The 57671-nt window shown below is 41.4% G+C and carries 49 protein-coding genes and 1 pseudogene (2 of these 50 running past the window's edge); 37 read left to right on the top strand and 13 right to left on the bottom strand.

All coding sequences use genetic code 11. From position 1 onward, the window contains the following. From BM375_RS12035 to BM375_RS12025, 3 genes are all read left to right on the top strand, one after another. Nucleotides 1-1915, top strand: the 3' portion of a protein-coding gene (locus BM375_RS12035; RefSeq protein ID WP_093366388.1) for a TonB-dependent receptor. The gene continues 431 nt to the left of window position 1, outside the view; only the last 1915 of its 2346 coding nucleotides appear in the window; the start codon falls outside the window, past its left edge; its stop codon occupies nucleotides 1913-1915. Between the two features lie 91 nt (nucleotides 1916-2006). Next, nucleotides 2007-2486 (top strand): thioredoxin family protein, encoded by a 480-nt coding sequence (locus BM375_RS12030; protein ID WP_170852656.1) that lies wholly within the window; start codon nucleotides 2007-2009, stop codon nucleotides 2484-2486. A 65-nt stretch (nucleotides 2487-2551) separates the two neighbouring features. Continuing rightward, the gene (locus BM375_RS12025) at nucleotides 2552-3184 is read left to right on the top strand and encodes an FKBP-type peptidyl-prolyl cis-trans isomerase (RefSeq protein ID WP_093366385.1); all 633 of its coding nucleotides are present in this window, start codon (nucleotides 2552-2554) and stop codon (nucleotides 3182-3184) included. A gap of 199 nt (nucleotides 3185-3383) precedes the next feature. On the opposite strand, the gene gldB is transcribed toward BM375_RS12025, so the two are convergent. Beyond that, the gene (gene gldB / locus BM375_RS12020; protein WP_093366384.1) at nucleotides 3384-4418 is read right to left on the bottom strand and encodes a gliding motility lipoprotein GldB; all 1035 of its coding nucleotides are present in this window, start codon (nucleotides 4416-4418) and stop codon (nucleotides 3384-3386) included. A 281-nt stretch (nucleotides 4419-4699) separates the two neighbouring features. Between gldB and BM375_RS12015 the strand changes: the two genes are divergently transcribed. The 4 genes from BM375_RS12015 to BM375_RS12000 all read left to right on the top strand — a co-directional run bounded on the left by BM375_RS12015 (nucleotide 4700) and on the right by BM375_RS12000 (nucleotide 8473). Continuing rightward, nucleotides 4700-5353, top strand: coding sequence for a porin family protein (locus BM375_RS12015; RefSeq protein ID WP_093366382.1), 654 nt, complete (start codon nucleotides 4700-4702; stop codon nucleotides 5351-5353). 41 nt (nucleotides 5354-5394) lie between these two features. After that, a complete protein-coding gene (locus tag BM375_RS12010; RefSeq protein ID WP_093366381.1) occupies nucleotides 5395-7023 on the top strand; it encodes an NAD+ synthase in 1629 nt (542 codons plus the stop codon). 128 nt (nucleotides 7024-7151) lie between these two features. Next, on the top strand, nucleotides 7152-7727 hold the full coding sequence (locus tag BM375_RS12005; protein ID WP_093366379.1) for a DUF4136 domain-containing protein: 576 nt from the start codon (nucleotides 7152-7154) through the stop codon (nucleotides 7725-7727). A 149-nt stretch (nucleotides 7728-7876) separates the two neighbouring features. After that, complete coding sequence (locus BM375_RS12000; protein ID WP_093366377.1) at nucleotides 7877-8473, top strand: hypothetical protein; 597 nt, start codon at nucleotides 7877-7879, stop codon at nucleotides 8471-8473. A gap of 36 nt (nucleotides 8474-8509) precedes the next feature. Here BM375_RS12000 and BM375_RS11995 read toward each other — a convergent pair whose 3' ends face one another. Both BM375_RS11995 and BM375_RS11990 read right to left on the bottom strand, forming a co-directional pair. Beyond that, a complete protein-coding gene (locus BM375_RS11995; RefSeq protein WP_093366375.1) occupies nucleotides 8510-10273 on the bottom strand; it encodes a M14 family metallopeptidase in 1764 nt (587 codons plus the stop codon). A gap of 11 nt (nucleotides 10274-10284) precedes the next feature. Further along, nucleotides 10285-11901, bottom strand: coding sequence for a M14 family zinc carboxypeptidase (locus tag BM375_RS11990; protein ID WP_093366373.1), 1617 nt, complete (start codon nucleotides 11899-11901; stop codon nucleotides 10285-10287). Between the two features lie 332 nt (nucleotides 11902-12233). Between BM375_RS11990 and atpD the strand changes: the two genes are divergently transcribed. From atpD to BM375_RS11905, 17 genes are all read left to right on the top strand, one after another. Beyond that, nucleotides 12234-13736, top strand: coding sequence for a F0F1 ATP synthase subunit beta (gene atpD / locus BM375_RS11985; protein WP_093366372.1), 1503 nt, complete (start codon nucleotides 12234-12236; stop codon nucleotides 13734-13736). 81 nt (nucleotides 13737-13817) lie between these two features. Continuing rightward, nucleotides 13818-14066, top strand: a complete 249-nt coding sequence (gene atpC / locus BM375_RS11980; protein ID WP_093366370.1) for an ATP synthase F1 subunit epsilon — start codon at nucleotides 13818-13820, stop codon at nucleotides 14064-14066. A 368-nt stretch (nucleotides 14067-14434) separates the two neighbouring features. Next, nucleotides 14435-15325, top strand: coding sequence for a branched-chain amino acid transaminase (locus BM375_RS11975; protein ID WP_093366369.1), 891 nt, complete (start codon nucleotides 14435-14437; stop codon nucleotides 15323-15325). Continuing rightward, nucleotides 15309-17009 (top strand): dihydroxy-acid dehydratase, encoded by a 1701-nt coding sequence (gene ilvD, locus BM375_RS11970; protein ID WP_093366368.1) that lies wholly within the window; start codon nucleotides 15309-15311, stop codon nucleotides 17007-17009. Before BM375_RS11975 ends, ilvD begins: the two co-directional genes overlap by 17 nt. Before the next feature lie 91 nt (nucleotides 17010-17100). Next, nucleotides 17101-18843, top strand: coding sequence for a biosynthetic-type acetolactate synthase large subunit (ilvB, locus tag BM375_RS11965; protein ID WP_093366367.1), 1743 nt, complete (start codon nucleotides 17101-17103; stop codon nucleotides 18841-18843). A 72-nt stretch (nucleotides 18844-18915) separates the two neighbouring features. Beyond that, nucleotides 18916-19506 carry an acetolactate synthase small subunit gene (ilvN, locus tag BM375_RS11960; protein ID WP_093366366.1) on the top strand — a complete coding sequence of 197 codons (591 nt, stop codon included), beginning with the start codon at nucleotides 18916-18918 and terminating at the stop codon, nucleotides 19504-19506. 59 nt (nucleotides 19507-19565) lie between these two features. Next, nucleotides 19566-20033 carry a DinB family protein gene (locus tag BM375_RS11955; protein ID WP_244525894.1) on the top strand — a complete coding sequence of 156 codons (468 nt, stop codon included), beginning with the start codon at nucleotides 19566-19568 and terminating at the stop codon, nucleotides 20031-20033. A gap of 191 nt (nucleotides 20034-20224) precedes the next feature. Then, nucleotides 20225-21706 carry a ketol-acid reductoisomerase gene (gene ilvC / locus BM375_RS11950; protein ID WP_093366363.1) on the top strand — a complete coding sequence of 494 codons (1482 nt, stop codon included), beginning with the start codon at nucleotides 20225-20227 and terminating at the stop codon, nucleotides 21704-21706. A gap of 101 nt (nucleotides 21707-21807) precedes the next feature. Then, entirely contained in the window at nucleotides 21808-23205 is a 1398-nt protein-coding gene (gene leuC / locus BM375_RS11945) for a 3-isopropylmalate dehydratase large subunit (RefSeq protein ID WP_093366361.1), read from the top strand. Between the two features lie 3 nt (nucleotides 23206-23208). Then, the gene (locus BM375_RS11940) at nucleotides 23209-24033 is read left to right on the top strand and encodes a methyltransferase domain-containing protein (RefSeq protein ID WP_093366360.1); all 825 of its coding nucleotides are present in this window, start codon (nucleotides 23209-23211) and stop codon (nucleotides 24031-24033) included. Nucleotides 24034-24118: 85 nt separating this feature from the next. Beyond that, nucleotides 24119-24721: a 3-isopropylmalate dehydratase small subunit gene (gene leuD / locus BM375_RS11935; RefSeq protein WP_093366358.1), complete on the top strand. Its 603-nt coding sequence runs from the start codon at nucleotides 24119-24121 to the stop codon at nucleotides 24719-24721. 4 nt (nucleotides 24722-24725) lie between these two features. Continuing rightward, nucleotides 24726-26270 carry an ATP-binding cassette domain-containing protein gene (locus BM375_RS11930; protein ID WP_093366356.1) on the top strand — a complete coding sequence of 515 codons (1545 nt, stop codon included), beginning with the start codon at nucleotides 24726-24728 and terminating at the stop codon, nucleotides 26268-26270. Between the two features lie 96 nt (nucleotides 26271-26366). Continuing rightward, nucleotides 26367-27443 (top strand): 3-isopropylmalate dehydrogenase, encoded by a 1077-nt coding sequence (gene leuB / locus BM375_RS11925; RefSeq protein ID WP_093366355.1) that lies wholly within the window; start codon nucleotides 26367-26369, stop codon nucleotides 27441-27443. A 130-nt stretch (nucleotides 27444-27573) separates the two neighbouring features. Next, nucleotides 27574-28728 (top strand): 2-isopropylmalate synthase, encoded by a 1155-nt coding sequence (locus BM375_RS11920; RefSeq protein WP_093366353.1) that lies wholly within the window; start codon nucleotides 27574-27576, stop codon nucleotides 28726-28728. 91 nt (nucleotides 28729-28819) lie between these two features. Further along, nucleotides 28820-29182, top strand: coding sequence for a YraN family protein (locus BM375_RS11915; RefSeq protein WP_093366351.1), 363 nt, complete (start codon nucleotides 28820-28822; stop codon nucleotides 29180-29182). A 64-nt stretch (nucleotides 29183-29246) separates the two neighbouring features. Then, nucleotides 29247-30494, top strand: coding sequence for a threonine ammonia-lyase IlvA (ilvA, locus tag BM375_RS11910; protein ID WP_093366350.1), 1248 nt, complete (start codon nucleotides 29247-29249; stop codon nucleotides 30492-30494). A 135-nt stretch (nucleotides 30495-30629) separates the two neighbouring features. Next, nucleotides 30630-31151 carry a DUF2911 domain-containing protein gene (locus tag BM375_RS11905; RefSeq protein ID WP_093366348.1) on the top strand — a complete coding sequence of 174 codons (522 nt, stop codon included), beginning with the start codon at nucleotides 30630-30632 and terminating at the stop codon, nucleotides 31149-31151. 37 nt (nucleotides 31152-31188) lie between these two features. On the opposite strand, the gene BM375_RS11900 is transcribed toward BM375_RS11905, so the two are convergent. After that, complete coding sequence (locus BM375_RS11900) at nucleotides 31189-33600, bottom strand: S9 family peptidase (protein ID WP_093366347.1); 2412 nt, start codon at nucleotides 33598-33600, stop codon at nucleotides 31189-31191. Between the two features lie 417 nt (nucleotides 33601-34017). Between BM375_RS11900 and BM375_RS11895 the strand changes: the two genes are divergently transcribed. The 5 genes and pseudogenes from BM375_RS11895 to BM375_RS11875 form a co-directional block, all read left to right on the top strand. Beyond that, nucleotides 34018-34251: a glutaredoxin family protein gene (locus BM375_RS11895; protein WP_093366345.1), complete on the top strand. Its 234-nt coding sequence runs from the start codon at nucleotides 34018-34020 to the stop codon at nucleotides 34249-34251. 24 nt (nucleotides 34252-34275) lie between these two features. Then, complete coding sequence (gene nrdI / locus BM375_RS11890; protein WP_244525893.1) at nucleotides 34276-34686, top strand: class Ib ribonucleoside-diphosphate reductase assembly flavoprotein NrdI; 411 nt, start codon at nucleotides 34276-34278, stop codon at nucleotides 34684-34686. Next, nucleotides 34646-36751 (top strand): class 1b ribonucleoside-diphosphate reductase subunit alpha, encoded by a 2106-nt coding sequence (nrdE, locus tag BM375_RS11885; RefSeq protein ID WP_093366344.1) that lies wholly within the window; start codon nucleotides 34646-34648, stop codon nucleotides 36749-36751. Before nrdI ends, nrdE begins: the two co-directional genes overlap by 41 nt. Before the next feature lie 158 nt (nucleotides 36752-36909). Further along, nucleotides 36910-37893 (top strand): class 1b ribonucleoside-diphosphate reductase subunit beta, encoded by a 984-nt coding sequence (gene nrdF / locus BM375_RS11880; RefSeq protein ID WP_093366342.1) that lies wholly within the window; start codon nucleotides 36910-36912, stop codon nucleotides 37891-37893. Between the two features lie 134 nt (nucleotides 37894-38027). Beyond that, a pseudogene (locus BM375_RS11875) lies at nucleotides 38028-38651 on the top strand (M60 family metallopeptidase); the annotation flags it as partial. 87 nt (nucleotides 38652-38738) lie between these two features. On the opposite strand, the gene BM375_RS11870 reads toward BM375_RS11875, so the two are convergent. The 6 genes from BM375_RS11870 to BM375_RS11845 form a co-directional block, all read right to left on the bottom strand. Continuing rightward, nucleotides 38739-39905, bottom strand: a complete 1167-nt coding sequence (locus tag BM375_RS11870) for a glycoside hydrolase family 76 protein (protein ID WP_093366339.1) — start codon at nucleotides 39903-39905, stop codon at nucleotides 38739-38741. Nucleotides 39906-39954: 49 nt separating this feature from the next. Next, nucleotides 39955-41583 carry a RagB/SusD family nutrient uptake outer membrane protein gene (locus BM375_RS11865; protein WP_244525892.1) on the bottom strand — a complete coding sequence of 543 codons (1629 nt, stop codon included), beginning with the start codon at nucleotides 41581-41583 and terminating at the stop codon, nucleotides 39955-39957. An 8-nt stretch (nucleotides 41584-41591) separates the two neighbouring features. Next, nucleotides 41592-44588 carry a SusC/RagA family TonB-linked outer membrane protein gene (locus BM375_RS11860; protein ID WP_244525891.1) on the bottom strand — a complete coding sequence of 999 codons (2997 nt, stop codon included), beginning with the start codon at nucleotides 44586-44588 and terminating at the stop codon, nucleotides 41592-41594. Nucleotides 44589-44842: 254 nt separating this feature from the next. After that, nucleotides 44843-46558, bottom strand: coding sequence for a GMC oxidoreductase (locus BM375_RS11855; RefSeq protein WP_093366336.1), 1716 nt, complete (start codon nucleotides 46556-46558; stop codon nucleotides 44843-44845). Nucleotides 46559-46561: 3 nt separating this feature from the next. Next, nucleotides 46562-47041 carry a gluconate 2-dehydrogenase subunit 3 family protein gene (locus BM375_RS11850; protein WP_093366334.1) on the bottom strand — a complete coding sequence of 160 codons (480 nt, stop codon included), beginning with the start codon at nucleotides 47039-47041 and terminating at the stop codon, nucleotides 46562-46564. 81 nt (nucleotides 47042-47122) lie between these two features. Beyond that, nucleotides 47123-47770 carry an HAD family hydrolase gene (locus BM375_RS11845; protein ID WP_093366333.1) on the bottom strand — a complete coding sequence of 216 codons (648 nt, stop codon included), beginning with the start codon at nucleotides 47768-47770 and terminating at the stop codon, nucleotides 47123-47125. Nucleotides 47771-47924: 154 nt separating this feature from the next. Here BM375_RS11845 and BM375_RS11840 point away from each other — a divergent pair, with 154 nt between their 5' ends. From BM375_RS11840 to BM375_RS11815, 6 genes are all read left to right on the top strand, one after another. After that, nucleotides 47925-48536: a fumarylacetoacetate hydrolase family protein gene (locus BM375_RS11840; protein ID WP_093366331.1), complete on the top strand. Its 612-nt coding sequence runs from the start codon at nucleotides 47925-47927 to the stop codon at nucleotides 48534-48536. Between the two features lies 1 nt (nucleotide 48537). Then, the gene (locus BM375_RS11835; protein ID WP_093366330.1) at nucleotides 48538-50262 is read left to right on the top strand and encodes a M23 family metallopeptidase; all 1725 of its coding nucleotides are present in this window, start codon (nucleotides 48538-48540) and stop codon (nucleotides 50260-50262) included. A 75-nt stretch (nucleotides 50263-50337) separates the two neighbouring features. Further along, entirely contained in the window at nucleotides 50338-50802 is a 465-nt protein-coding gene (gene bcp, locus BM375_RS11830) for a thioredoxin-dependent thiol peroxidase (RefSeq protein WP_093366328.1), read from the top strand. A 34-nt stretch (nucleotides 50803-50836) separates the two neighbouring features. Continuing rightward, nucleotides 50837-51037: a hypothetical protein gene (locus tag BM375_RS17350; protein WP_093366327.1), complete on the top strand. Its 201-nt coding sequence runs from the start codon at nucleotides 50837-50839 to the stop codon at nucleotides 51035-51037. After that, nucleotides 51027-51263, top strand: a complete 237-nt coding sequence (locus BM375_RS17665) for a PIN domain-containing protein (protein ID WP_093366325.1) — start codon at nucleotides 51027-51029, stop codon at nucleotides 51261-51263. Before BM375_RS17350 ends, BM375_RS17665 begins: the two co-directional genes overlap by 11 nt. A 267-nt stretch (nucleotides 51264-51530) precedes the next feature. Then, entirely contained in the window at nucleotides 51531-53000 is a 1470-nt protein-coding gene (locus tag BM375_RS11815) for a glycine--tRNA ligase (protein ID WP_093366324.1), read from the top strand. Between the two features lie 36 nt (nucleotides 53001-53036). Here the strand turns inward: BM375_RS11815 and BM375_RS11810 are convergent, their stop codons facing one another. The 3 genes from BM375_RS11810 to BM375_RS11800 all read right to left on the bottom strand — a co-directional run bounded on the left by BM375_RS11810 (nucleotide 53037) and on the right by BM375_RS11800 (nucleotide 56134). After that, complete coding sequence (locus BM375_RS11810; RefSeq protein WP_093366322.1) at nucleotides 53037-54527, bottom strand: hypothetical protein; 1491 nt, start codon at nucleotides 54525-54527, stop codon at nucleotides 53037-53039. Between the two features lie 143 nt (nucleotides 54528-54670). Continuing rightward, complete coding sequence (locus tag BM375_RS11805; RefSeq protein ID WP_093366321.1) at nucleotides 54671-55636, bottom strand: MraY family glycosyltransferase; 966 nt, start codon at nucleotides 55634-55636, stop codon at nucleotides 54671-54673. A gap of 72 nt (nucleotides 55637-55708) precedes the next feature. Next, on the bottom strand, nucleotides 55709-56134 hold the full coding sequence (locus tag BM375_RS11800) for a WxcM-like domain-containing protein (RefSeq protein ID WP_170852655.1): 426 nt from the start codon (nucleotides 56132-56134) through the stop codon (nucleotides 55709-55711). 491 nt (nucleotides 56135-56625) lie between these two features. On the opposite strand from BM375_RS11800, the gene BM375_RS11795 reads away from it, so the two are divergent. Both BM375_RS11795 and BM375_RS11790 read left to right on the top strand, forming a co-directional pair. After that, nucleotides 56626-57360, top strand: a complete 735-nt coding sequence (locus BM375_RS11795; RefSeq protein WP_244525890.1) for a phage integrase SAM-like domain and Arm DNA-binding domain-containing protein — start codon at nucleotides 56626-56628, stop codon at nucleotides 57358-57360. Between the two features lie 251 nt (nucleotides 57361-57611). After that, nucleotides 57612-57671 carry the 5' portion of a hypothetical protein gene (locus BM375_RS11790; RefSeq protein ID WP_093366318.1) on the top strand. Its footprint extends 396 nt past the window's final position, so only the first 60 of its 456 coding nucleotides appear in the window; it begins with the start codon at nucleotides 57612-57614; its stop codon lies off the right edge, out of view.

The following is a 57671-nucleotide window of genomic DNA, read 5'->3' as shown; positions in this document are numbered from 1 at the left end:
CGAGACATTGAATTATCAACCCGGTGTACGTGTTGAAAACAATTGCCAAAACTGCGGATTTTCTCAAGTACGCCTGAACGGATTAGACGGAGCCTATTCACAGATTCTCATCAACAGCCGTTCGGTATTCAGCGCACTGAACAGCGTGTATGGTTTGGATCAAATTCCAACCAGTATGATAGACCGCATTGAGGTGGTACGTAGTGGAGGTTCTGCCCTATTTGGAGCTAATGCCATCGCAGGTACAATCAACATTATCACCAAAGATCCTATCGAGAATGATTGGCAAATCAAGTCTACCAATTCTTTAATTGACGGCAAAGCTTGGGACAATACCCTTGATTTTAACACCTCCTATGTAGAAGAAGACCTCATGACCGGTGTAACGTTCTATGGTATGCATCGTGATAGACAAGCTTGGGATGCCAATGGTGATGGCTTCTCCGAAATCACAAAACTGAAAAATACCACTTTCGGGACAAAAGCCTTTTTCAAACCTTCTGAATACAATAAAATTACACTGGATTTAAGTGTCTTAAGCGAATTCCGAAGAGGTGGAGACCGTTTAGCGTTAGCACCACACTTTACAGACATCACCGAACAGTTACAAACCAATTCCTTAATAGGCGGACTTACCTACGATCAATACTCCAAAGACTGGAAACATAAATTCTCTTTGTATGCATCTGCACAAAAAACAAAACGTGATAGCTATTACGGTGGTTTAGGTGGTTCTACCGCCCCTCAAGACAGCCTAATAGCAGCAAACGCCTATGGTGTTACAGATGACTTCGCTATGGTGGCTGGAGGTCAATACACCTATAACTTCGAGAAAGACGTATTTACGGCAGGGGTAGAATTCAATGCGAATAAAACAGAAGATGAAATCGCTGGATACAACCGTATCATAGACCAGAAAACACACGGAGTGGGGCTATATGCCCAATATGAATGGAAAGTAATAGACCCACTAAAAATGTTATTGGGTGCACGGTATGACCATACCCATGTAGATGGCAAATACACTTTATTAAACAATCAAAGATCGTCCGAACAGAACTTTGGAACATTTAGCCCTCGTTTTACGCTACTATACGATATCACGCCTGAATTGCAGTTCAGAGGAGGGTATGCTAGAGGCTTCCGTGCACCGCAAGCCTTTAACGAAGATATGCATGTCACTTCTATTGGGGGAGACCAAGTGTTTGTATTAATTGGCAAAGATCTCGAAACAGAGTACTCCAATGCTTATACGGGTTCCTTCAACTATACGCGCAATTTTGGGCGCACCCAGACCAGTCTACTTATTGAAGGTTTTTATACAGACCTACAGAATCCATTCACCACCGTGATGACATCACAGGAGGACAACATCATCTTGCGGGAGATGCGCAATGGAGCAGGCTCTAAGGTCTATGGAACAAATATCGAATTAAGTGTTGCTCCGTCAAATGCGCTCACCATTCAGGCGGGAGGAACTATACAACGTTCTAAATACAAAGAAGCTCAGGTTATCTATGAAGCAGAAGACCCCGGCAATGATATTTCCACTTTCCGTTATATCCGTACCCCGAATGCCTACGGATATCTAAATACCAATATAAAGGCTAGCAAGCAATTCGCCATTGATCTAACCGGCGTTTACACGGGCAGTATGGTGGCAACACATTATCAACCCGACGAGACCATGTTGCTAAAAACGACCAAGGATTTTGCCGAATTGAACCTACGGTTAGGTTATACTTTTGCCGTGAGAAACAATTTCAATATAGAGCTTTTTGGCGGTATCCAGAACATGTTTAATGCCTTCCAGAAAGATTTTGACAAAGGCCCCCTTCGTGATTCAGACTATGTCTATGGACCAACGAAGCCTCGCACCTTTACTTTTGGCATCAAGATTGGACATTTTCATTGATATTTATAATCATCGTAGAGACGTTGCACTGTGTCTCGTCAGAGCCGAGACACAGTGCAACGTCTTTACAAAAGAACAAAAATTGCAAAACATGTCGCGACTATTATCTATAACCTTTATACTGCTCAGCAGTCTAATGGGCACACCATGCCAAGCTCAAGGGCGTGACAGTATCAACTGGATATCGTTCGAGCAGCTTTCAGACTCTTTGCAAGTTCACCCAAAGAAAGTTATTTTGTTCTTCCACACCGATTGGTGCTCCTACTGCCGCAAGATGCAAAATGAGGTTTTTACAGATGCAGAAGTTATTTCAGCTCTGAATAACACTTATTATGCAGTCAGATTTGATGCGGAAAGTGTCGATACCGTTACATTTGAGGGGCAAAAATTCACCAATACTATTTCTAAAAAACGTACAGGACGATACCATGCTCTTGCCCAGCTCTTAGCTCAACGCGAAGGAAAACTGGTCTTCCCTACAGCTATTTTGCTTGATGAGAAATTCACCGTACGTCAACGTTATTTTCAGTATCTCGACAAAAAGAAGCTGTTAAAAGCAATAAAATTTTAATTTTGCTGTAGCGTTATAAAAACACAACACGTTTTAACGCTTAATTAAGTACTAATAATTATATAATGAAAAATCTATTTAAGCTATTATTTGCGGTTTTAGTGACTGCGGCTGTGTTTACATCTTGTATGAAAGACAATGACAACTCTTGGTATGAGGAGCAACAAAAAGAATTACAAAGAATTGAAGCTACAAACAAAGAGCAGGCACCCCTTTTGAAACAATATGCCGAACAATATTTAGGCGAAAACCGTAAACTTGATGAAAACTCAGGAATATGGTATGAAGTGATAGAAAGCCCTGAGGTTCCAGAGGATAAAAAATATGAATTTTTCACATCATCGGGACAAATTTACAATTTTGCTCTTAAAGCGAAATACGAAGGCCGTTTAGTAAAAGAACAAGGCAAACCATTTGACTCAAGTACTGAACCCGCTAATTTTACAGCTAATGGTTTAATCCCAGCATGGGTACGGGCAATTATACCATCAACTTTCAATTTGAATGGACAAACCCATGAAGTAGGAGGCTTAACGGAGAAAGGTTTACAAGTTGGCGCCAAAATCCGTATTATAACCCCCTCTACCTTAGGTTATGACAATAAAGATGTTAAAGATAAGGATGGTAACATTAAAATTGCAGCCAACTCTCCGTTAGATTTTACGATAGAAATAGTAGAACTTAAAAGAGCACAATAAAGAAACAGGCCCCATTTGATAAAACAACGAGGTCGTGTTGATAAAATTGCCTATTCAATTTAGACAAATTGAATAGGCAATTTCAATAAATTGAGTATTCATTTTTCTCAACTGACTGTATTCATTTTCAAAAGGCACACCGCCCTTTTCAAAGATCACCTGCAAAAACTTTTAATTCAAGCTTTTACCGGCTCAACACCTACTTCCCTTTAAACCGCGAAGCCTCCAAAATCCCTTGTGCATCCATATTTTTGAGAAGTTCCTGCAAAGTCACCTCCGGGTGTCGTTCCATATATTTACGTACAATCATCCAGCCCAGATAAGTACCCAGCTTAGGTGCCGATTCATTGTTTTCACCCAGCTCTGCTGTAAATGGTGCTTCGGTGAAATATTTCTGTATACGCAGATAATCCGTATTATACAGCAAATCTTCCTCCAAAAACCAAGACCATATTTCCGGCTGGTATGCCTTTGTCCACTGCATCTGGGCAGTTGTGTAGCCAATCTTCAGGGAGTCCGCCGTATTTGGTAAGATGGAGTCCATCGCCAGAAGTATTTTACCTTGGTAAACCATATTTTGCAGTGTATTTACATCCGTATTTTCCTGTGGAAATAGCTCTTGCCGTAACACGCTCTCTAACACACGCGGTGTAATATTCTCCGGTGTAAACCGACGTGACATATACAAAGGAATAGATTTCACCAAAGCCGGATAAAATTCAGAATCTGCCCCTAGAAACATATCCAGTCCAATTCCTATATAACCGTCGCCTATAGGCGTTTGTACTGAGAATCCAGAAAAGTAAGCAATAACACGGGGTAATTCGTACGTCGGAAAATAATACTTCAAGTATTTAAAAGCCTGTGTAAGCTCTTTTTCCTGTGTCTTCAAGTCCGGATATTTATTTTTCACAGCTGTAGAAAGTGCTTTAAAATCCTGCTGTTGAAGGATAGTCTGCAACACCGGAACAATGTGCGTGCTGTCCATCGGATCACCGGCTTCCAGCATGTATAGCATGAAATCAGTATAAAAAGCGCCGTACTTTGTCAACCATTCGCTGTTCTTTGTTCCGACTTCTTCCGAAGATAAATCTGCAAATTCCCTATCAAAGCGTTCGATTTTCACATCTACATCGATCCCCGAAATATTGGGCAATTTCTTTCCCCGTTGACAAGAACTCAAATGCAGGGCAGCGAGTATAAAGAACAAGTAAATTATCTTTTTTACGTTCATGGCTGGTTTTTTGTGTTTACGACAAAAGTAATTATTAATTTTACAGTATTGAAAACTGGTTGCATTGCAAAAATCCGTTTTTAATAAAAAGCGTCATTGCGAGGAACGAAGCCTGCCTACCGCAGGCAGGCAATCTGCTTTTTATGTTACCAGATTGCTTCGTCATACTTCCTCGCAATGACGGTAACTGAAAAAGACGGCAACCTGTTATGCAACCTTGAAAACTATAAAAATTGAAACATTGTTTTTCGGATTACATATTATCAAAAGCATACATCAACATGACAAAAAAAATCGCATTCTTTTCCCTGCTATTATCCTTTCTTTTCGTGTCCCCGTCCCATGCGCAGTATTATTACAACGAGCGCAACCTTTCTTTAGGCTTAGTTTTCAATCCGAATATCGGCTGGTTATCCTATAGTGACTCCGACGTCTATAAAAGCGACGCCAAATTCGGTTATGCTTATGGGCTTTTAGCCGACATTGGCTTCGCAAGAAACTATTTCTTTTCCACGGGGTTAACCATCAACACGCTCTATACAGATGTCAATTCCATGATGTATCATGCGGTTAGTTCGACTCCCTCTGCCACTGACACCAAGAACTTCCGTCTACAGTACGTCGAAGTTCCATTATCTATCAAGCTAAAAACCAACGAAGGAAATCTGGGTCGGTTCTATGGACAGTTTGGTTTTACTGCAGGCGTGAAAGTTTCAGGAAAGGAGAAGTTTGATAACACCAACAAATACAATACAATCAGTGGCGATGATATTTTTCGATTAGGATTGATTATCGGGACAGGAGCAGAATGGCGGGTAAGCAATAGCCTTTCTGCAGTAACCGGAGTGACGTATAACAACGGTTTCACACGAACAATGAAAGAAGGCAGTCCGAAACTGTCCTACGTTTCCTTGAATTTAGGTTTGCTCTTTTAACCGAGCTTTCGCAAGCTCATCCTTAAGATAATTTCAGACGAATGAAAATAACCTTAGCGCAACTCAACTACCATATTGGCAATTTTGAAGCCAATAACCATAAAATTATTGATGCTATCACTGCTGCAAAAAATCAACAGGCTGATGTGATTGTTTTTGCGGAACTGGCCATTGGTGGCTATCCGGCAAAGGATCTGCTCCGCAATCAGGCATTTATCAAACAGTGTCAATCTGCCTTAACCGAAATTGCTTCACACTGTGAGGGCATCACCTGTGTCATTGGTGCGCCTATCGCCAACATGGACGGCGAAGGCAAATCACTATATAATGCTGCCGTGGTCATTGCCGATAGAAAGATTACCGCCATTTCCAAAAAAACTTTCCTTCCTGACTATGATGTCTTTGACGAATATCGGTATTTTGAACCCAATAGAGTACTCAGCTGCGTAGAGATACAAGGTCGCAAAGTCGCCCTAACCGTATGCGAAGACTTGTGGGATGATGACAACAATAACTCCTATGTTGGTGATCTTTTAACAGAGCTAAAAAGGGAAGAGCCCGAATTGATTATCAATATCGCAGCCTCGCCATTTTCTTATACACATTTCGACAATCGTTTACAGGTATTACAACGCAATGTTATCAAAGCAGGTTGTCCACTTGTATACGTCAACCAAGTTGGTGCGCATACCGACATCATTTTTGATGGCCGTTCTCTCGCTTTAGACAGGAATGGAAACATACTTACGGAACTAAAAAGCTTCAAAGAAGACCTTCAGGTCGTCAATATCTTTGCTTCCTCACCCGTTAAGGAAGAGAACCAGACATCGGAAATTCAATTGATATATGATGCCTTGATTCTGGGTCTTCGTGATTATTTTGCAAAATCGGGTTTCAAAAAAGCCGTGCTGGGATTATCCGGAGGACTGGATTCTGCGGTGGTAGCTGCTTTGGCTTGTGAAGCTTTGGGTGCGGAGAATGTACTGGCAATTCTGATGCCTTCCATCTATTCTACCGATCATTCACTGAAAGATGCACTGGATCTGGTACAAAACACCGGATGTGCACACCAAATTATCCCTATCAAGGATGTTGCCGAGGCTTTTGACACAACCTTAGCGCAGACATTTGAAGGACGCACACCCGATACCACAGAAGAAAATATTCAGGCCCGTATCCGTGGCACATTGCTGATGGCTATTTCTAATAAATTTGGTCATATCCTCCTCAATACATCCAACAAAAGTGAGGCAGCCGTAGGTTATGGTACGTTGTATGGCGATATGGCTGGCGCGATAAGTGTTATCGGTGATGTGTATAAAACACAGGCTTTTGCCTTAGCTAGATACATCAACCGCGAGAGAGAAATAATCCCGGTCAACACCATCGTCAAACCGCCTTCCGCCGAACTAAGGCCTGATCAGAAAGATTCGGATTCGTTACCCCCTTATGACATCCTGGACAGTATTCTATACCAGCTAATCGAACTGGAAAAAGCGGGTTCTGAAGTGATCCAATTGGGCTTTGACGAGGATTTGGTGAACCGTATTGTGTCGATGCTTAATCGCGCTGAATTCAAACGCTTTCAGGCACCGCCAATTCTACGGGTCAGTCCAAAAGCTTTTGGCAGTGGAAGATCCATTCCATTAGTGGCGAAATATCCGTTTTAGGTTTCAGCCTAAAACCTAAAGACTTCGGAAGTTTTTGAAACTTCCGAAGTCTGCTAAAAAAGTTAAATTTTAGGATTAAACTTTTTATAAACAACATTGTCTAATTTAAATACTAAGATGGAAATGTTATGAAAAAGTTAGTATATATCTGCTTAACGGGGCTAATAGCGTTCTTCGCTTCCTGCTCCTCGGTGAAATACAACACCACACGCTTGCAAAGTCAGGATTTCAGCCAATACAAAACCTACGGTTGGTTACCTCCTGTAGATTCCTTATCCAAGAGCTATTTCAATAATGATATAGCCAAAGGTAATATTATTGAGTCTGCAAACAGAGAGCTGGAACAATTAGGAATGAGCTATAATAAGGACAACCCAGATATTCTATTCCGTTATGTTTCCATTGTCAATAACAAAAGCCGTCCGGTTTATGCTTCTCCACACTGGGGTTGGGGTGGTCCTTGGGGATTTTACCGTCCATGGGGAATGGGCTGGTATGGCTACGGTGGCGGATTCAACTATCCGGTAGGAAGTGAGAAATTCCGCTATGCCCACCTGATTATCGAAGCTGTAGATCGCCGTACGGATGCGGTTGTATGGCAAGCTCGAGGATCGGCAGAAGTCAGAACACCTGAAAAAGCTATTAATAACTTACCGAAAGTAGTAAACGGGATATTTAAGCAATATCCGGTAAGGAAAAAATAAGAAAAAGGCTTCGAAATTCGAAGCCTTTTTCTTATTAAGGTTTATACAAAAAACAAATTCTTCTCCGTAGATTATGGGAAAACACAATAATTTTACGATTATTGTGTTTGTTATATTGAATTTACCGTAAAAAAATAATTTCAACACTTATGTTAAAACACTACATCGCACTTGTACTTACCTTTTCATCCTTGATTGCTTTTGCACAAAATAAGCCTATGCTACCTTATGCCATACAGCAAGGCACATTGAACGAGCAATTTACCAACCTGAGCAATTTGTCACGCTCGCAGGATGCCGACTTCAAGGTAATACGGAAGACAAATCTTGAAATCGTCAGAAAGAATGTAATAGACTCAATAGCGCGTTACCAAAAAGAAATTTCCGAGCTAAAAAACAACTCCGCTTCTTCTGTGAACACCGTTGCTACTTTAAAAGATTCGGTTTCTACGTTAACTACGGCATTGCAAGAAGAGCAGCATAAAACCAACAGCATCTCCTTTTTGGGTATCGATTTTTCAAAAGGGTCCTACCATACGATGGTGTGGGTAATCATTATCGTATTGGCTATTGCATTTTTAGCGACTCTGGCATCTTTCCGTAAGGCGAAAGTTGACACCAGCTCCCACAAGCAAACAGCTGAAGAGCTGCAAGAAGAGTTGCAAACTCTCCGGAAGAAATCCATGGAAAAAGAACAACAGCTCAAACGTCAGCTGTTGGACGAACAAATGAAAAGAAACTCTTAAAAAGAAAAAGCACCGAAAATTCGGTGCTTTTTCTTTTTAAGAGGACTTAAGTGATTTTTCAACAACACCACCCTTCTCACTGTCCACCACAATCTTTGCATTCGACGGATCCCCTTTCACAATCCACCGTACCTTCACACTCGACATCCCGTCAATAGTAGGTATTTCAATCTGCTCAGGTTTATATTGCTGTTCAACCGTGACGTTGAAGTCGCTATCCATCACACGCATACCTGTGATCACCTGCGCACCTTCCAAGCGGATATGGTTTGGTCGGTTAACTCTGTTTTTCACATCATGGTCAGAATGCGTCGGTATAATACGGCTGTTCCATACCGTAGCATTTACCTCATACAATCCTCCGCCCAAGGGTTTCACTTCCGTGTGCAGAAATTCCAGTTTTGGCATGTGGTGCGCATGATAAATGGTAAAGGCCGCATTTCTATGCGCATCCTCTAACAATAGAAAACCTGGGTGGTTACGTGTATAATTCTTCTTCGCACCACCAATTTCAATTTTACCGAATTGCGGATGATCATATTCCTTCCACGGCACATAAGCATCTCCAAACAGCAGAAGCTTGTCAAACTCAAAATATTCGTCACTTTGACGCAAACCACCCTGTGCTTTTTCATTGAAAAGCTTATACGTCGTCATCAACTCGTTAGAAAACGTAAATATACCTCTCGTCAAAGAGATGAAATCGATTTCACCGCCAAAAACGGTGTAAAGGTCCTTATGGATAACGATGTAATCATATCCTGGGAGCATTTTTTCACCGACTTTACCAATTGCATCGTAAACCTGCACATCTTTCCGTGAGTAATATTGCTCATCCTGAGCAGCCCCAGGTCCACGCAAAATCATTCCTCCATAATTATGATAAGACTGTGCTCCGGCAATATTTCGATGTGTATAAAAGAAATCTTTTACAGCTTGTGTTTCTAGTAGCGTTCCAGGGTAATACAAAGCTCCATTCTGTACATAGTTCGGTTGCCAATTCCACCCCCAGTCACGGTTCGGGTCATACGTACCAGTGATATCCTCATTTACCAAACCATCGCCATCGTTATCGATACCTTCAAAGCCCAGCATTTCGTATTCACCGACCTCCCCCGGCTTGGCGAGTACCATTCTATTTGGATTATCCGGATCTACTTTATACCTACCCGTTTTGGATTTGCGGCGCATCATCACAATGTGTCCATCGCCATCCAAATCATCGTACAAATCCTCCGCGACCAATCCGTCGCCATCATTATCAAAAGGACGGCGCCCTGTGCGGGAGGAGTGCATGGTATTCGGTTCGTAAATAAAATAATCCCGAGAATCAGGGTTGATGGTCGGCGCAATATAGAACACTTTATCCCGCAGAAGCTCACGAATAAATTCCACGCTATTAAAATTCTCTGCCAGATACCATGCGGTATACATGGCGATTTCAGATCCCTGCAATTCATTGGCATGGATATTTCCATCAATCCACATTCCCGGCTTGCGCCCGACATCTCCTTTGCTAAAATCAGAAACCGTCAAAACGAAGATATCCCGACCTTCATAGGATTTACCGATAGATTCATACTTCACGAGATTAGGATAAGCCTTTTGCAAGTCCTTGTAGAATTGCTCCATTTGCTTATTATCGTGGTAGCGATTCCAGTTCATCGGGACCTTTGGATTGGAAGGAGAGCCTATCGCCCGAAGTCCCGGAATTTCCACGGCTTTATCTTCTGATTTTTGGGCAAATCCTGATAAAGACAAAGCCAAAAGAGCCGTTAAAATACTATATTTGAATTTCATACTGGTCAATGTTATAAAGTTACTTCAATTGTTTTCTCCCCTGCCGTCGGACAACCTGCCACAATCGACACTTTGCCCTTGCCTTTAACCAACCACGATACTTTGAGCGATTTGCCTGCACCCAATGTAGGATATAGCTGCAAGCGTTTTCCGCTCAGAAACTGCTGGGAAGACCGCAACTCACATACCGTTTTAAATTTCGACACGTGCTTAATTCTATCCGCGATTTCAGGATAAGTAGGTAGCAAACCTGTGTTCACCACATTCAATTCAATGCGATAAACATCTTCTCCCAAATTCGTAACAACCGGTTTATCGAAAGACAATGTCGCCATAGACTTCACCAGATTCACCACAAAATCCGTATGCGCTTGTGCCGGAGCTTCTAAAAAGGAAGCCGGAGGATTATTCCTGAATACTTCTACTATACCGCCAACTTCAACCTCTTGATTTGGGAAATCCGGGTGATTGACTTTTGTCCATGGTAGAATAGCGCCTTGTACATTATTAGCTTGCACCCATTGCGCAAATTTAAGGTCTGCCTCTTTTCCATTACCCGTTTTGTTATCCCGCTTGGTAGAATCTGCACTATGCGGCCACCAACCCGGCGTAACAAAGCTGAATTTACCAACGTGGTAATATGCCGTTGAAGAAAAATTGCCTGCCGAAGCTTCCGCTTTCGGTGCTGGCCCCAATGATTTGGTTGTCTTTCCATAGAGATGACTCACATATTTGGATACTTCCACATCCGAAGCCAACCATGAACCTACAATCCGTTCGCTCGCCTTTCGCTGATCCAGTTTTTCCGGTTCAGAAAGATTATTCTGTAGTCCAAAATGCAGAACCGTAGCAATCTGTGGGTTGTCAAATAGGAAATCAACAATTGCCCGGGTTTCCGGTTCTGATGCAGCATATTCACCACTTTCAGGTGTAAAAGCAGGATAGGTATACGTAAAATTGCGGTCGATATTCACCCCGCCATCTCCATCTTCACCGTAAAAACCATCTTTATCTGTATCCACACCTTCTTTATATAAGGTATACATTCCCGTCTCACCTTCTAGAATATCCGCTTCCACCAGATAATTCGCATAGTCCTTATGATTAACATACGTGCCGGCAAGCGACTTCACACGCATTTGCGAGATAACACCATCCTGATTCAGGTCACGAACCGGGTCTTCATCCAGACGCCCGTCACGATCATTATCAATTGCACGTGCATTTCCCGAAGCCCAAGCCACGGAAGCCACATTACGTTTATATGCATCGGGATTCAACAGCGGAACAATCCAGATGGATTTGTCTGCCAAAATCTTGTTCAGGGAATCCTGTGGAAGGTTGATCAGGTTTTTGGTTACCTGCAATGCTTGCAGTGTTCCGGCCGGGTGCCTTCCATCGATGCCTGCGACAATCAGCAAAGTAGGTTTAGTAGTAGTGGATTGCTGAATTTTAAGCACTGGAATGTCTTCTCCACCGAAGCTCTTCCCAATAGAGGCTTTCTGTACATGAGCAGAGGACGATAGTCGCTGGATTTCTCCCGTCAAATCTTTATAGGCGGGATAATTTAGCTGACACCACCCCAAAGCCGGAATAAGAAAGGTAAATGCCAAGAAATATCTTTTCATATATGTATATATAGGATTTAAAAAAGTTGATTAGAAATCAATGTCTAAACTAATGAAAACTAATTTGGGATACCAACAAAGAAACTGTAACTTATTTGATATAATATCTTTCTAAGTGATGGTAATGAAGGAGGTTATAGAAATGATGTTCCCTAATATCCTCAACAACGAGATAACCAACATCACGATTATCCACCTTTTATAAGAAAAATAAAATTATTATCAATAACCGTTTTGCTTTTAAATAGATATACATTATTTTTGCCTTCCAAAATGCGGACGTACAATTTCGTTCGTTTTAAATTGATTAATAATTATTTAGTCCCTATAATATGCCCAATATTGGTAAAATAGCGCAGATTATCGGCCCAGTAGTTGACGTCAACTTCGCCGACAATGACAATCTTCCTAAGATTTACGATGCATTGTATATTGAAAAAGACAATGGTCAACGTATCGTTTTAGAAGTTCAACAACACTTAGGTGAGGATCGTGTACGTACAATCGCGATGGATGCAACGGAAGGTTTGGTTCGTGGAATGAAAGTTGTCGATACTGGAGCTCCGATTAAAATGCCTGTTGGTGAAGAGATCAAAGGTCGTGTATTCAACGTAGTGGGTGGTGCCATTGATGGTATCCAAGAATTGGACGCAACAAACGGACGTCCTATCCACAACGTACCGCCAAGATTTGACGAGCTTTCTACTGAAAGCGAAGTTTTGTTCACCGGTATTAAGGTTATCGACTTATTAGAACCTTACGCTAAAGGTGGTAAAATCGGTTTGTTCGGTGGTGCCGGTGTTGGTAAAACCGTATTGATTCAGGAACTAATTAACAATATTGCGAAAGGACACGGTGGTCTATCTGTATTTGCTGGTGTAGGTGAGCGTACACGTGAAGGTAATGACTTATTGCGTGAGATGCTTGAGTCTGGCATTATCAAATATGGTGAGCACTTCATGGAAGGCATGGAAAAAGGCGAATGGCCTTTGGACAAAGTGGACAGCGAATTGATGAAAGATTCAAAATGTACTTTCGTATTCGGACAGATGAACGAGCCTCCTGGCGCACGTGCACGTGTAGCTTTATCTGGTCTTACTGTAGCAGAATACTTCCGTGATGGTGACGGACAAGGTCAAGGTCGTGACGTTCTTTTCTTCATCGACAACATCTTCCGTTTCACCCAAGCGGGTTCTGAGGTATCTGCCCTTTTAGGCCGTATGCCTTCAGCAGTAGGTTACCAACCTACATTGGCAACAGAAATGGGTTTGATGCAAGAGCGGATCACATCAACTAAAAACGGTTCCATTACTTCCGTACAAGCGGTATACGTACCTGCCGATGACTTAACTGACCCTGCTCCGGCAACAACATTTGCCCACTTGGATGCAACAACAGTATTGTCACGTAAAATTGCTGAGTTAGGTATCTACCCTGCGGTTGACCCATTGGATTCAACTTCTCGTATCTTGTCTCCAGCGGTATTGGGTGATGAGCATTACAACACAGCACAACGTGTAAAAGAAATCTTGCAACGCTATAAAGAACTTCAGGATATTATCGCCATCTTAGGTATGGACGAGCTATCTGAAGAAGATAAATTAACCGTTCACCGCGCTCGTCGTGTACAACGTTTCTTGTCTCAACCGTTCCACGTAGCAGAGCAATTTACAGGATTAAAAGGGGTATTGGTTGATATCAAAGATACCATCAAAGGTTTCAACATGATTATCGACGGCGAAGTGGATGAATATCCAGAAGCCGCTTTCAACTTAGTAGGTAGTATCGAAGAAGCTATCGAAAAAGGTAAAAAATTATTGGCGGAAGCCGTTTAAATAAGTATTAAGTACAGGGTATTGAGTAACGAGTAACAAACTTATCTCAATACCCGATACTTAATACCCAATACTAGAAAAATGAAATTAACAATCATTACTCCGGATAAATTGGCTTACGAAGGTGAAGTTACAGCAGTAACTGTACCAGGAAGCGCAGGTTCCTTTCAGATTTTGAAAGACCACGCCCCTATCGTATCTACTTTAGACGACGGAAAAGTTATTATCCAAAACGGCAAGGACGAAATCGTCTGGACAATCCAAGGTGGAGTTGTAGAAGCCAAGGATAACAACATTACCGTATTGGCAGAAGGAATTATAGAGAATTAATCTCTAAAAAATGCACATTTAAAAAGGCCCTTAAAACCAATTGGTTTTAAGGGCCTTTTTAATTAACTTTTTTGTCCAATAGAGTAATTTTAAGAAGAATTTCAGCCTCTCCTTAAAAAAACACATCTTTCTAGGTATATACCGATTTTAATTTCAGTCTATTAACATCAGTTTTTTATTCTGAAATTATATTGAAAACAAAAATTAAAAATAAATAAACATAAAAATACAAAATAATAAACTTTTTCAAAATAATTCTTTAAGCTATTGTAAACAATTTTTAATAGCGCTAACTTAACAAAAGTAAAATTCGTCTGATACCATCTATGGGATCCAAGACAGTTTATTGGGGATAAAACAAGTAACATATGCAGTACTACAACCAGGACACCTACATTTATTTAGACGGGGAGTTTGTTAAGGCGAATACAGCCGGAACAGATCTTTTTGGTCAGTCTCTACACTATGGCTATGGTGCTTTTGAGGGTTTGAGGGCATACAGCACCTATCACGGCTCGCGTATTTTTAAAGCTGAGGAACACTTCAACCGTTTGCAGGAGTCTTGTCGTGCGATTAACCTTCCCTATCAGTGGAACAACAATCATTTGATAGAAAAGACGTATGAATTACTATCTGTAAACAATCTTCGCTCAGCATATATACGCCCGTTGGTATTCTCGGGTTCCAATATGCACCTTACTTCTGCAGTGGAATCTAAAATCATGATCGCTGCTTGGGAATGGGGGCCCTATTTAGGGCATAACCTCCTTCGGGTGTGTACTTCGCGCATCGAGCGCCCGAATCCAAAATCTTTCCGCATAGATGCCAAGGTATCCGGACAGTATATCAATTCCATTTTGGCATCCAGCGACGCGATCCGCAATGGTTTTGATGAGGCTTTGCTATTAGATCAGGAGGGATTTGTAGCGCAAGCTTCCAGTGAAAATCTATTTATTGAAAAGGACTTCAAGATATACACTCCCCCATTGGGCAATATTTTCCCCGGCATTACACGTCAGGCGGTCATCGAGATCTGTAAAGATTTTCAAATCGAAGTCATCGAAAAGCGCTTAAGCATTCAAGATATACATGAGGCTGACAGTGCATTCCTATGTGGTACTGCAGCAGAAATCATCGGCATTAAAGAAGTAGACAATATACGATATAAAGAGGATTGGGAACACACCATAGGTGCCTCCATCCAAAGAAAATATAAAAAATTAGTATTAGAAGAAGAGAATTATGAAGTCATCATCTGACGAGAAAAATGTTTTAAACAAGTACAGCCGTATCTTCACGCAGGACGAGACACAACCTGCAGCAAAAGCCATGTTGTATGGTATCGGGCTAACCGATGAGGATATGGACAAAGGACAAGTTGGTATAGCCAGTATGGGCTACGACGGTAACACCTGCAACATGCACCTCAACGATTTAGCACAAGTCGTCAAAAAAGGGGTGTGGAATAATGGTTTGGTCGGTTTGACATTTGGTACCATAGGTGTGAGTGATGGGATGAGTAACGGAACAGACGGTATGCGCTATTCATTGGTCTCTCGCGATGTCATTGCAGACAGTATCGAGACCATTTGTGGAGGCCAGTATTACGACGGTTTAATCGCTATCCCGGGTTGTGACAAGAACATGCCTGGTGCCATCATCGCTATGGGGCGCTTGGATCGTCCGGCAATTATGGTATACGGCGGAACAATTGCTCCCGGACACTACAAAGGTCAGGAGCTGAATATTGTTTCTGCTTTCGAAGCACTGGGTCAACGTGTCTGTGGAAATCTTTCCGATGAAGATTACGAAGGCATTATCAAACATACTTGTCCAGGTGCAGGTGCTTGTGGTGGTATGTACACTGCAAATACAATGGCCTCAGCTATTGAAGCTTTAGGGATGAGCTTACCCTATTCTTCTTCCAATCCAGCTGTATCCGAAGAAAAGAAAGCGGAATGCTTGGAAGCTGGTAAATACATCAAAATCCTTTTAGAGAAAGACATTAAACCCTCAGATATTATGACCCGTAAGGCATTTGAAAATGCTTTACGCACCATTATTATTCTAGGAGGAAGCACCAATGCCGTTTTACATTTCATCGCTATCGGTAAATCCGTTGGGGTAGATATTACACAAGATGACTTCCAACGCATGTCTGACGAAACACCTGTATTGGCAGATTTCAAACCATCAGGAAAATACTTGATGCAGGATCTACACCAATATGGAGGAACTCCAGCCGTAATGCGTTATCTATTAGATGAAGGGCTATTGCATGGAGATTGTTTGACCGTAACCGGAAAAACGTTAGCGGAGAACCTTGAAGGCATAAAATCCATTATGGATTATAATCAACCTATCGTAAAGCGATTGGACAATCCAATTAAAGCGACAGGTCACTTACAAATTCTTTACGGAAATCTAGCAGAGAAAGGCTCTGTGGCCAAGATATCGGGGAAAGAAGGCGAACGCTTCGTAGGTCCTGCACGCGTATTTGATGGCGAACACGATCTGGTAGCTGGAGTAGCAACTGGAAGAATTAAGCCAGGCGATGTTATCGTTATCAAAAACGAAGGACCTAAAGGGGCTCCCGGTATGCCGGAAATGCTTAAACCTACGGCCTTAATTATCGGAGCGGGTCTAGGTAATTCAGTAGCCTTGATTACTGATGGCCGTTTCTCGGGAGGAACACACGGTTTTGTCGTTGGGCACATTACACCCGAGGCCTATGCAGGAGGGTTAATCGGATTGGTAGAAGATGACGACGTCATTGAAATCGATGCAGTAAACAATACCCTAAACTTACAGGTATCCGATGAAGTCATCGCGCAACGTCGAGCCAACTGGAAACAGCCTGCATTGAAAGTAACAAAAGGCGTTTTATACAAATACGCAAAGACAGTAGCCGATGCGTCGGAAGGCTGTGTGACAGATTTATAAAGTAACGAGTACAAAGTATTGAGTAAAAGAAAGACTCATCTCAATACGCACTACTCAATACCCAATACTAATATCTCAATATTAAATAAAAATGAGTACACTGGAAAAAACGGAAGCGACGCCTCAGACAGAGACAGCAACGACAACCCAAATAAGCGGTTCTCAAGCTGTTTTAGAGGCTTTAATTCACGAGGGAGCTGATACCATCTTTGGGTATCCAGGAGGTGCCATCATGCCGATTTATGATGCGTTATATGATTACAATGATAGGTTGAATCATATTCTAGTCCGTCATGAACAAGGGGGCATACATGCCGCACAAGGTTACGCTCGCACCTCTGGCCGTGTAGGTGTAGCTTTTGCTACAAGTGGCCCGGGCGCTACCAATTTAGTAACTGGATTAGCGGACGCAATGATTGATAGTAATCCTATTGTCTGCATCACAGGTCAAGTTTTTGCTGCCTTATTAGGTACAGATGCCTTTCAGGAAACTGATGTGATCAATATCACTACGCCAGTCACCAAATGGAACTATCAGGTAACCGATGCGACCGAAATTCCAAGTGTATTGGCTAAAGCATTCTACATTGCTCGCACAGGGAGACCTGGCCCAGTATTGATCGATATTACCAAGAATGCACAGATACAATTATTTGACTACGAAGGATACGAGAAGTGTGATTATGTGCGTAGCTACAGACCTGCTCCGATTGTACGTCATGAATATGTCGAGCAAGCCGCACAAGTTATCAACCAAGCGAAAAAACCATTTGTTTTATTCGGCCAAGGGATTATTTTAGGTAAAGCCGAACAAGAGTTTAAACACTTCATAGAAAAGGGGGGATTTCCAGCAGCAACGACCGTAATGGGATTGAGCGCATTGGAAACTGATCATCCACAACATGTAGGTATGTTAGGCATGCACGGCAATTACGCCCCAAATGTGATGACCAATGAATGCGATGTGTTAATTGCTGTAGGTATGCGTTTTGATGACCGTGTGACAGGGAGATTGGATAAATATGCTAAACAAGCCAAAGTTATCCATTTAGATATTGACCCTGCCGAAATCGACAAAAATGTAAAAGCAACCGTACCTGTTTGGGGCGATTGCAAAGAGACTTTGCCTCTATTGACATCGTTGGTAGAGAAAAGAGATCATTCGGCCTGGTTGCAACAATTCCGCGAGTTGGAGAAAGAAGAGGTTAAGGCTGTTATCCACGATGAGCTAAACCCAACTGGGGAAGTCATGACTATGGGCGAAGTAATCAAAACCTTAAACGAACTAACGGGCGGAGATGCCGTTATCGTTACGGATGTGGGGCAGCATCAAATGGTAGCCTGCCGTTACGCAAAATTTAACTCATCAAAATCCAACGTAACCTCCGGAGGACTGGGGACGATGGGCTTTGGACTACCAGCCGCAATAGGTGCTTGGTATGGTGCTCCGGAGCGCGACGTTATTGTTGTTGTAGGAGATGGTGGTATTCAGATGACTATCCAGGAGTTAGGGACAATCATGCAATTCGGCGCTAAGGTAAAAATATTGGTGCTTAACAACCAGTTCTTAGGTATGGTTCGCCAGTGGCAGCAGCTATTCAATGATAAACGCTATTCTTTTGTGAATATTACAAGCCCAGATTTTGTAGCTGTAGCCAAAGGATATCATATTGATGGGAATAGCATTTCCGAACGTGAGAACCTCTACTCTGCACTAAAAACCATGTTAGAACACGACGGTTCCTACTTACTAGAAGTAATGGTAGGAAAGGAAAACAATGTGTTCCCAATGGTTCCACAAGGAGCGTCGGTATCAGAAATTAGGTTAAAATAACACAGCAATAAGCTTTAAGCAGTAAGCTTTAAGCCTACTGCCTAAGGCCTATAGCCTATAAGCTTTTAAACAATGGAAAAACAAGAATATACCATTACCTTATATACAGAGAATGCCATCGGTATGATTGGCCGTATCTCCGGCATCTTCTCCAGAAGGAAAATCAACATCGAAAGCTTGAATACTTCCCCTTCCGAAGTGGAAGGCATCCACCGCTTTACGATTTTAATCCACGAGAGTGAAGAGGTTGTGCGCAAGCTTTGTCGCCAAATCGAGAAACAAGTGGAAGTATTGAAGGCCTATTACAATACCAACGAAGAACTGATCTGGCAAGAACAAGCTCTCTATAAAGTTCCTACAGAAATCATTGCTGAAAAAGCTCCTGTAGAACGTTTATTGCGTGAATATGGTGCTTCTGCAGTAGTTATCCGTAATGACTATACCGTCTTCGAAACAGCAGGGCATCGTGAGGAAATTGACAGATTAACCTCCGAGTTAGGTAAATACAAACTTATTGAGTTTGTACGTGGCGCACGTATTGCCATAATCAAGGACAGTGCAGGCTTCCACTCTAAGTTAAAACAATTTGAACGGGAAACACCTTCACCGGAAATCGTCGAAAACGAATACCTTGACCAACAGGATGATGTGTTCACCATGTAGAAACGTTTAGTTGATGAATCGTTTAAACGGTTAATCGATTAAACAATTAAACATATATAATGAAAGAAATATTTAAATTTATCATAGATAGTCGTAAGGCCTTTATCCAACTGCTGGAAGAACTTACATTAGACGAGCTAAATAAGATTCCAGAGGGGTTCAATAACAATATTATCTGGAACTTCGGACATATTGTGGTCAGTACCCAAACACTGTGCTATGCACGTACGGGTATCAACACCGACACTTCCGCTATTAGATATTTAGAAGCGTATAAAAAAGGATCAAAACCAACATACTTTGTAACTGCGGAAGAAGCTGCCGAACTGAAAGCATTGGCTATCTCAACAATTGAAAAAATTGAAGACGACTATAACAAAGGTATCTTTGCGACTATACAACCCTACGATACGGCAACCTATGGATCGCTATTAAACAGCTTCGCTGATGTTTTGGTTACCACATCTGGTCATGACAACTTACATTTAGGCTATGCAATAGCCCAACGGAGAATAATCCTCCCCTAACCCCTCCAAAGGAGGGGAATAATATTAGGATTTAATATTATAGAACAAAAAGTAATAAACAAGAACATCTTTCTACCTCCCTCTCCCTGGGAGAGGGTTGGAGAGAGGATAAAAAACAATAAGGACGAGACGTTGGTAAACTATATCGGCATCTCAATACTCATTACTAAATACTCAATACTAATAAAAAAATGGCAAATTATTTTAACACCTTACCGCTTAGAGAGCAATTAAACCAATTAGGTCATGCAGAATTTATGGATTCAGCAGAGTTTGCAGATGGCGTTAACACTTTAAAAGGTAAAAAAATCGTAATCGTGGGCTGTGGTGCCCAAGGCTTAAACCAAGGTTTAAACCTTCGTGACAGCGGACTTGACGTATCTTACGCATTACGTAAAGAAGCTATTGACCAAAAAAGAGATTCTTGGAAAAACGCGACCGACAACAATTTCAATGTTGGTACATACGAGGAGTTGATTCCAAATGCTGATTTGGTAATCAACCTAACTCCTGATAAACAACACACGGCTGTTATCAATGCTGTACAACCCTTGATGAAGCAAGGTGCTGCCCTATCCTACTCCCATGGTTTCAACATTGTAGAAGAAGGTATGCAGATTCGTAAAGATATTACGGTTATCATGGTCGCACCTAAATGTCCGGGTTCTGAAGTCCGTGCAGAGTACTTAAGAGGATTTGGCGTTCCAACCTTGATTGCTGTACACCCTGAGAATGACCCAGAAGGAAAAGGCTGGCCTTATGCCAAAGCATATTGCGTAGGTACAGGTGGTCACCGTGCTGGTGTATTGAAATCATCTTTCGTAGCCGAAGTAAAATCTGATTTGATGGGTGAACAAACTATCCTTTGTGGTTTGTTACAAACAGGCTCGATTCTTTCTTTCGACAAAATGATCGAAAAAGGAATTGATGCAGGCTACGCATCCAAATTGGTACAATACGGTGTAGAAGTCATCACTGAAGCTTTAAAACACGGTGGTGTTAGCGGTATGATGGACAGACTTTCCAACCCAGCTAAAATCAAAGCTTTCCAAGTTTCTGAGGAGTTAAAAGACATTATGCGCCCATTGTTCCAAAAACACCAAGATGACATTATGTCTGGCGAGTTCAGCAAAACTATGATGGAGGACTGGGCCAACGGTGATGCTAACCTATTGAAATGGAGAGCAGAAACAGGCGAAACAGCTTTCGAAAAAACTCCAGCCGGCGATGTAAAAATCGGTGAGCAGGAATATTTCGACAATTACCTATTAATGGTTGCCTTCGTAAGAGCAGGTGTAGAATTGGCTTTCGAAACCATGGTAGAAGCCGGTATCAAACCAGAATCTGCTTATTATGAATCTCTGCACGAAACCCCTTTGATTGCCAACACTATTGCACGTAAGAAATTATTCGAAATGAACCGTGTTATTTCCGATACGGCAGAGTACGGCTGTTACCTATTCGACCAAGCTTGTAAACCTTTGTTGACTGATTTCATGAAGAAAGTGGATACCGACTTAGTGGGTAAAAATTTCAACGAAGGGAAAGACGGCTCAGTAGACAACGTACAGTTAGTGCAAGTAAATGAAATCTTACGTACCCACCCTGTAGAAATTGTTGGCACTAAATTGCGTAAAGCAATGACGGCAATGAAAGCCATCAAAACTGTTTAATTTAGTAGTCAGTGGACAGTAGTCAGTTATCAGTAAGCAACAACTACCGGTGACTGACCACTGAAAACTGATTACTGACAACTATAATAAAGAAGAGAGAAATGGGAAAAACATTAGTTGAGAAGATTTGGGATGCACATGTTGTCAAAAGCCAGGAAGGCTTCCCAGATATTTTATACATCGACACACATCTTATCCACGAGGTTACTTCACCACAGGCTTTTGACGGTCTGCGCAAGCGTGGTATTCCTGTGTTCCGCCCAAACCAAACGGTAGCTACAGCGGATCACAACGTACCAACATTGAATCAGCACTTACCTATTCAAGAAGAACTATCACGCTATCAAGTGGATATGCTGACCAAAAATACGAAGGAATTTGGTGTTGAGTTATATGGCTTAGGTCACCCATACCAAGGTATCGTACATGTTATTGGCCCTGAATTGGGTATTACCCAACCAGGAAAAACCATGGTATGTGGGGATAGTCACACGTCAACACATGGAGCTTTCGGAGCTATTGCCTTTGGTATTGGAACCTCACAGGTAGAGCAGGTTTTTGCTACGCAATGTCTATTGTTGCAAAAGCCCAAAACCATGAAAATTGAAGTTAATGGCGAACTGGCAAAAGGTGTAGGAGCAAAAGATATTGTACTATACATCATTTCGAAAACAACAGCCGCCGGTGGAACAGGTTACTTTGTGGAGTTTGCAGGTTCGGCAATCCGCTCTTTGAGTATGGAAGGCCGTATGACCGTGTGTAACATGAGTATAGAAATGGGTGCCCGCGGTGGTCTGATTGCACCTGACCAAACTACTTTCGACTATGTACAAGGGCGTGAATTCGCACCTAAAGGAGAAGCCTGGGATAAAGCTGTAGATTATTGGAAAACCTTATATTCAGATGAGGATGCACAATTTGATGCTGTATTGCAATTTGATGCAGCAGATATACAACCGATGATTACATACGGTACAAACCCAGGCATGGGTATAGGTATTTCAGATGCCATTCCTGCAACAGCAGCCCAACCAGAATCCGAACAACCATCATACGAAAAAGCACTGAACTACATGGGTTTCCAAGATAACCAAAAGTTAATAGGACATCCTGTAGATTACGTATTCATCGGTTCATGCACCAATTCCCGAATCGAGGATCTACGCACCGTAGCTTCCTTCGTTAAGGGTAAAAAGAAAGCAGACAATGTAGAAGTATGGATTGTTCCTGGCTCTAAACAAGTCGAGGCACAAGCCAAAGAGGAAGGTATAGACAAAATTTTCGAAGAAGCCGGATTTATACTTCGTGAACCAGGATGTTCAGCATGTTTAGGGATGAATGAAGACAAAATTCCAGCAGGAAAATATTGTATATCTACATCCAACAGAAACTTTGAAGGTCGTCAAGGGCCTAATGCACGTACGATGTTGGCAAGCCCACTGACCGCTGCCGCAGCTGCCGTGGCTGGTAAAATTGTGGATGTTAGAGAGGTAGTTTAAAATATGTGTCATATCTGCGAAACGGCTGCTGCCTCAGAAAATAAAGTAATCGATAGAACATCACAGAATGCTTCTACGATTTTCAACCAAAGAACACTCGAACAAGATTATCGCACACTAAAATCCGCGTTAAAACCAGGTCTCAGAGTTTTGGATATTGGCTGTTCGACAGGAGCAATCACAAAAGATATTGCAAATATCGTAGGTCCTACCGGATATGTTGTCGGAATTGACAACACGGCATCTTTTATTGAGGAAGGGAAAAATCTGTTTTCAGACATTCGAAATCTTGAACTCCATCACTGTGATTTATTAGATTTTGAGAGCGATCAAAAGTTTGACCTTATTGTATCCGCACGGACCTTTCAATGGATTTCAACATTAGACACAGCTATTGATAAACTAAAATCTTTACTAAAACCTAACGGGCAAATTTCTATTCTTGATTATAATCACGAAGCCATCAGCTGGAATCCACGCATTCCGAAGAGTATGGATAATTTTTATCATATGTTCTTGATGTGGAGAAAAGATGCCGGCATGAACAATAGGATTGGTTATGATCTTGAAGACATGCTTGAAGAACATGGTTTTGGTCAGATTGAGGTTTTTGATGCAGATGAACATTATGAGCGTAAAAATCCCTTACATATAGACAAAATCAAAGTTTGGTCAAAAGTAGCCAGTTCCAAACAAATGGTAGATGAAGGTTATATTTCTGACCAAAATCGCTTAGAAGCCATTAAAGACTATAATGATTGGGCGGAAAACACGGCTATAAGCATGACAATGAAACTTAGAGAAGTAAGAGCAATATTAAATTCATAATATGAAACCATCATGATTTATTCAAACCACACGGAGGGAGGAATAGATCTAATAGCTTTATCACAATAAAGAACAATTTGTTAAGATGAAAAAATTTGAAAAATTAGTGTCGCGGGTAGTCCCGCTACCGATTGAAAATATCGATACCGACCAGATTATCCCGGCCCGCTTTCTAAAAGCAACAACACGCGAGGGCTTTGGTAACAATTTATTCCGTGATTGGCGTTATGACAGCAACGATCAGCCAAAAGCTGATTTTGTGATGAACGACCCAACTTACAGCGGAAAAATTCTCGTAGCCGGCAAAAACTTCGGTTGCGGATCATCCCGCGAACACGCCGCTTGGGCAATCGAAGACTACGGCTTCAATGTCGTTATCAGCTCTTTCTTTGCTGACATCTTCAAAGGCAATGCCTTAAACAATGGTGTATTACCTATCACGGTGCCGGATGATTTTTTGGAAAAGATATTTGCTGCCGTCTTTGCTGACCCAACAAATGAATTAACTGTTGATTTAGAAACACAAACCGTTACCATCAACGCAACCGGCGACAGCTTTGAATTTGAAATCAATCCTTACAAAAAGTCCTGCTTAATCAATGGCTATGACGACATCGACTATATCTTAAGCCAAAAAGAGTTGATTGAAGACTTTGAACAAACAAGGCCATTTTCATTTTATAAATAATATTATGGTATATAAAAATCCTCCCCTAACCCCTCCAAAGGAGGGGAATAGTTCCTCCCCTTTGGGGAGGTTAGGAGGGGATTTTGTCCATATCAGCCATTTGAATCTCCAATACGCCGGGCAGGTTGTATTGGACGATCTTAATTGGTCAATACACAACGGTGAGAATTGGGTAATTGGCGGAAAAAGCGGCACAGGAAAAACATCTTTGGCAAAAGCCATCGCAGGACAGGAAAAATTCGCAGGTGAAATTACCTTTCATTTTAACGAACAGCTTAACCTGCCCGCCCGTGCTTATTATGTCTCCAATTGGTATCAATTTACCAATTTAGAGGGTGACCGCAACTTCTACTATCAGCAACGGTACAACAAGTTCCAGAAAAACGATACACTGACCGTCTATGCTGATCTCATGCATTTTGGTGCAAAAAATAACCTGCAATATGCCGATGTAGAGCACATCCTGCATGCTTTGGGGTTTGAAAATTGTAAAGATACACAGCTGATAGAGCTTTCCAGTGGAGAGCACAAGAAGTTGCAACTGGTACAAGCGCTTTGGCTTTGCCCACAATTACTGATTATCGACGAACCGTTTACGGGATTGGATAAGCAATCCAGAGCGAATCTATTAGACCTTTTCGACGAGATAAGCCACAAAGGTACGACATTGATTCTCATCACGAACGACCAACATCTTCCCTCCTGCATCAACCGTTTTGCAGAAATTGAAAACGGAAAGCTCAAAGTGGTACAAAGTGCAAGCGATTTCTCGCAAGACAATGCTCGGGAGAAGAAGAGTTTACCATATTTCCTGCAACGTGAACCTGCTGTTACCAGTCAGACTATGGTCGAGCTTAAAAATGTATCTGTTCGCTATGGCGACAAAGTGGTGCTGAAAAATGTAAGCTGGACTGTCCATGCAGGTGAAAAATGGCTTCTGCAAGGACCTAATGGGTCGGGGAAATCCACATTACTAAGCCTTTTGAACGGAGACCACCCGCAAGCCTATGCTTCGGACATCTGGCTATTCGGTACAAAACGTGGCTCTGGAGAAAGCATCTGGGATATTAAAGAAAAGATTGGCATTATATCGCCTGAGATGCACTGGTATTTTGACAAAAGTGCTACTGTATGGCATACCATAGCGTCAGGTTTTTACGACAGCATCGGTTGGTTTATTGATGTCAAGTATGAAGAGAAAAAACAGATAGAACAGTTACTGGATTTCTTTGACCTTTTGCCGAACAAAGACCAACTTTTGCACACCCTTCCCTTAGGGAAACAGCGTCTTGCATTATTAGCACGAACAATTATCAAGAATCCACAATTATTGATTTTGGATGAGCCGTGTCAGGGTTTGGATATTGCGCAGACCACGCATTTCAATGCTGTAGTGGATGAACTTTGCGCACATGGCAAAACTCTAATTTATGTAGGCCATTATGAAAGTCAGCTACCATCTTGTATAGATCATAAATTGATTTTGGAAAGAGGGGAAGTAATTCGAGACCCGAGTATAGCAATCTCATCGAAGGTAATTTGTAAATGAGATAATTTGAAGATTTGGAAATAAATGTAGGGGTAATCCCTTGTGGTTACCCGATTTAATCATCAGTATAAACAAAGAGTTTAGGAAGTAAAAAACATGAAAAAAAATATTTTAATCATTCCCGGTGACGGAATTGGACAAGAGGTAACAACTTGGGGTAAGCAGATTTTAGAGGCCATCGCAGAAAAGTATGGTCATGAATTCAGTTTCGATGAAGCCATCATGGGACATACGGCTATCGAAGCTACAGGTAATCCATTACCTGATGAGACATTGGATAAGGCAAAAGCTGCTGATGCGATTCTATTTGGCGCAATAGGTCATGCTAAATATGACAATGACCCATCAGCCAAAGTACGTCCAGAACAGGGGTTGTTAAAAATCCGTAAGGAATTAGGTTTGTACGCCAATTTGCGTCCGATTTTGTTGTTTGATGAACTCTTGGATGCCTCCAGCCTAAAACCGGAAGTGTTACGTGGAACAGATATTTTATTCTTCCGCGAACTCACAGGCGACGTTTATTTCGGCGAGAAAGTACGTAGCGAGGACAATACCTTCGCGTCGGATTTGATGAACTATCACCGTTATGAAGTGGAACGTATTGCACGCAAAGCTTACGATGCGGCACGTACGCGTAACAGAAAACTATGTTCGGTAGATAAAGCCAATGTTTTGGAAACTTCTCGCTTATGGCGTGATGTAGTGCAGGAGATCGCACAAGAATACCCAGATGTAGAAACAGAACACATGTTCATCGATAATGCAGCGATGCAACTGGTGAAAAACCCGAAAAAATTTGATGTGGTATTAACGGCAAACCTTTTCGGTGATATTTTGACCGATGAAGCATCTCAGATTGCAGGTTCTATGGGTATGTTGGCTTCAGCATCTATCGGAGACAGCACCGGTTTCTTTGAGCCAATCCATGGTTCAGCACACGATATTGCCGGACAAAATAAAGCGAACCCTCTGGCCTCTATCCTCTCGGCAGCTCTATTGCTGGATATTGCTTTTGGTCTTCAAGAAGAAGCAAAAGCCGTTACCACAGCTGTTGCAGATACATTAAAAGCAGGTTGGAGAACAGGTGATATTGCGAATCCAGAAACTCCCGCCGACCGTATATTGGGAACAAACGAGATGGGCGCTAAGGTGTTAGAGTTTTTGATTGGATAATTTGGAAATTTGAAAATGAATTACCGAAATACATGTCATTTTCAAATTTTCTCATTCGCAAATTTTCACATTACAATTTTTAACCGAGCTTTAGCGAGCTCATTTGAAAAATAATTTTTAATTTTAAACTATGTTACACGATCCGAATCACTTATATATTTTCGATACCACGCTTCGCGATGGCGAACAGGTACCGGGCTGCCAGCTGACCACTCCTGAAAAAATTGACATCGCCAAAGACTTAGAGCGTCTCGGTGTGGATATTATAGAAGCGGGGTTTCCAGTATCCAGTCCAGGAGACTTTCAGTCGGTCGTTGAGCTGTCCAAAGCAGTGAACAATGTCATCATCTGTGCATTGACACGTGCCAACAAAAATGACATTGATGTAGCTGCAGAGGCATTGAAATATGCCAAAAGACCACGTATCCATACCGGAATCGGGTCATCCGATGTGCATATACAATACAAATTCAACAGTACGCGCGAGGAAATTCTTGAGAGAGCGGTTGCTGCTGTAAAACACGCAAAAGGCTACGTAGAAGACGTAGAATTTTATGCGGAAGATGCAGGGCGTGCGGACTTGGAGTTTTTAGCAAAAATGGTCGAAGGCGTAATCGCTGCGGGTGCAACGGTAGTCAATATCCCAGATACCAACGGTTATTGTTTGCCTGAGCAATACGGTGCTAAAATCAAATACTTAAAAGAAAATGTAAAAAATATCGATCAAGCGATCATCTCTGCACATTGTCACAATGACTTAGGTCTGGCAACAGCAAATTCCATCGCTGCCGTGAAAAATGGTGCCCGTCAGGTAGAATGTACGATCAATGGTATCGGTGAGCGTGCCGGCAATACTTCGCTGGAAGAAGTAGCCATGATATTGAAAGTCCACAACAAAGAATTCGGTAATCTGACTTCCAATATCGACACCAAAATGTTCACTTATATCTCCCGCAAGGTCAGCGAGATGATGAACATGCCTGTACAACCAAACAAGGCTCTCGTAGGTCGTAACGCCTTTGCACACAGTTCGGGTATACATCAAGATGGTTTTTTGAAGCATCGTGAAACTTACGAAATCATCCGTCCGGAAGATGTTGGCCTGGAAGAAGCTGACATCATTTTAACGGCTCGTTCAGGTCGCCATGCGTTAAAACACCATTTGGAACGTTTGGGTTATCAATTGGATAAAGAGGCTTTGGCTTCTGTATATGAGAAGTTCCTCGTAATGGCCGATGCCAAAAAAGATGTAAACGACGATGATTTGCATGCGTTAGTGAAGTAGATGAAAGAAGAAGAACAAAGAAGAAGGACACTTGTCTCTTTCTTCTTTGTTCCTTCAATATCTCAAGACACCGCAATACCCAATACTACAAATGGCTACTCACCTGCAACTTGGACAATTTGGAGAACAGGAAGCCAAACGTTATCTCGAAGCTCAGGCTTACCAAATCTTGGCAACCAATTGGAGATACAAGCATTGGGAGGTAGACATCATCGCTAAAGATGCCGATATACTGGTCTTTGTAGAAGTAAAAATCCGTACATCAACGGCATTTGGTGAGCCCTTTAGCTTTGTCGACGAACGAAAACAACGAAACCTCATCAAAGCGGCAGAAGCTTATCTAAGAATAAACGGTCATGAAGGCGATATTCGGTTTGATATTGTCTCCATCCATGTACAAAATAACAAAGAAGCAAACGTACAACTGATAAAAGATGCTTTTTGGAGCAATTAGGCAACCCAGTGTACAACCTTTACCAAAATCCAATCACCTCTATACTTTTTGATTTTAATTTAAAATGGATTTATCAACACTAAACATTAATTCACTCCAAGCAAAAGAAAGGATAAAGGATGTCGTTACTCGCACACCTTTGCAGTACAATATCCATCTTTCTGAAAAATATGGTGCAGAAGTTTATCTAAAACGTGAAGATCTTCAGGTCGTCCGTTCTTATAAACTACGTGGCGCTTTCAATAAAATCAACAGTCTGTCCGAAACCGAAAGAGCCAAAGGTGTAGTCTGTGCCAGTGCAGGAAATCATGCGCAAGGCGTGGCTTTTTCCTGCAAAAAATTAGACATCAAAGGTGTGATTTTCATGCCAGGTCCGACCCCTCGTCAGAAAATTACCCAAACCGAGATGTGGGGAAATGGCAACATCGAAATCGTATTGACAGGTGATACATTTGACGACTGCCAAAAGGCAGCTTTGGAATATGCCAAACAGCATGACATGACCTTTATCCCGCCTTTCGACGATCTCAAGGTTATTGAAGGACAAGGTACAGTTGCCGTAGAAATCCTGGAAGATATGCCTGATGTGGAGGCTATTTTCATCCCTATCGGTGGTGGTGGACTGTCCTCCGGTTTGGGTTATCATATACGTAAATACGCCCCTTATGTCAAACTCTACGGTGTAGAGCCCGAAGGCGCTCCGTCCATGCAAGCAGCACTGGCCAATGGAGGCCCTATTGAATTGGAACATATCAACAAATTTGTCGATGGCGCTGCTGTGAAGAAAATTGGTGCATTGACGTACAATATCAGTAGCCAACTGTTAGATTCGGTAAAATCCATTCCGGAAGGGAAAATCTGTACAACCATCCTGCAATTGTACAATAAAGATGCGATCGTCGTCGAACCGGCTGGTGCGCTTTCAGTAGCCGCATTAGAATTCCATAAAGAAGAAATCAAAGGCAAGAAAGTTGTATGTATTGTCTCGGGAGGTAATAACGACATCGACCGCATGAGTGAAATCAAGGAAATGTCGTTGCTTTATGAAGGCTTTAAACACTACTTCATCGTGCGTTTTCCTCAACGCCCAGGAGCATTGCGTCTTTTGGTAACGGAAGTCCTTGGTGCCAAAGATGATATAACACGTTTCGAGTATATCAAGAAAACCGAACGCGAAAGAGGTCCCGCCCTCATTGGTATAGAGCTAAACGATCCGAAAGATTATACATCGCTTATCGAACGATTGAAATCCTATAAATTTGACTTCATCGAGATCAATAAAGACCAAACCTTGTTTGAGTATTTGGTTTAATCTGATAAATTTTTGTTTTAACAACCTTCAGAAGTTTTGAAAACTTCTGAAGGCTTCATTTTTTTACCACTTCTCCCAAACTAAATTCCACCGAAAACCGTTATCTTTAGGTAAAGATATAAACACATAAAAGTTATGAAAAAAACAGTCCTGATTTTAAGTTTCCTGACATTCCTATGCTCCTTTGGGTGGGCCCAGAGCGACAAAAGCCAAAGACCAAGTCCTCCTGACAGCGTCAAAGTAACGACCGAAGATGGTGTTACCATTGACATCCACTACAGCAAACCTTCCTTGAAGGGAAGACAGCTTGGGGTTGATATTGCTCCTGCCGGACAAGTATGGCGTACCGGAGCCAATGAGGCGACCACGTTCGAAGTCGATAAAGATGTAACCGTAGACGGAAAACCTCTTCCTGCAGGCAAGTACAGTATCCACAGTATTCCCGGCGAATACCAAACTACTGTTATCTTCAACAAAGTCTGGAAGAAATGGGGAACACAGTATGACCAGAACGAAGATGCGTTACGGGTTGACGTCAGCAATAGTTCAACTGGTTCTATGCAAGAACAGCTCAACGTCAGTGTTGCACCTTCGGGGTTAGTAACCTTCGCATGGGGTGAGTATGCTGTTCCTTTCACCGTAAAGGCTGCAAAATAAAAGATAGAAGGGGATGCTAAGCATCCCCTTCTATCTTTTATTTATTCTTCAAATATTTCTCCAAAAACTGATCCTGTTCCCAAAGCGTGTGCATAATGCTTTCTTCAGCAGCATAGCCATGCGATTCAAATGGGAGTAAGACCATCCGAACAGGAGCTCCCAAATTCTTCAGTGCCTGAAAGTAACGCTCAGTCTGTAAGGTAAATGTTCCCGGGTTGTTGTCTGCGTCACCATGAATCAACAACATCGGGGTTTTCATTTTATGTGCATTCATAAACGGCGACATGCGGTTATACAGATCCGGATTATCCCAATAATTACGTTGTTCCATCTGGAAACCAAAAGGTGTAAGCGTACGGTTATATGCCCCCGAACGAGCAATACCAACGGCAAACAAATCCGAGTGTGTTAATAGATTAGCCGTCATGAAAGCACCATAAGAGTGTCCACCGACACCTACCCGACTACGGTCTATATACCCCAATTTATCAACCGCATCGATAGCTGCTGCACCATTAGCAACCAATTGCTCAATAAATGTATCGTTAGGCTCTTCATCGCCTTCACCGATGATCGGGAAAGCTGCGTCGTCCAACACGGCATATCCCTTAGCTGCCCAATAGACAAAAGAACCATAATAAGGAAATGTGAACTCATTCGGATTTGCTGTACTTTGACCAGCCGTAGCACGGTCTTTATACTCCGTAGGATACGCCCAAATCAATAGTGGCAATTTTTCGGTTTTAGCCGTTTTATCGTATCCGGCAGGGAGATAGAGTGTACCCGACAAGTCAACACCATCCGCACGTTTATAATGGATAACTTCCTTATGTACGCCTTCTAAACCTTTAAAAGGATTAGCAAAATTGGTCAAAGCCTTTGCTTTATTATTTTTGAAATTCTTCATGTAGAAGTTGGGGTATTCGGTCTGTGATTCTACAGAAACCAGCAAATCCCCTTTTTTCACATCTACCAGAGAAACAATACTCTCTTTCTTCCCAGGATTGTTAACGGTATACAAACGTTTTTTACTCAGCGTTCCCAAATCCATTTCTTCAACATAAGGGAACTGTCCTTCTTTCGTATAGCCTTGCGATACCCAATAGCTTTTCCCCTTATCAACATACATTACATAATTGCCATATGCATTCCGCTCCGTATACACCGAACCTGGGTGGCTATATACATCTTGTGAATTTCTCTCAGAAATCAACTTACTTTCTTTGGTCTGTGGGTTGAGGGCGAAAATCTTTTCATTTCGTGTATCGTACCACATCGTGTAAACTAACGCATGCGTCTGATCACCCCATATTACTCTTGAAAAACGATCGGCTACCTTCGTCAATGATACCGGTTGCCCATCAAAAGGCGCATCCCACGAGAACAGCTCATCCCGATATTCTACTTTTTTCGACGCATCACCTTCATCCAAGGCCTCTACATAATACACCGATGCCGCTTTATCACCACGCCAATACATCCCTCTTTTTCCTTTGCGCGTAGACGAAAATCCTTTCGGTTGTATCTCGTTCAAAGGTACTTCGTTGACAACTTTCACCAAATTGCCCTGCAAATCGTAAACGGCGGTTTCTTGTGGGAAAGAGTAAAGTGGCACAACATAAGAAAAAGGTTTCTTGATAGTGGTTACCATCAGATACTGTCCGTCAGGAGAGAAAGCCTGCATACCGTAGATAGCTTTGTCTAAGAATTTCTCCTGCTTACCGTTTAGATCTACAGTATACAATTCCGATTGTGCTAAGGTCTCAAAATTCGCTTCATCCTGTGGATTTTTCAACAAATCCTGATAAGTACGCAACTGCGAAACCTGACCACCACTTGTGGAAACGATAGGCCCTGTAGGCAAATCTTTGCTGCTGTCAATGAGCTTGGCCCTATCAGTCGGCAACTTATTGACCAACAACTTTGATCCATCTTTATACCAGGAGTATGGCATCCCCATATTGGCATTCAGATCTGCTTCACTCAGTTTGCGGGCCTGTGCAGTCGCCAATTCCACTACCCAAAGCTCTACCCCTGTTCCAGTAGTATGGGTAAACGCTAATAGCGAACCATCCGGGGAAAAACTTGTGTTGGAAATACGGACCTGTTGCGGCAGTCCGCTCACCTGGATTTCTTCATCCGACCCCAATTTTTTCAATTTGATATTGTTGACATAGGTCGTTGTGCTGGATATATTGGTCACCGGATTAATTCGCAGACCTGCCAACCGCACCTCCTCCTGATTGAGCTCGTCCAGACTTTTATACGTCGAGCGATAAGATAAAACCATCCAACTTTTGTCTTGATTGAGCATTACGCTCGGCGGGCGTTGGTAATCCGCAAGGCTTAAAATTTCTGGGCTAGGTCTCTGGTATGTGACATTTTCCTGCGCATACATCGTCCCCATTCCCAATAAAGAGACAAGTAGTAAATTAAAAATTAGTTTCATGGTATTTAGTTTTTTTGAAGTTAACGATTTATAAAGTCACATCAAAAAAAATAGCAGAAAAGCATTCTTTCGAGAGTCAAATCACTGAGGGACAAAATCTAGAAAAAGATAATGATTTATCATTATAAATTGTCAGATTTAGACTACATGAATTAATATACAAAAATCGTACAAAAAAATAAATTTTAAAGTTATCCACATACTACTAACAGCTAAACAACAGCCATTTACAAATATTATCACAACAACAAACGCGTTTTAAGCGAGATACTTTTTTAGTTGTGGAAAAGTATCACTACCGCTCCCTGATAAAATATAAGATATTTGTTTTGCTTGATTCGAATCAGGGTCAAGTTTCGTGTTTTAACTTCATTAGGGATTTGCAAAAATTCCGATATATTAAACTTAACATATAACATGGCAAGAATCATTAAATTCGAAAAGAATGACTGTGCACCATGCGCACAAGTGTCGGCTTACCTAGACAACAAGGGTATTAGCTATGAGTCTATCAATCCGTTCGACCAGCCGGATCTCGCTGCTAAGTTTAAAATCAGAACAGTTCCTACCGTTCTTGTGCTTGAAAACGAAGAAGTACAACAACGTATCATCGGTTTCAAACCCGAGGAATTGGCTACGATTGCACAATAAGTTTTACCACAAAACAAAGGAGTAATGATGGTTCATCTATATTACGATTCAAGAACAGGTAATGTTCAGCGTTTTATCGACAAAGTGATACAGATAACAGGCTGGCAAGCACATAAAATCGACGAAGGTCTGGAAATCCACGAAGCCGGACACTTGATTACCTATACCACAAAGATAGGTTCCATGCCTGATAAAACGAAGCTGTTTATGGATGACCATGCCGAAAAGATATACTCCGTTACATCAAGTGGAAACAGAAACTGGGGCAGAAACTTCGGTTTAGCAGCCGATAAAGTATCCGAAGATTACGATATTCCATTAGCTATGAAATTCGAACTTTCTGGCACAATGGAGGATATCAATCAATTTATTGACATTATAAAGAACCAATACAATGATAGCAAACGAGGTAGCAAAAAACTGGATATTGCTTAATAATGAAATCATGATTAAGCATGATGACGAGTACAGCTTGCATAAAGATAAAGAAGCTGTGCGCGCCTATTTCTTGGAGCACGTCAACAAGAACACCGTTTTCTTTTACACATTGAAAGAGAAAATCGACTATCTGATTGAAAACAACTATTACATCAATTTCTACGAATGGTTTACCTTCGAAGAGATGGAACAAGTGTACAACTATGTGCATGCCAAAAAGTTCCGTTTTCAATCCTTTATGGCCGCTTTCAAGTTTTTCCAGAGCTACGCCCTTCGCGATGACTCCGGTGAGAAATTCTTAGAGCGCTACGAAGACCGCGTGGTGGCCGTATCACTATTCTTAGCCCGTCAGGAAGGTGTACAGAAAGCTATCGAGTATGCGGAAATCATGATTAATCAAGAATATCAACCTGCTACCCCGACATTCTTGAACGCCGGTAAAAAACGTTCCGGTGAGTTAGTTTCCTGTTTCCTGGATGAAATTGGGGACAACTTAAATGGTATTGGTTATGCTGTGGATTCAGCGATGAAATTATCCTCTATCGGTGGAGGTGTTTCGTTCAATATATCCAAAATACGTGCCCGAGGTGAAGCCATAAAAGGTGTAGACGGGCGTGCAGGCGGTGTATTGCCAATCATGAAAATTATGGAAGACACCTTCTCTTATGCCAATCAATTGGGACAACGCCCAGGTGCAGGAGCCGTGTATCTAAACATCTTCCATTCAGATATTGAAGAGTTCTTAGACTGTAAAAAAATCAACGTCGACGAAAAAGTACGTATCAAATCCTTGTCTATCGGTATTATTGTGCCGGATAAGTTTATGGAACTCGCCGAGAAAGATGAAGCATGTTATCTTATCTATCCGCATACCGTTATGCAGGAATATGGTCAGTTTTTGGACGAGATGGACATGGATGAAATGTACGACGAGTTGATTACCAACCCGAACGTCAAAAAGAAAAAAATCAATGCCCGTCATCTGTTGGTGAAAATCGCTCAGACACAAAAAGAGTCGGGTTACCCGTATATCTTTTTCAAAGAAAACACCAATCGTGCACATGCACTAAACGGCTTGGGAAGAGTAAAATTCTCAAACCTATGTACAGAAATCATGCAGATTTCAGAAGTATCGGATATCGAAATATATGGTAAAGAAGATACAATCCGTTACGGCATCTCCTGTAACTTAGGTTCGCTGAACATCGCTACCGTTATGGATAACAAGCGTATTAAGGAGACCGTAAAAACAGCTATGCGTGCGTTAACAGTTGTTACCGATGTTACCAACATCGATATGGTTCCTTCTATTGCCAAAGCGAATAGAGAATTGCATTCCGTTGGTTTAGGTGCGATGAACCTACATGGTTTCTTAGCAAAAAGCTTCATTATGTACGAATCGACAGAAGCTTTGGATTTCGCCAATACCTTTTTCATGATGATGAACTATTATTCGTTGGAAGCATCCATGGAAATCGCTAAAGAGCGCGGTAGAACATTTGTTGGTTTTGAGAAGTCTGCTTATGCAGACGGAACTTACTTCGACAAATACACCTCAAGAGAATATACACCGCAAACAGACAAAATAAAAGAACTATTTGACGGTATACATATCCCGACAAGCCAAGATTGGGCTAACCTAAAAGCACAAGTAGCAGAACATGGCATTTACCATGCTTATCGCTTGGCAATTGCTCCGAATCAGTCTACTTCTTATATCATGAACGCGACTGCATCCGTCATGCCTATTGTTGATGTTATTGAAGTTCGTGAATACGGCGATAGTACAACTTACTACCCTATGCCATACTTGACAAATGACAATTACTTCTACTTCAAGTCAGCATACGATATGGATCAATACAAAGTCTTGAAGCTAATCTCCGTCATCCAACGTCATATTGATCAAGGGGTGTCAACAATCCTGCATACTAATTCGAAGGACAGCACAAGAGATTTAGCAAAATACTACATCTATGCACACAAATTAGGGTTGAAATCATTGTATTATACCCGCACACGTAAGTCCAATATCGAAGAGTGTATCTCTTGTTCAGCGTAAATCCCCCCTCCCCCCAAAGGGGGAGATATTAAGATAAACAATTCCCCTTTGGGGGTAGAGGGAAGATTAAAGACAATAAATTAAAAAACATAAACCTGCTCCCTCTCCTTTGCAGTGCCTCGGCTCTGACGAGGGAGAGGGCTGGGGAGAGGAAAAAAATGAAACAATATACAGCCGTAAACTGGAACACGCCGGAGAATGATTATGTATTGATGTTTTGGGAGCAAAACATCAAGCAGTTTTGGATTGATACGGAATATATTCCTTCAAAAGACATCGACAGCTGGAAAGGGTTGAGCTGGGATATGAAGGAATGTTATAAAAAGGCATTGGGTGGCTTAACCTTGTTGGATACTTTACAGAGCCATACAGGTATGCCTAAGATTATCGACCACATCAGCGGTTTGCAAAATAAAGCCGTCTTGTCGTATATGTGTATGATGGAAGCTATCCACGCGAAATCATACTCGACAATTTTCACGACAGTATCGACAACCAACGAAATCAACGATGTATTCGGTTGGGTACAGGAAAACAAATTCCTGCAATACAAAGCATCCACCATCGACAAATATTACCGGGCAATAGACAAGGAGCATATCTCCAATGAAGAGCTGTTCATGGCTTTAGGAGCATCCGTTCTTTTGGAATCCTTCCTATTCTATTCGGGGTTCTTTTTGCCGCTATGGTTATGTGGACAAGGGCAGATGGTAGCGTCAGCCGATATCATCAAGAAAATCATTGCCGATGAATCTATCCACGGTGTATTCGTAGGATTGATCGCACAGGAAGTTTTTGACAAACTACCAAACAAAGAAGAAGTAAAAGCTCGTTTTCTGACCTTATTGAATGATTTGTATGAAAATGAAATCAAATACACCGAAGAACTATATACTGTTGTTGGCTTAACAGCAGAAGTGAAAGAATATGTTCGCTACAACGGAAACAAAGCCTTAATGAACTTGGGTTTTGATCCTATCTTTGAGGTGAAGCAGGTTAACCCGATTGTATTAAACGGATTGAATACCGAAACGACACAACATGATTTCTTCTCAAAGAAATCAACCAACTATGAGAAAGCAACAGAAATCGTCCACTTAAAAGATGATGATTTCAAAATGGAAGTTTCCGTAGAGATATAAAAAAGAAGGAGAGCAATGCTCTCCTTCTTTTTTATATCTCTACAAAAGTTTATGCTTCTCCATAAAAGCATTATACTCCTTCTCCTCCTTGCACATCTTATCGTCCACGGGACTGGGGTGGTGACCATTTTGTAAAATTAGTACCACTATGGCAACTGCAACTTTACTTCGCTGTAGCAGGTGAAGGCCATGACTGGGGCAATAAAGATTTTTTTGGTGATGTTTTTATTCGCGCAATCGACAACCCAACAATCAATGCCGAACAGGATAGCTATTACCAATTGGAATTTATTAAAAATGCATGTGATGTCGCAAAACTCGATCTGACAGACTTCTTTGAAAAATCAGGTATACTTGCTCCTATTGACCTCATCGTGGATGATTACACCGTAGGCCGTATGAAAATCACTCCTCAGGATATAGGAGAAGTCAAATCGCATGCCTCTAAATACAACAAGCCCTCCACACCAGTATTGCATTATTTGACGGCAAACAGCGTAGACATTTATAGAGATGAAAAACCGCTTTCCGCAGCACAAGGTATTAGCTACGAACGGGGAGAAGACAGGATAATCATTGACAATGAAAAGTGGGAAAATGCAGTGGCTTTTGAAACCTACGCTGGCAATAAGTTGATAAAGGTTGCATTTCGAGGAGCTGGCTCCAGCGATGTCAAGAACACGGTTGTTCATACACCTGACGGTACCACAGCCGTAAAAGCTGTTGGTTGGGATGGAACACGCGTGAATGTTCTTTAGCTAAAAAGAAAGGGTTGTTCAACTGAACAACCTTTTCTTCCTAGAAATTTAGATCTTTTTTATTGACCAATAATATTAGATGCGAGTTTATTCTCCTACTCCTGCCATCCGGGCATACATCTCTGCTAAGGCAAGCTGATCCAATAGCCACTTCCTTGTCGTCTTTTCATTTCCAGACCAATCCTTATTGAACAAACCGCTCGGCTCACGCATATTACCCCAGGCGAAGTCAAGGTTCTTCTGAAAACATTTGATATAAACATCATTTTTATCTTCTTGGTAGAGCTGAACATACCCCCTTAACATAACGGCGATAAACCAATTATCACTTTTTTTCAGGAAACGGAAACCATATTCATTTTGGTTCTCCTCAAAGAAAAAAGAATAAGCAAATAACGCTGAGTTTTGTGCATCCTGCAAGTAAGCAATATCCTTAGTAATAGAATAAAGCATCGCTCCTGCCTGAATCATTTGTCCGGTATTATAGGGATATTTACGTTTATCCACTTTTCCTCCCAGATTGATGTTATCATAATAAAGAAAATCCTCCCCATCCTGTAAATTTTTCTTTGTCCATTGATAAAGGGTAATCCCCAAATCCAAATATTTCTTTTCTTTAGTCGCCTCATACAGCTTCAGCAAAAGCACTACAGCGGGAGCATTTGAACAGGTATTCTTGGACTCCTTCCTTTGTTCGCACCAATAGATCCCTCCGCCCAATTGACTATCCATCCCACTTTCCACAAAAGCCCAGACCTCGATAGCTTTATCCAAGTATTTTACCTGTTTTGTGGTGAGATAGAGATCAGCGAAATCTATTCCTATCCATATATTATCATCATAGAAACGGTCTGATTGTGGCGCTTCTTGTATATAAGAGGCGTAACCATAGGGAATACGCTTATCAAAGTATTGTTCTAAACCAGGCAGCAAACGGTTTTCTATTTTCTGCAACACAGTCTCTTCCCTAGTATTTTCATAATACGCTACTTGAGCCGATAACGCTCCCGAAAAAGGCCATAAGTAAGCATAAGGATTGGTTTGCTCGACAACTCCATTTCCAAGATAATCCGCTTTATAACTCAAGCTAACTGGATAATTTTCACGCAACAATGCCGTTCCCTCCACGGCATAGTGGCTGTAAATCGAGTCTAATGTCTCCGATGCACGCAGTAAGTTCAGACCAGATTGTGCTTTTGTTTTTATACTAATTAGTGCTATAAAAGCACAAAACAAGAATATTTTAATAGGCATTGTTTTTATAATTAAAAGGCCTCCTTTTGGAGGCCTTTATAGTCTGTTATTAATAGCCAGGGTTCTGATCCAGGTTTGGATTAATCGCTCTCTGATTTGCAGGAATAGCAAAGAGTTCTTTATTGGCATCATTTGTTGGTTTATGGTCCCACCAAGTACCATTCGTAAATTTGCCAAAACGAATCATATCTGTTCTGCGCTTCCCTTCAAAAATAAATTCACGACCTCTTTCCTCTAACATTTCATTCAATGTCAGAGAAGATACCGTATATTGAGCTGTTGGCCAGTCTGCTGCAGAAAATGCTCGTTTTCGGGACTCATTCACTAAAGCGACTGCTTCCGTAGTAGCCGTACCCCCATTTTTCCGCATCAGCGCTTCGGCTTTATTGAAATAAATCTCGGTTAAACGATAAATGATATAGTCGTTTTCTTGATAATTAGCATCATCTAACGTACCTGATTTATATTTATTGAAACGTGCACCGGAATTTTCTTCACCTTCTGCCATAGATCCCTCAGAAGTAAGGTCACCTTCACTCTCCCTGCGTATAGAATTTACATAGGCAAAAGGTTTGCCATCCCATTCCTCTGTTCCCAAAACCGGGTCAGTCGTCCCGTATTTATATTGAGGACCGAAAAGGAACCAGTCCTTCTTACGCAGGTCATTGTCGGCAAATGCGTCAAAAGCAGTCGGAATCACCACAAATGCATTCCATCCACCGTATCCAACTTTTAATACATCTTTAATATTGTCATATCCCATGAAGAAACCGCCCCAATCAAATGTAAAACCAGCTTTTCTGCTATATTGGAACTGGAACAAAGATTCCGGGTTTGCATCATTGGTGTTTGAAAACAACGAATTGATGTCAGGAGATAATTTAGGTGCTCCGCCGATTCCTCCAGCTTGCCCTGAAATAATCTTATCGCACGCCGCGATACAGTCATCCCAGCGGGCAGTCCCGGTCCATTTCTCTGCATTCAAGTACAACTCTGATAACATCGCGTAACCCGCCGCCATATTAATCTGTCCTATATTCTGCGCACTCGTTACCGGAAGAAGCGGAATGTTTTCAACAAACTCCTGTTCTACAAATTGGAAAACTTCTGCTCGGGGTCTTGTTTCCGGATTAATCGGGTCAGCTACTTTTGTAACAATAGGGACATTTCCCCAAAGATCCATAATTTTTAAATAATGGAAACCACGCATAACCTTCAATTGTGCCACAAGCGTGGTCCGTTCTTGCTCTGTTAACCCAATTTTAGCAATATCTAAGCCTTCAATATCGGCAATAGCATTGTTAACAAGCCCAAGTCCCATCCACATTAATCCCCATGCTCCTCTTAGTCTGCTTTCATTATCTGTCCAGGTATGATAGTGTAACCTAAAGTGATCTCCACCATCATAGCCATGCCGTCCTTTCTGAGGCCATGCCAATTGATCTGCACTCAGTTCAGAGTGGTAATAATATCCGTTTTGACCGGTTGGCGCTAACCAAGCCTGCATATGGGTGAACGGACGTAATGCCGCCTGATTAACTTCTAACTTATTATTATAGAAGTTCTCCGTTTTTATATTACTGTATATGGTTTCATCAAGGTCTGTACACCCCGTCAAATGGACACCCATTGCTAACAAAACCCCTAATTTTATATATGTCTTTGTCTTTTTCATCATTCTTTCAATTAAAAGCCTATATTTAATCCAATTGCCCAAGATTTAGTGCGTGGATAAAAACTACGACCGTCAATACCCGCATCAAAACCTGTATCCTGAAGTTCCGGATCAAGTCCCGAATAACTTGTAATTGTCGCAATATTTCTGCCGGCAACATACAGATATAAATTCCTCACATAATTTGTGTTCAGTTTAAAATTATAGCCTAATGTTAAATTATCTAATTTCACAAATGAACCGTTCTCCAAATAATAGTCAGAGAATTGCGGGCTTTCTGTTAAGTTATCATGCTTTTCAAAGGCACTTTTAAATACATTGTTTGGAATCCAGTTTTTATTACCGAAGAACATATCAGCAGTATTCAAAATGTCATATTTAAACTTACCACGTAAGAAGATGGTTAAATCAAATCCTTTATAAGTAAACCGGTTACTTAAAGACGCTTGGTATTTAGGCACACCGTTTCCAATATAGTATCGGTCGTTATCATTAACTTCTGACGATGTACCAATGCTGCCATCAGCACGATGAAACAACCATTTACCATCATCCGTTAAACCTGCATAACGTTTGCCATAAAACGAACCAATTTCTCCACCTTCTTCCAAACGAAGGGCAGCTCCTAAATTCCCTGGTGATGGCAATCCGCCAAATTCTAACCAATTACTTTTAAAGGTGTCGTTAGAAAGCTTAACTAATTTATTCTGTTGGTAATTTCCTGCAAACTGGATATTCCATTGGAAGTCTCCTCTATTCATAGCAAGAGCAGCTATTGTTAACTCAACCCCTTTGTTACTTACCTCGCCAACATTATACCAGATACTTGAGGTCACAAACCCGGGCTGCTGGGCAGTATATTGGTGCAACAAATCTGTCGTATTTCGTTTATATAGATCCAATGAACCAGTGATCCTGTTATTTAAGATCCCAAAATCAACCCCGATATTCGTCTCCGCTTTTTGCTCCCATTTTAGGTTCGGGTTCGGGTTCGTAGCCAGACCGTATGTCTGATAGTATACGCCATCCTGTGGATAAACACCACCTGTCCCTAACAGGATTAGAGAACGGTAATTAGGGAAACCTTGGTTACCGGTGACGCCATACCCTACACGTAGTTTCAAATCACTTAATACAGCGTGACCTGTTAAGAACTCCTCATTAGAAATATTCCATCCTGCCGAAATCGCCGGGAAGTTACCCCATTTGTGGTTTGCACCAAAACGCGAAGAGCCTTCTCTACGCAAAATAGCAGAAGCAAAGTACTTATCTGCATAATTATAATTTACCCTTCCAAAGAAAGCGATCAACTTATTATCTTCTTTAAAGGATCCCTGTCCTGGTCGAGGTAACTTATCGTTTCTCAATGCTGTACCTGCATTCATATCCCAGTCCCACGTCGCATCCGTTGTGAAACCATTGTTGGACATTTCGAATCGTTCGTATCCATTATACTGATAACTGTAGCCTAATAACCCGGTCACATTATGTACCTCATTAAATGTTTGGTTATAATTCAACATCGATTCAAAGGTCTGCGTCCAGCTCAACTCATTGCGCTTAAACGCGTACGCCATCCCTTGATAATCAGAATTTGCCCGCTGATCCCAATCTTTGGTAGATCTATACTGTCTATCATTCCAGTTATTTCGCAGATAACTACCAAAAGCCGTTACAGATAGGGGCTCTATAATCTTAACACGTAAACTTGCATCCCCGGAAAATGTCTGCTGATTACGCTCATCTATACGATTCGCTAAGCGATCCATAGGGTTAAAGTTATTATAGCCCTGTGTTTGATAGAAGGTACCATCTTCGTTATAAATCGGAGCCGTTGGGTTCCGCTGTATAGACTGCTCGAAGTATTCTGTTTTTCCACCTAATAAATCTGCCTTGTTAAAGTTGGCTGCAATATTCGTGCTAAACGTAATTCTGTCTTCCAGGCCTCTTTGGGTAAAGTTTATACGTCCCCCAAATTGCTCTCTTCCATTCTGCTTAGCGATACCATTGGCATCTTCATAATTGATGGAGGCTCTATACGTCGCTTTTTCACTTCCGCCACTGGCACTGAAATTATGAAAATTAGAAAAGTTATTCTTATCAATAACTTCATCATACAAATCAGTAGAAGCACCTAAATCTAAATTAGGCCGATCTAACCCTTTTACAATTAACTCTCTGAATTCACTTGCAGAAAGCATTTCCGGTTTTTTATCGACAAATTCCCGTTGTCCATAAGTCATATAGTCAAATTGGGATGTCCCGGCTTTACCTTTTTTCGTTGTAATGAGAATCACCCCACCATTACCTCGCGTTCCATAAATGGCCGCTGCAGAACCATCCTTCAAAACGTCGATGGATTCAATATCACCTTGCTTAACCAAGTCTAAACTTCCTCCCGGAATACCATCAATGACGATTAAAGGTGTATTGGTTCCATTAATCGAGGCCATACCCCTCAACTGGATACTTGTTCCCGAGTTTGGATTGCTTCCTTGTGTACGAGTGACATTTAATCCGGCCACCTTTCCCTGTACTAAGTCTAAAGGATTACGCATCCCTCCCTGATTAAAATCTTTTTCTTTGACCGAAGCAACGGCTGAAGTTACTTCACTTCTGCGTTGGGTACCATAACCGACAACAATAACTTCATCCAACGAAGAAGCATCAGCAGTTAAACCCAAATTGGCAATGCTGGTCGTAACGGTGTGTTCTGTGGTTTTGTAACCTAAGGAAGTTGCCACCAAGACTTGTCCAGTATTCGCCTGAATACTGTATCGCCCGCTTTCATCAGTCTGGGTAGCTTGACTTGTACCCTTAACGGTAATTGTTACACCGGGAATAGGTGCCCCGGTATTTACATCACGCACTACCCCCGATACATTAAGTTGTGCATCGGCAATCTCCAAAGAAAGCCGAGGGTGAGTGAATGAGGTGTCTGCAAGCGCTTGGTTATAACCACTTGCAGCCAACAAGGAAAGCGGAATAATCCACAGTTTTCCCTTCATCTGTTTTAATTTGTCAGTGTGCCACATAAGATTTATGTTAGTTTATATTGAGTTTCCCTTAACCATTTTAGTCAGCTAAACAATAACATACAAAAGTGCATCTCTCTAATAATTTTAAATGCAATAGGTTTATGTCCGTTTATAATTAGTGCTAATTAACACAATTTAATCGTTTTAGCAAAATTTTAATATAAAAAAAATCCTTTCTTTTTGTAGAAAGGATTTCTTCAGCGAATAGCTATGCAACCGTTTGTTTATATATTGCCCTTTTTCAGTTCCTGTACAGCATAATCGACCGAACGAGCAGAAAAGGCCATGTAGGTAAGCGAAGGGTTTTGGGTCGATGTAGAAGTCATACAAGCACCATCCGTGACGAATACATTCGACACCGCATGCATTTGATTCCATTTATTCAACATGGATGTTTTAGCGTCATTCCCCATGCGCACACCACCCATCTCATGAATATCCAGTCCCGGAGCCTGCCAACGGTCATCCCTACGAATATTGGTGAACCCAGCTTCGGTAAACATCTCTTCCATCGTGTCCAAGTAGTCCTTTTTCATTTTCTCATCGTTATCATCATAATCAATGGAAATTTTTAACAAAGGAACGCCCCAAGCATCTTTTTGATTGCTATCCAAAGCCACATAACTGTCCACTTTCGGAATCGTTTCCCCCATCATGTGGGAGCCTACCCCCCAATTGCCCAGCTGAGGGTTTAACAACGATTCTTTCAAATCTACACCCAAACCAGAACGATCAGAACTTGCAGATCGGTACGCTCCAAAGCCAGCGGCGTACCCACGAAGGTAGTCCGTCTCCTGCTTATATAAGTTTCGAAAACGAGGAATATATCCCCCACCCGCCGGATTTCTACCCTCGGTTTTGAAATCCAGCAAACCTTCGTACTCAGCATAAATCCGTGCACTATAATTATGGAAGGCCACGTATTTGCCTAAAGTGTCACTATCATTTCCTAATCCATTTGGAAAACGATTGGAGCGAGAATTCAGCAGAATAAGGTTCGTATTGATTGCCGCCGCATTGACAAAAATCAGTTTGGCATAGAAATCGATTTCCTCTTTGGTATTTCTATCGATCACACGAACACCGATGGCTTTGCCCTTATCTTCATCATATAATATAGAATGGACAACCGCATCTGGTCTTAAAGTCATATTTCCGGTCTTTGCAGCCCATGGCAAAGTTGATGCGTTGGAACTAAAATATCCGCCAAATGGGCAACCACGCTCACATAAAGTACGATTTTGGCATTGTGTCCTGCCTTGCTGTATATGAATCGGTTGTGGTTGTGAAATATGGGCACAGCGCGCCGTAATCAGCTTCCTTTCCGGATATTTTGATTCGACGGTCTGCTTGAAATACTTTTCTACCACATTCAATGGGTAGCCCGGAAGGAATTCTCCATCCGGCAATTCCGGCAAACCGTCTTTATCACCCGATATTCCGGCAAACCGCTCCACATAATCATACCAAGGTTTCAAATCAGCATATCGGATAGGCCAATCAACGGCAAAACCATCCCGTGCAGGACCTTCAAAATCAAAGTCAGACCAACGCTGGGTCTGTCTTGCCCAAAGTAAAGATTTCCCTCCTACTTGATAACCACGAATCCAATCAAATGGCTTTTCCTGTACATAAGGATGTTCTTGGTCTTTTACAAAAAACTGCTCTGTTGCCTCTTGAAAAGCATAACATTTACTCGCAATCGGATTGTCCTGCTTCAACTGATAAGTCACTTCGTTCCGATGTTCAAATTCCCACGGATTCATATTGGTCGTAGGGTAGTCTTTAATGTGTTGCACATCACGGCCACGCTCCAAAACAAGCGTTTTCAAGCCACGTTCACAAAGCTCTTTTGCCGACCAGCCTCCGCTAATCCCCGACCCTATCACAATAGCATCGTAGGTTCTATTTTTTTCCGAATCTATATTTAGGTTTGCCATAGTTTATGCATTAATTTTTACGGCACCGTCATACCTTCCCGGAACCAATTCATAAATCAGTTTATTCTTCATCACATACTCCGAGTTCAAGTAACCTTGAATGGTGCGCCTTTTCAGTATACGCATAAAGGCATCCTCCTTTTCTAACCCTTGTAGATAGGCCAATGCCTGATCCGTGTTATTTATGCTTATCTTACTTGCCGCCTTCAGTCCTTCCAAGAAACTTTTTTGATCTTCTGGACTATGGCAATCATCTACCATCTTCATCACAAATAGGTGTAGATTCAATGCCGCCGCACCAGGAGAATCAGTTTCAGGAATAATCGCTTCAACCAATTGCTTTAGCAACGCCTCATCTTCGGCAGACAAGTCAACGTTCTGAAGTTCTATGGATGCTTTCTTGCTATCGTTCGAACACGATGTGGCAATCATCATCCCTCCGGCAAGAATAAAAAGCTGTTTAATGGCACTTCTTCTGTTCATGGTTTTCTCTTCTGATTATCTAAGGTAATAAAATTTTGAGAAATAAAGCGATGGATTTATTTCGACTAAATTCTCCTTTTTTTAAACCTCCCTTATCACTTCTTCTAAATCAAAAAACAACTTATCCGCATCCCCCAATTTCGCTCTTTCAGAAACATGTTTAGATACTGCGAAACAATGAAGTCCTGCTCCTTTGGCGGCAGCAACACCAGTAGAGGTATCCTCAATCGCTATCACCTGCTTTGCGGCTAAGTTTAAGAGGCTCAATCCTAACAAATAAGGCTCCGGATCGGGTTTAGGATTATTTACTTTTTCCCGTGTAACAAAAAACTCAAAATAGTTTAACAACCCGTGATGCCCCAGCACTGTCTCTACCGTAGTCTGGTAGCTAGACGTCACCAACCCGATACGGATGCCTCTTTGCTGTAATTCCGTCAGTATTTCCTTCGCATAAGGCATCAATCGAATCGTGCGCATATCTGATTTGGCATAATTAGCACGGGTTTCTTTCCACATAAAATCTTCCGAAGTATCAATGCCCCATTTCTCCTTCAACAGCTGTACATTGTGTACCAACGTATGTCCCGCAAAATAATCTATCCAATCCTCAAAACTGATGAGAAGGTCAAAATGCTCTTCCAAAATGGGTTGCCAATTGGAGAAATAAAAATATTCTGAATCTATCAAAGTCCCATCCAGATCAAAAAGGACTGCTTGTATATTGCTCATGCGACAAAAATATAAGTACTATTCCACTATGCCAAGACAAATTATTCAACGGATGTTCTCATCTCCATGCAAAAACAACCTTACAGACGTTCTCTTTTGGATTCCCTTTCAAGATTTATTAAGTTTGTTGAAACGAGTATCTAGAAAATTATACATGAAAGTCATTGCCGTAGGAAGAAATTACATAGAACATGCTCACGAGCTAAACAACCCCGTCCCGACTACTCCCGTCATCTTTATGAAACCGGACACCGCTATCTTGAAAGACAACAAGGATTTTTACTACCCTGAGTTTTCCAATGACGTACATTACGAGGTAGAGGTCGTGATTCGCATCTGTAACGAGGGGAAACACGTTTCGCAGAAATTTGCACATAAATATTACGACGCAGTGGGTTTAGGCATTGATTTTACGGCACGGGACATCCAAGCCAAACATAAGGAAAAAGGGCTCCCTTGGGAACTGGCTAAGGCTTTTGACCACTCTGCTGTTATCAGTCCCCTACTGCCCAAAGAAGAGTTTGAAGCTTTGAACAATATTACTTTTTCCCTCCAAAAGAATGGAGCAACAGTACAAAGCGGAAATACCAAAGACATGATTTTTGACTTTGACACCCTCGTGGCTTTTATATCGAAATACATCACGCTACGAAAAGGAGATTTGATTTATACAGGGACTCCTGCTGGGGTTGGTTCCGTTGCTATTGGCGATACATTGGAAGGGTTTATTGGTGACAGAGCAATGTTTAAAACAGCGATTAAGTAACATGAAGAAAATACATATTCTGCTTCTTGGGTTAGCATTAAGTTTACCAAGTCTAAAAGCACAGCAACAAAATATCCTCACTTCCCGAAATTACCCGCAAGGCTACTTCCGCAATCCGTTGAATATCGCTATGGATGCGTCAGGCACTTTTGGCGAACTGCGTTCCACACATTTCCACGCGGGTGATGATTACCGTACGCAACAACGCATTGGATTACCTTTACATGCCGCTGCTGAGGGCTTCGTCTCACGCGTACGTGTACAGATTGGCGGTGGGGGTAATTCTGTTTACATCGACCATCCCAACGGGTTTACAACGACTTATCTGCACATGGATAGCTTCAATGAAGCTTTGACAAAGATTGTGCGTGCAGAACAATACAAACAACAACGTTTTGACGTGGACATTAATTTAGAACCTCAACAGGTATCCTTGACAAAAGGTCAATTTATTGGGAATGCCGGAAATACAGGTGGTTCTGCTGGCCCACACTTGCATTTTGAAATACGGGACACCAAAACACAACGTCCTTTAAACCCCCAACTATTTGGTTTACGCTTTACCGACAACTTTAACCCGACTATCAACAGTGCGATGCTCTATGATCTTAACGATGAGTTGTTCAATGAACACACAGCTCGCAAAACGCTTGCTGTAACAGCTGTGCGGAGCGGTAAATATACGCTCACACAGTCTACCCCATTGGAAGTCAATGGCAAGTTCGGCCTAGGTATCAGCACGATTGATCGGCATCGTGCCGGAGGTTTTCAGAATGGAGTCTATTCCATTGAGCTTTTTGTAGATGCACAGCCTATTTCTACAGTGGTGTTTGAGGAGTTGGACTTTAACACATCGCGAGGTATACATGCTTATATCGACTATGCTCATTGGAAGAAAACCAAGGTGAAAATGCAGAAGAGTTTTAAAGACCCAGGTAATCCGATAGAAATCTTCAAGACGTTGGACAACCGTGGAGTTATCGAACTGAAAGAAAACAAAGTGTATGATGTCAAGTATGTCGTAAAAGATATTGCGGGCAATTGCAGTGAACTGGACTTCAAAGTGCGTAACACAACACAAGCTGCTACAACCGCAGCTAAACGCTACGGCGTAAAACGTCTTAAATACAACGAGGAAAATCATTTCGAAACCGAGGGGATCCAACTTCACATGCCGAAAGGCGTCCTGTACGATGATGTAGACTTTGAATACGGCACGACCGCGGCACCGGCCCATGCATACTCACCAACACACAGAGTGCATAATAGCCTCACCCCCCTATTCACGTCCTACAAGCTGTCGATCAGACCGACAAATCTACCGGAACATTTGCAAAGCAAAGCGCTGATCGCCTCGGCAGAAAATGGTTCGGAAGGTGGAACATTTGCCGATGGCTGGGTAACCGTTAACACGCGCAACTTCGGAAATTTCTACGTAGTTGTAGATACGGTTCCCCCAGTTATTACGCCACGCAATCTAACAAATGGAAAGAATGTCGCCAATCAAAGTAAAATCGATTTCACCATATCCGATAATTTCTCAGGCATACAATCTTTCCATGGCTATATAGATGACCAATGGGTGTTGATGGAATACGATTCCAAGAACCGACATGTATGGCATCGCTTTGACCCTTCCCTCCCCAAAGGTCAGCATACCTTTAGATTGGTTGTAAAAGATTGGAAGGATAACGAAAAGGTGTATGAAACAACATTTATAAAATAAAATCCCCCTATCCCCCAAAGGGGGAACAATAAACATCTCCCCCTTTGGGGGACGGGGGGATTAATCTTAAATACTATGACATTAAACATCGGCGATAAAGCCCCAGCTATTGAAGCTAAAAACCAAAACGGCGATACCATCAAACTTTCCGATTTTAAAGGAAAGAAAGTAATTCTTTATTTTTATCCAAAAGACAATACACCCGGATGCACAACAGAAGCCTGCAACTTCCGCGACAATTACCAATCCCTGTTAAAGGATGGTTTCGAGGTATTGGGCGTCAGTGTGGATAGTGAACAGTCCCATCAGAAATTTATCAGCAAATTTGACTTGCCTTTCAACCTATTAGCTGACGAAGAGCAAAAAATTGTGAACGATTATGGTGTATGGGTAGAGAAGAACATGTATGGTCGAAAATATATGGGCACAGCCCGCACCACTTTTGTTATTAATGAAGAGGGTATTATCACGCATATCATCAAGAAAGTAGATAACAAAAATGCTTCGCAGCAGGTAAAAGATTTAGTAGAGAAAGGATAACCAATCAAATTGATTTTCATTATATTTGTATATCATGAAAACGGTAACAATAGATATTTTAAATGATCATGCTTTCAATCTATTAAAAGATTTAGAGAAGCTGAAGGTAATTCGGTTCAAAAAAGATAGTACGAAGAGTACTAATCAGACTTTGACTAAGAAAGTTTCATTTCAGGCTTTAAATATTGATACTACATCTTTTAAGTTTGATAGAGCTGAAGCCAATGAGCGATAAGGTTTTTATTGATACCAATGTCATAATATATTCTTATTCCTCCTCGGAAGTAGAGAAGCGTCAAATTGCACATGCACTTATTCGTGAACAAGATTCATACATCAGCACACAGGTACTTACCGAGCTCTGTAATATAATTACAAAGAAGTTAAAGTTCACTTACAAGGTAGCAGAAAAAGCTGTCCAGGAATGCTGTAATAACAACAAATTATTTATTAACAACTAAGAGACTATTGAAGAAGCTACCCGAATAGCCAGTCGATATGGATTCTCCTTTTACGATAGTTTAATCATTAGTGCTGCGTTACAGGCAGAATGTGAAAAATTGTATTCAGAAGATATGTAACACAATCAATTAATTGAAGGTAGGCTAACAATTATAAATCCGTTTTTATGAATAAAACGAGCAAATTATCTATTGTCTGCGTGCTAAATACTAAATACTAAATACTAAATACTAAATACTAAATACTAAATACTATATTTGCTCCTTATGAGTAAGCAAACTGACGATTTTTTCAAAAATATTGTCTCGCATGCCAAGGAATACGGTTTTGTGTTTCCTTCCAGTGAGATTTATGACGGCCTGAGTGCCGTATATGATTATGGTCAATTGGGTTCGGAATTAAAAAATAACCTAAAGACCTATTGGTGGAAATCTATGGTGCAATTGAACGAGAATATCGTCGGAATTGATGCCGCTATATTCATGCATCCTACGACCTGGAAAGCTTCCGGACACGTGGATGGGTTCAATGACCCGATGATTGACAATAAAGATTCTAAGAAGCGCTACCGTGCCGACCAGTTGATCGAAGATAAAATCGACCGTTATGAGAAAGACGGGAAGACAGATAAGGCAGCCCAGTTGCAAAAAGATTTAGATGATGCGTTGAATGCAGATGACTTAGCACGTTTAAAAACCATCATCGAAGAACATAATATCGTCTGTCCGATTTCGGGCACGAAAAACTGGACAGAAGTCCGTCAGTTTAACCTGATGTTTGCGACCCAAATGGGCGCAATGGCTGATGGTGCTGAACAGGTTTACCTTCGTCCCGAAACCGCACAAGGTATCTTTGTCAACTTTCTGAACGTACAGAAAACAGGCCGTATGAAAATACCTTTCGGTATTGCCCAGATTGGTAAAGCATTCCGCAATGAGGTTATCGCTCGTCAGTTCATTATGCGTATGCGTGAATTTGAACAAATGGAAATGCAGTTTTTTGTACGTCCGGGTTCAGAGTTGGATTGGTATGCAAAGTGGAAAGAAACCCGCTTGAAGTGGCATTTGGCTTTAGGATCGAACCCTGCAAAATACCGTTATCACGACCACGTGAAATTAGCGCATTACGCCAACGCAGCGGTGGATATTGAGTATGAGTTTCCATTCGGATTTAAAGAAGTAGAAGGTATCCACTCCCGTACGGATTTCGACTTGAAGCAGCATCAGGAATATTCCAAAAAGAAAATGCAGTATTTCGACCCGGAAATCAATCAGAACTACATTCCATACGTTATCGAAACCTCTATCGGATTAGACCGTTTGTTCTTGACCGTATTAGCAAACTCCTTAGTTGAGGAGGATCTATCTACCGAAGAGAAAAAGGACTCCCGTACGGTATTAAAATTCCACCCATGTATTGCTCCTGTTAAAGCAGCTATCCTACCATTGACCAAAAAAGATGGCCTTCCGGAAAAAGCTCGTGAGATTATGGCAAAACTGAAACTGGATTTCAATATGCAATACGATGAGAAAGATGCTATAGGTAAGCGTTACCGACGTCAGGATGCTATCGGTACACCATATTGTATCACAGTTGACCATCAAACACTGGAAGACAACACCGTGACTATCCGCCACCGCGACAGCATGGAGCAGGAGCGTGTAAACGCTACCGAACTCCCACGGATTATCGCAGAACTGGTGAGTTGGAACAACTTGTTAGAGAAATTAGTATAATGTAAAATGGGCGAGAGAATATCTCGCCCGTTTTCACTAGTAGGACACAATAGTCTCCCCGCCCCACTCTTCATTCTGCCTAACAGTAAATGTGACCTCTTGCTGTTTCGTCAATAACTGTCCTCTAAAGACCAACTGCACATTTTCCTTGATACTGCTACCGACCGTAAATGTCCGGAGCAATTCATTCACCTTATCATATACTTCCACACGATATTGGATGGGCTGTGGCGTAACAACCCTTCCCATGAACTGATGAAAAACAATTTCCTTTCCATCTTCTTCAAAATTCGGGATAAGTATGATTTCCGACTGATCCAGCACGGGGTTTCCCATCGCTGCTACAAAAGGGCTGTAAAAATAAGGGTCGTGCTCAGGTGTGAAAATCAACTTGCCAATATAGGACAAATCATCGGAATCTGTAAATTCAAATCGTATCTGGCTATAATATCGCTGCAAAGTAGCCTCGATCTGCATCTCGCTGTCCACAGCGAAAGTATCCACCAAGCCGAAGATCTGTGCCCGATGATTAGAGAAGGGGTTGGCCATAAAATAATCATCGGCATTGGCACGCTCGGGGATATTAAGTTCCGCATTAGACACATTGCTCACAAAGGATGCATAATAATTCCCAATGGGTAAAGACAGGGATAAGTCCGGCAGATTCCCCGGTTCAAATACCTCAGTCCCCATCATTACCATATTTCTATTGTCTGCATCAAAAATATGGTAGTGCAATTTAAACACCGTAGCTTCCTGTACAACTTCGGAGACACCAATGAGGTGAAAATTGTCTATCCTTGTAACCCCTGAAGTAGAATTATACGCTGTTGAAGTTCCTCTTTCTCCAGCTTTCGGAATGATTTTTAAAAAGAGCTTTTTGCTCAAATCCAACTCAAGAGTCGTTAAATCAAATTGAAAAGAATTTTTAGCTTGAGCTGTATTGGTATTCGTAAACTGATTATCTTTTGCCAACGCCTCATATTCCTCTCCATCCTGCGAATAAAACAAATCAAATGCTTTCGGCCCAGTATTTGAAGAGCCAATATCAAAACCCAACGTCTGAAGTTCTAATACACGGGTTAATGGTATTTCAAAAATAAATTCCTGAACGCCCGTTAGGTTAAGGGCTCTTCCTGCTGTGTATGTATCAGATGCCCACCCTCCAGCATATCTATCCGGTGTTAGCCCACCATTATAGGTGATTTTGGCGCCTCCTACCACACGGATATCCGGGGTCAAAGTCTCGTTATTGAAAGACCAATAGTAGAGGTAACCTTGTTGGATGTTTTGGGTTTGTCGGGGGTTGGTAGAAGCCCATTTATTGACGGCTTTATCCGCTAACACACGTGCATTCTTACCTAGAGGCGTGGTACTCGATTCAAACTCCTTGAATTTGATCGCGACGGTATAGCTTTCATCCAAAGCATCAGGCGCAACGACATCTTTATCACAGGAACTAACTAAAAAAACGATGCTTAGAAAACAAAGAAAACTATACCAATTTTTTTTGGTATGATTTCTCATGGCTTATATTGTTTATACCTACTAAGATAGTAATTTTCCTTATGAAAACATGGTATATTTTCCCAATGTTTGGAAAATAAATCCTATAAGAGTTCGTCTAATCCATTTTTATGCATATCTCTATTATCAATCAAGGGACCTAATCAACACACTGGACGATAATATTTTCGTATTACATAAGTCTTACCGATAAGATAAAGTATACTCATCCCTACTAATAGCGAAAGGGCAAAAATCCATTGCGTGGTGGCATCCTTGTCAGCAAATTGGATGACCATTAAACCAATGATGAACTGCAACAGACCATACATAAATGAGATCAACAGCTTATTCACACCAGCCTCGTTTCCTAAAAACTGATAAAGATGAGATCGATGTGCCTGAAAAATATTTTCCCGCAAATACAAACGTCGGACAATGGTCCATACCGCATCGATGCCATAGACCGAAAGGAAGAGTATATAGATCACGTTGCCTGTATGCAAGATCAAAGTACCCAGCACAAAGAGCAGAATATAGGCAATGGCGACCGATCCCACATCCCCGGCAAAGCTCTTGGCTTTGGTGCGGAAATTAAAAAAGGTAAAAACCAATACACCAAGTAAGGTGTATATCAATAGGTGAGGATCCATAAAGTGGATTTCCCTATTCACTAACAACAGTAGCCCTCCCACGGCCAAGCTATAACAGGCGGTAATACCATTGATACCATCCATAAAGTTATAGGCATTGATAACACCGACCACCACAATAAAGGTGATGAGCAGATAATACCAAGGCATACCAAACAAGTTCAACTCATAAGCCATCAGCAATACAGCCGAAAAATGAACCAGGATACGAATCCTGTTGGATAACGTGAGAATATCATCAAAGAAGGAAACCAAAGTCATCATGGTCAACCCCAGAAAAAACCATGGATAAGGATACCCATAAAACAGGAAGTAAATCAGTACAGCAAAATAAAAGATAATCCCCCCTCCACGTAGCGTGATCGTACTATGTGAAGAACGTTCATTTGGTTTATCAATAATGTTAAAACGATCTGCTATTCGAAAATACAGCAGCTCTAAAATAAATAAGGCAATAAATACAAGTAGATATATCATTTTTCAGTTGTAAGCTGTAAGTAAGCAATTAAACCTCGTACCCCGGTTTTACGATTTCATCTTTTTACCAATTCAACGATTTACAAAGTAATCAATCGGCCATGTATAATCATCGTTTTTAGCATGGTCTATTCCATAGTCTGCAAACACCAAAAGCTCACTCCCCTCTTCCAACGCCCGGAAGGCCGTTCCATATCCTACCGGAACATGAATGACCTTTTGTTCCTCCGCCTTCAATACCATTTTTTCAATCGGCAGCTCAGGTGAAGCATTGTCCCATTCATCAATTTGTACCAAGTCCAGTTCAAAGACTCCAGAAAGAACATAAAACCATCGCTGTTCAATGCGGTGTGCACGCCAGCCACGAATCAACTCCGTATCTGTATTTTTGATAATATAAAACCGTTTGACCAATGTCATATCAAAATCGTTGACAAAACGTATCTGCCCTCGATGGTCTTTTGCAACTCCTCCTTCAATAAAACTTACCTTCTTCAAATCCTCCAAGATACTATAATTTAATTCCTCAGTTTTTATTGTTGTAAAGTAACAAAATTATTTAAGTACAACATAGTTTTTTAGGTTTTCCTGCCTTAATTAAAGGAGCAAAATTATCCTTTAACGAAGGGAAATGATGACGGGGAGAAAGATATCTCACTATTGACGCTACGTAGAGACGTAATATATTACGTCTCTACAAAAGTAGCCAACCAACACTATCATATAAAATAAATTTTCAGCAAAAATAATCAAAGAATAATAAAGGGCAAAGCATTTGTAAATAAAGGTTTTACGGCTGTTTTTTGATTTTTTGGTAATGTAGCAATCGGCAGTAATTAGCGAGGTTCGGAAAGAGTAAGGTTACTATTTCATTACTTTTAAGCATCGAAACAAAACTTTTTATTATATTGTATTTCAGTTATTTGCATAGTTTTTCATATTGTTTCGTGGCTCACTAAAGTTTAATTTTACATTAATGAATTGTGAGTATGGAAACGACAAAAAAATCAACGTTTAAGGTATTGTTCTACCTTAAAAAGAACGCCCCGAAGAAAAACGGAAAGGTTGCGGTTATGTGCCGAGTTACCGTAAACGGTAAACAGTTTGCATTCAGTACCAAGTTGGATATTTCCGCAACGAATTGGGATTTGAAGTACAGCAGGGTTTTGGGAAAAAGCCGAGAAGCCCAAGAGGTAAACGGCAAACTCGACAAAATCCGTTTGGGTATGAAGGAATGTTATTCCAAAATCCTAAAAAACGAGGGAACGGTAAGCAGTGCGAAATTGAAAAACACTTTTCTCGGAATGGAAAGCGGAGAATTGACCTTTTTCAAATTCTGCGAACAGTTTATAGCGGACTTTGAAAAAAAGGTAAACAGCGGACTTCGGGTACAAGGAACACACAGCAGATACAAAACACTTTTAAAGCACCTGCCGAATTTTGCCCTTGCGAAATATGGTTATAGCGATATAACCTTTCACGACCTTACTTCCGAATTTGTAGAGAATTTTGATTACTACCTGCGTGATGATTTAACCCTAAATCATAATACGATTTGGCTCTATATGATAAATTTTACCACGCTTTACCGATTGACGATGAGCAGAAAGCACCTTGCCTTTAATCCGTTCAGCGAATACAAGAACACCAAAAAGGACAAAGACAGAGGTTATCTGTTGCGGAACGAGTTGGAACAGCTTGTAGCGTTCAACTGCGAGAAATAGGGCGAATTGATTGGGTTTGATTTGAACTGTTTTGCTTCGTTTTGGGGAGTCTACTTCCCCCATAGCTTCCCCCTTTTTTGTCGATAGTTTTCCGCCAAACCACTCCAGATCTTCCCATGAAAATCTAATCATATTGTTAGACATGCTGAAAGTGCAGAAGTCTGTTAAACTCTGGCACGACTTCTGTAGTCTTACCAACAAACGGTCTTGAAGAATGTAGACCCCATTGTTTTACTAAAAGGAGGAACGCCATGAAAAGATTTTTGATCGGAATAATTGCCTTAGCATTGATAGCAGGCACGGCTCTGGAA

The sequence above is a fragment of the Sphingobacterium wenxiniae genome (genome assembly GCF_900116225.1).
GTDB lineage: Bacteria > Bacteroidota > Bacteroidia > Sphingobacteriales > Sphingobacteriaceae > Sphingobacterium > Sphingobacterium wenxiniae.
This window is presented reverse-complemented; position numbering and strand designations above follow the sequence as displayed.

Coding starts and splice junctions, on each gene's coding strand:
- BM375_RS11805 (WP_093366321.1), bottom strand. CDS start 55,636: ATGATATATCTACTTGTATTTATTGCCTTATTTATTTTAGAGCTGCTG.
- BM375_RS11865 (WP_244525892.1), bottom strand. CDS start 41,583: ATGATGAAAAAGACAAAGACATATATAAAATTAGGGGTTTTGTTAGCA.
- BM375_RS11845 (WP_093366333.1), bottom strand. CDS start 47,770: ATGAGCAATATACAAGCAGTCCTTTTTGATCTGGATGGGACTTTGATA.
- BM375_RS11975 (WP_093366369.1), top strand. CDS start 14,435: ATGCAGTACTACAACCAGGACACCTACATTTATTTAGACGGGGAGTTT.
- BM375_RS11860 (WP_244525891.1), bottom strand. CDS start 44,588: ATGAAGGGAAAACTGTGGATTATTCCGCTTTCCTTGTTGGCTGCAAGT.
- BM375_RS11855 (WP_093366336.1), bottom strand. CDS start 46,558: ATGGCAAACCTAAATATAGATTCGGAAAAAAATAGAACCTACGATGCT.
- atpD (WP_093366372.1), top strand. CDS start 12,234: ATGCCCAATATTGGTAAAATAGCGCAGATTATCGGCCCAGTAGTTGAC.
- BM375_RS12025 (WP_093366385.1), top strand. CDS start 2,552: ATGAAAAATCTATTTAAGCTATTATTTGCGGTTTTAGTGACTGCGGCT.
- BM375_RS17350 (WP_093366327.1), top strand. CDS start 50,837: ATGAAAACGGTAACAATAGATATTTTAAATGATCATGCTTTCAATCTA.
- BM375_RS11795 (WP_244525890.1), top strand. CDS start 56,626: ATGGAAACGACAAAAAAATCAACGTTTAAGGTATTGTTCTACCTTAAA.
- ilvN (WP_093366366.1), top strand. CDS start 18,916: ATGGAAAAACAAGAATATACCATTACCTTATATACAGAGAATGCCATC.
- BM375_RS11920 (WP_093366353.1), top strand. CDS start 27,574: ATGTTACACGATCCGAATCACTTATATATTTTCGATACCACGCTTCGC.
- BM375_RS11835 (WP_093366330.1), top strand. CDS start 48,538: ATGAAGAAAATACATATTCTGCTTCTTGGGTTAGCATTAAGTTTACCA.
- BM375_RS11905 (WP_093366348.1), top strand. CDS start 30,630: ATGAAAAAAACAGTCCTGATTTTAAGTTTCCTGACATTCCTATGCTCC.
- ilvB (WP_093366367.1), top strand. CDS start 17,101: ATGAGTACACTGGAAAAAACGGAAGCGACGCCTCAGACAGAGACAGCA.
- BM375_RS11895 (WP_093366345.1), top strand. CDS start 34,018: ATGGCAAGAATCATTAAATTCGAAAAGAATGACTGTGCACCATGCGCA.
- BM375_RS11995 (WP_093366375.1), bottom strand. CDS start 10,273: ATGAAATTCAAATATAGTATTTTAACGGCTCTTTTGGCTTTGTCTTTA.
- nrdE (WP_093366344.1), top strand. CDS start 34,646: ATGATAGCAAACGAGGTAGCAAAAAACTGGATATTGCTTAATAATGAA.
- BM375_RS11810 (WP_093366322.1), bottom strand. CDS start 54,527: ATGAGAAATCATACCAAAAAAAATTGGTATAGTTTTCTTTGTTTTCTA.
- BM375_RS12005 (WP_093366379.1), top strand. CDS start 7,152: ATGAAAAAGTTAGTATATATCTGCTTAACGGGGCTAATAGCGTTCTTC.
- BM375_RS12030 (WP_170852656.1), top strand. CDS start 2,007: ATGTCGCGACTATTATCTATAACCTTTATACTGCTCAGCAGTCTAATG.
- nrdF (WP_093366342.1), top strand. CDS start 36,910: ATGAAACAATATACAGCCGTAAACTGGAACACGCCGGAGAATGATTAT.
- BM375_RS11915 (WP_093366351.1), top strand. CDS start 28,820: ATGGCTACTCACCTGCAACTTGGACAATTTGGAGAACAGGAAGCCAAA.
- atpC (WP_093366370.1), top strand. CDS start 13,818: ATGAAATTAACAATCATTACTCCGGATAAATTGGCTTACGAAGGTGAA.
- leuB (WP_093366355.1), top strand. CDS start 26,367: ATGAAAAAAAATATTTTAATCATTCCCGGTGACGGAATTGGACAAGAG.
- BM375_RS12015 (WP_093366382.1), top strand. CDS start 4,700: ATGACAAAAAAAATCGCATTCTTTTCCCTGCTATTATCCTTTCTTTTC.
- BM375_RS11900 (WP_093366347.1), bottom strand. CDS start 33,600: ATGAAACTAATTTTTAATTTACTACTTGTCTCTTTATTGGGAATGGGG.
- bcp (WP_093366328.1), top strand. CDS start 50,338: ATGACATTAAACATCGGCGATAAAGCCCCAGCTATTGAAGCTAAAAAC.
- BM375_RS11850 (WP_093366334.1), bottom strand. CDS start 47,041: ATGAACAGAAGAAGTGCCATTAAACAGCTTTTTATTCTTGCCGGAGGG.
- nrdI (WP_244525893.1), top strand. CDS start 34,276: ATGATGGTTCATCTATATTACGATTCAAGAACAGGTAATGTTCAGCGT.
- BM375_RS12010 (WP_093366381.1), top strand. CDS start 5,395: ATGAAAATAACCTTAGCGCAACTCAACTACCATATTGGCAATTTTGAA.
- BM375_RS11815 (WP_093366324.1), top strand. CDS start 51,531: ATGAGTAAGCAAACTGACGATTTTTTCAAAAATATTGTCTCGCATGCC.
- BM375_RS11955 (WP_244525894.1), top strand. CDS start 19,566: ATGAAAGAAATATTTAAATTTATCATAGATAGTCGTAAGGCCTTTATC.
- BM375_RS11990 (WP_093366373.1), bottom strand. CDS start 11,901: ATGAAAAGATATTTCTTGGCATTTACCTTTCTTATTCCGGCTTTGGGG.
- leuD (WP_093366358.1), top strand. CDS start 24,119: ATGAAAAAATTTGAAAAATTAGTGTCGCGGGTAGTCCCGCTACCGATT.
- BM375_RS11870 (WP_093366339.1), bottom strand. CDS start 39,905: ATGCCTATTAAAATATTCTTGTTTTGTGCTTTTATAGCACTAATTAGT.
- BM375_RS11840 (WP_093366331.1), top strand. CDS start 47,925: ATGAAAGTCATTGCCGTAGGAAGAAATTACATAGAACATGCTCACGAG.
- BM375_RS11930 (WP_093366356.1), top strand. CDS start 24,726: ATGGTATATAAAAATCCTCCCCTAACCCCTCCAAAGGAGGGGAATAGT.
- ilvC (WP_093366363.1), top strand. CDS start 20,225: ATGGCAAATTATTTTAACACCTTACCGCTTAGAGAGCAATTAAACCAA.
- ilvA (WP_093366350.1), top strand. CDS start 29,247: ATGGATTTATCAACACTAAACATTAATTCACTCCAAGCAAAAGAAAGG.
- BM375_RS17665 (WP_093366325.1), top strand. CDS start 51,027: ATGAGCGATAAGGTTTTTATTGATACCAATGTCATAATATATTCTTAT.
- gldB (WP_093366384.1), bottom strand. CDS start 4,418: ATGAACGTAAAAAAGATAATTTACTTGTTCTTTATACTCGCTGCCCTG.
- BM375_RS12000 (WP_093366377.1), top strand. CDS start 7,877: ATGTTAAAACACTACATCGCACTTGTACTTACCTTTTCATCCTTGATT.
- BM375_RS11940 (WP_093366360.1), top strand. CDS start 23,209: ATGTGTCATATCTGCGAAACGGCTGCTGCCTCAGAAAATAAAGTAATC.
- ilvD (WP_093366368.1), top strand. CDS start 15,309: ATGAAGTCATCATCTGACGAGAAAAATGTTTTAAACAAGTACAGCCGT.
- leuC (WP_093366361.1), top strand. CDS start 21,808: ATGGGAAAAACATTAGTTGAGAAGATTTGGGATGCACATGTTGTCAAA.